The 42,639-nt window shown below is 67.1% G+C and carries 36 protein-coding genes (1 of these 36 only partly in view); 19 read left to right on the top strand and 17 right to left on the bottom strand.

Going from position 1 to position 42,639, the window contains the following annotated elements:
* The first annotated feature begins 255 nt into the window (after nt 1-255).
* The 4 genes from VDP74_RS08490 (at nt 256) to VDP74_RS08475 (ending at nt 3,500) form a co-directional block, all read left to right on the top strand.
* Nucleotides 256-1,182, top strand: a complete 927-nt coding sequence (locus VDP74_RS08490; protein ID WP_322999190.1) for a c-type cytochrome — start codon at nt 256-258, stop codon at nt 1,180-1,182.
* Between the two features lie 166 nt (nt 1,183-1,348).
* On the top strand, nt 1,349-2,326 hold the full coding sequence (locus VDP74_RS08485) for a nitronate monooxygenase (protein WP_322999189.1): 978 nt from the start codon (nt 1,349-1,351) through the stop codon (nt 2,324-2,326).
* The gene (locus VDP74_RS08480) at nt 2,323-3,054 is read left to right on the top strand and encodes an enoyl-CoA hydratase/isomerase family protein (protein ID WP_322999188.1); all 732 of its coding nucleotides are present in this window, start codon (nt 2,323-2,325) and stop codon (nt 3,052-3,054) included. The genes VDP74_RS08485 and VDP74_RS08480 overlap by 4 nt, the downstream gene beginning before the upstream one ends.
* 218 nt (nt 3,055-3,272) lie before the next feature.
* Entirely contained in the window at nt 3,273-3,500 is a 228-nt protein-coding gene (locus tag VDP74_RS08475; RefSeq protein WP_322999187.1) for a hypothetical protein, read from the top strand.
* Nucleotides 3,501-3,586: 86 nt separating this feature from the next.
* On the opposite strand, the gene VDP74_RS08470 is transcribed toward VDP74_RS08475, so the two are convergent.
* From VDP74_RS08470 to VDP74_RS08455, 4 genes are all read right to left on the bottom strand, one after another.
* Nucleotides 3,587-5,770: a UvrD-helicase domain-containing protein gene (locus VDP74_RS08470; RefSeq protein ID WP_322999186.1), complete on the bottom strand. Its 2,184-nt coding sequence runs from the start codon at nt 5,768-5,770 to the stop codon at nt 3,587-3,589.
* 1 nt (nt 5,771) lies between these two features.
* Nucleotides 5,772-7,877, bottom strand: coding sequence for a primosomal protein N' (locus tag VDP74_RS08465; RefSeq protein ID WP_322999185.1), 2,106 nt, complete (start codon nt 7,875-7,877; stop codon nt 5,772-5,774).
* Between the two features lie 252 nt (nt 7,878-8,129).
* Nucleotides 8,130-9,197 carry a uroporphyrinogen decarboxylase gene (gene hemE / locus VDP74_RS08460; RefSeq protein WP_322999184.1) on the bottom strand — a complete coding sequence of 356 codons (1,068 nt, stop codon included), beginning with the start codon at nt 9,195-9,197 and terminating at the stop codon, nt 8,130-8,132.
* Between the two features lie 67 nt (nt 9,198-9,264).
* Complete coding sequence (locus tag VDP74_RS08455) at nt 9,265-10,053, bottom strand: helix-turn-helix domain-containing protein (RefSeq protein WP_322999183.1); 789 nt, start codon at nt 10,051-10,053, stop codon at nt 9,265-9,267.
* 298 nt (nt 10,054-10,351) lie between these two features.
* Here VDP74_RS08455 and VDP74_RS08450 point away from each other — a divergent pair, with 298 nt between their 5' ends.
* On the top strand, nt 10,352-11,671 hold the full coding sequence (locus VDP74_RS08450) for a sodium:alanine symporter family protein (protein WP_322999194.1): 1,320 nt from the start codon (nt 10,352-10,354) through the stop codon (nt 11,669-11,671).
* Nucleotides 11,672-11,725: 54 nt separating this feature from the next.
* Here VDP74_RS08450 and VDP74_RS08445 read toward each other — a convergent pair whose 3' ends face one another.
* The 9 genes from VDP74_RS08445 to VDP74_RS08405 all read right to left on the bottom strand — a co-directional run bounded on the left by VDP74_RS08445 (nt 11,726) and on the right by VDP74_RS08405 (nt 23,211).
* Nucleotides 11,726-12,757, bottom strand: a complete 1,032-nt coding sequence (locus tag VDP74_RS08445) for an ABC transporter ATP-binding protein (RefSeq protein ID WP_322999182.1) — start codon at nt 12,755-12,757, stop codon at nt 11,726-11,728.
* Entirely contained in the window at nt 12,754-13,788 is a 1,035-nt protein-coding gene (locus VDP74_RS08440) for an ABC transporter ATP-binding protein (protein WP_322999181.1), read from the bottom strand. The genes VDP74_RS08445 and VDP74_RS08440 overlap by 4 nt, the downstream gene beginning before the upstream one ends.
* Nucleotides 13,785-14,618 carry a D,D-dipeptide ABC transporter permease gene (ddpC, locus tag VDP74_RS08435; protein ID WP_322999180.1) on the bottom strand — a complete coding sequence of 278 codons (834 nt, stop codon included), beginning with the start codon at nt 14,616-14,618 and terminating at the stop codon, nt 13,785-13,787. Before ddpC ends, VDP74_RS08440 begins: the two co-directional genes overlap by 4 nt.
* Nucleotides 14,615-15,637 (bottom strand): ABC transporter permease, encoded by a 1,023-nt coding sequence (locus VDP74_RS08430; protein ID WP_322999179.1) that lies wholly within the window; start codon nt 15,635-15,637, stop codon nt 14,615-14,617. The genes ddpC and VDP74_RS08430 overlap by 4 nt, the downstream gene beginning before the upstream one ends.
* Before the next feature lie 58 nt (nt 15,638-15,695).
* A complete protein-coding gene (locus tag VDP74_RS08425) occupies nt 15,696-17,258 on the bottom strand; it encodes an ABC transporter substrate-binding protein (RefSeq protein WP_322999178.1) in 1,563 nt (520 codons plus the stop codon).
* Between the two features lie 39 nt (nt 17,259-17,297).
* Nucleotides 17,298-17,864, bottom strand: a complete 567-nt coding sequence (gene ddpX, locus VDP74_RS08420) for a D-alanyl-D-alanine dipeptidase (protein WP_322999177.1) — start codon at nt 17,862-17,864, stop codon at nt 17,298-17,300.
* 61 nt (nt 17,865-17,925) lie between these two features.
* Complete coding sequence (gene pgi / locus VDP74_RS08415; RefSeq protein ID WP_322999176.1) at nt 17,926-19,512, bottom strand: glucose-6-phosphate isomerase; 1,587 nt, start codon at nt 19,510-19,512, stop codon at nt 17,926-17,928.
* Nucleotides 19,513-19,579: 67 nt separating this feature from the next.
* Nucleotides 19,580-20,776: an acetyl-CoA C-acyltransferase gene (locus tag VDP74_RS08410; RefSeq protein WP_322999175.1), complete on the bottom strand. Its 1,197-nt coding sequence runs from the start codon at nt 20,774-20,776 to the stop codon at nt 19,580-19,582.
* Nucleotides 20,777-20,787: 11 nt separating this feature from the next.
* The gene (locus VDP74_RS08405; RefSeq protein WP_322999174.1) at nt 20,788-23,211 is read right to left on the bottom strand and encodes a 3-hydroxyacyl-CoA dehydrogenase/enoyl-CoA hydratase family protein; all 2,424 of its coding nucleotides are present in this window, start codon (nt 23,209-23,211) and stop codon (nt 20,788-20,790) included.
* A gap of 294 nt (nt 23,212-23,505) precedes the next feature.
* On the opposite strand from VDP74_RS08405, the gene VDP74_RS08400 reads away from it, so the two are divergent.
* The 3 genes from VDP74_RS08400 to VDP74_RS08390 all read left to right on the top strand — a co-directional run bounded on the left by VDP74_RS08400 (nt 23,506) and on the right by VDP74_RS08390 (nt 25,140).
* Nucleotides 23,506-24,279: a hypothetical protein gene (locus tag VDP74_RS08400; protein ID WP_322999173.1), complete on the top strand. Its 774-nt coding sequence runs from the start codon at nt 23,506-23,508 to the stop codon at nt 24,277-24,279.
* Between the two features lie 146 nt (nt 24,280-24,425).
* A complete protein-coding gene (locus VDP74_RS08395; RefSeq protein ID WP_322999172.1) occupies nt 24,426-24,803 on the top strand; it encodes a DUF3597 domain-containing protein in 378 nt (125 codons plus the stop codon).
* A 73-nt stretch (nt 24,804-24,876) separates the two neighbouring features.
* On the top strand, nt 24,877-25,140 hold the full coding sequence (locus tag VDP74_RS08390; protein ID WP_322999171.1) for a DUF937 domain-containing protein: 264 nt from the start codon (nt 24,877-24,879) through the stop codon (nt 25,138-25,140).
* A 29-nt stretch (nt 25,141-25,169) separates the two neighbouring features.
* Here the strand turns inward: VDP74_RS08390 and VDP74_RS08385 are convergent, their stop codons facing one another.
* The 4 genes from VDP74_RS08385 to VDP74_RS08370 all read right to left on the bottom strand — a co-directional run bounded on the left by VDP74_RS08385 (nt 25,170) and on the right by VDP74_RS08370 (nt 29,116).
* Nucleotides 25,170-25,445 carry a BrnA antitoxin family protein gene (locus VDP74_RS08385; protein ID WP_322999193.1) on the bottom strand — a complete coding sequence of 92 codons (276 nt, stop codon included), beginning with the start codon at nt 25,443-25,445 and terminating at the stop codon, nt 25,170-25,172.
* A complete protein-coding gene (locus VDP74_RS08380; RefSeq protein WP_322999170.1) occupies nt 25,426-25,698 on the bottom strand; it encodes a BrnT family toxin in 273 nt (90 codons plus the stop codon). The genes VDP74_RS08385 and VDP74_RS08380 overlap by 20 nt, the downstream gene beginning before the upstream one ends.
* 151 nt (nt 25,699-25,849) lie before the next feature.
* Complete coding sequence (locus VDP74_RS08375; protein ID WP_322999169.1) at nt 25,850-28,153, bottom strand: TonB-dependent siderophore receptor; 2,304 nt, start codon at nt 28,151-28,153, stop codon at nt 25,850-25,852.
* A 102-nt stretch (nt 28,154-28,255) separates the two neighbouring features.
* Nucleotides 28,256-29,116, bottom strand: coding sequence for an alpha/beta hydrolase (locus VDP74_RS08370; RefSeq protein ID WP_322999168.1), 861 nt, complete (start codon nt 29,114-29,116; stop codon nt 28,256-28,258).
* A 54-nt stretch (nt 29,117-29,170) separates the two neighbouring features.
* Between VDP74_RS08370 and VDP74_RS08365 the strand changes: the two genes are divergently transcribed.
* From VDP74_RS08365 to dhbA, 11 genes are all read left to right on the top strand, one after another.
* The gene (locus tag VDP74_RS08365; RefSeq protein ID WP_322999167.1) at nt 29,171-30,226 is read left to right on the top strand and encodes an iron ABC transporter permease; all 1,056 of its coding nucleotides are present in this window, start codon (nt 29,171-29,173) and stop codon (nt 30,224-30,226) included.
* 19 nt (nt 30,227-30,245) lie between these two features.
* On the top strand, nt 30,246-31,028 hold the full coding sequence (locus VDP74_RS08360; protein WP_322999166.1) for an ABC transporter ATP-binding protein: 783 nt from the start codon (nt 30,246-30,248) through the stop codon (nt 31,026-31,028).
* A 36-nt stretch (nt 31,029-31,064) separates the two neighbouring features.
* Nucleotides 31,065-32,276, top strand: coding sequence for an ABC transporter substrate-binding protein (locus VDP74_RS08355; protein WP_322999165.1), 1,212 nt, complete (start codon nt 31,065-31,067; stop codon nt 32,274-32,276).
* A 22-nt stretch (nt 32,277-32,298) separates the two neighbouring features.
* Complete coding sequence (locus VDP74_RS08350) at nt 32,299-33,042, top strand: hypothetical protein (RefSeq protein ID WP_322999164.1); 744 nt, start codon at nt 32,299-32,301, stop codon at nt 33,040-33,042.
* A gap of 89 nt (nt 33,043-33,131) precedes the next feature.
* Nucleotides 33,132-34,814: a (2,3-dihydroxybenzoyl)adenylate synthase gene (locus VDP74_RS08345; RefSeq protein WP_322999163.1), complete on the top strand. Its 1,683-nt coding sequence runs from the start codon at nt 33,132-33,134 to the stop codon at nt 34,812-34,814.
* Between the two features lie 17 nt (nt 34,815-34,831).
* Nucleotides 34,832-35,083, top strand: coding sequence for a phosphopantetheine-binding protein (locus tag VDP74_RS08340; RefSeq protein WP_322999162.1), 252 nt, complete (start codon nt 34,832-34,834; stop codon nt 35,081-35,083).
* Entirely contained in the window at nt 35,080-39,096 is a 4,017-nt protein-coding gene (locus VDP74_RS08335; protein WP_322999161.1) for an amino acid adenylation domain-containing protein, read from the top strand. The genes VDP74_RS08340 and VDP74_RS08335 overlap by 4 nt, the downstream gene beginning before the upstream one ends.
* Nucleotides 39,093-40,208: a YncE family protein gene (locus VDP74_RS08330; RefSeq protein WP_322999160.1), complete on the top strand. Its 1,116-nt coding sequence runs from the start codon at nt 39,093-39,095 to the stop codon at nt 40,206-40,208. Before VDP74_RS08335 ends, VDP74_RS08330 begins: the two co-directional genes overlap by 4 nt.
* Before the next feature lie 2 nt (nt 40,209-40,210).
* Nucleotides 40,211-41,374: an isochorismate synthase gene (locus VDP74_RS08325; RefSeq protein WP_322999159.1), complete on the top strand. Its 1,164-nt coding sequence runs from the start codon at nt 40,211-40,213 to the stop codon at nt 41,372-41,374.
* Nucleotides 41,371-42,042, top strand: a complete 672-nt coding sequence (locus VDP74_RS08320; protein WP_322999158.1) for an isochorismatase family protein — start codon at nt 41,371-41,373, stop codon at nt 42,040-42,042. Before VDP74_RS08325 ends, VDP74_RS08320 begins: the two co-directional genes overlap by 4 nt.
* Nucleotides 42,039-42,639, top strand: the 5' portion of a protein-coding gene (dhbA, locus tag VDP74_RS08315) for a 2,3-dihydro-2,3-dihydroxybenzoate dehydrogenase (protein WP_322999157.1). It continues 266 nt past the right edge of the window; the window shows 601 of its 867 coding nt (coding positions 1-601); its start codon is at nt 42,039-42,041; the stop codon falls past the right edge of the window. The genes VDP74_RS08320 and dhbA overlap by 4 nt, the downstream gene beginning before the upstream one ends.

Raw genomic sequence — 42,639 nt, 5'->3', positions numbered from 1 at the left:
GAACCTGTATCAGAAGCTTCGGAAACTCCTATTCTATCCATTGAACTACAGGCGCCGAGGTCATCGGCATGGCTGCCGATGCAGCCCCGCATCATTGCAATACGGGGGCTCGACATTGTAGCGGGTTTATCCTATCCCTGCAGTGTACCGGGGCTGTCGCTATAATCGAAGGTTGAGGCCTGTAACAGAAACGGTCGGGCGACACGACACCGGCGGCAGGCCAATGGCCGCATTCCAATATCCCAGGAACCCAACATGAGTCTTCCAGAACACGCCGAACACGGGCACGGACACGAAAGTCCCATCAAGACACCAAAACAGCTGCTGATCACCGTCGTGCTGGCCTTCGTGATACCCATCTCGGTCATCATTCTGCTGGTCAACCTGGTGGGCTCCTCGATCCGCACGGGCTACGGTTCCGACAGCCAGACCGAAGAAGCCATCGCCAAACGCATCCAGCCCGTGGCCGGGTTCAAGCTGGTCGACGCCAACGCGCCCAAGGTCTTCAAGACCGGCGAACAGGTCTTCCAGTCCACCTGTGTCGCCTGTCACGGCTCCGGCGTGGCCGGTGCGCCGAAATTCGGCGACAAGGACGCCTGGGCGCCGTTCATCAAGCAAGGCTTCGAAGACCTGGTCAAGAACGCCATCCATGGGATCGGCGCCATGCCCCCAAAGGGCGGCAACTCCTCGCTGGATGACTTTGAAGTCGCCCGCGCCGTGGCCTACATGACCAACCATTCTGGCGCCGACTTCCCGGAACCCAAGGAACCGGCTGGCGATCAGGCCGCCGCACCTGCAGCCGCTGCAGCCGCGCCCGCCGCTGCAGCCAAGCCCGCCGAACAAAAGCCGGCCGCGCAGGCCGCCGCCCCCAAGGCGGCTGAACAACCCGCAGCGCAACCGGCCGCCGCGCCGAAGGCCGAAGCCACCCAGGCATCCGCCGGCAACACCGTGGGCGAAAAGCTCTACAAGTCCGTCTGCATCACCTGCCACTCGGTGGGCGTGGCCGGCGCGCCGAAATTCGGCGACAAGGCTTCCTGGGAACCCTTCATCAAGACCGGCCTGGACGCCATGCTGAAGAAAGCCATCTCGGGCGTGGGTGCCATGCCGCCGCGCGGGGGCTCGCAGGCCACTGACGACGAACTGAAGGCCGCCATCGAATACATGGTGGACGCCGCGAAATAAACCGCCGCGCGCCTTCTTAGGTTCCCGAACCCCCGATGCCGCTTCCGGCTCGGGGGTTTTTTCTTGTGTGGCTGGGCGAACGGCATCGCGCATCCGGGATACCCCGCATGGTTCAAACGATCGTTTGAATTAGAATAGGCGAGTTACTCTGCGGGAGACCATCCTCATGCCTCATTCCTTGGCAGCCTCGCTGCACCAGACCATGACCCTGCCGGTCATGGCCGCCCCCATGTTCATCGTGTCCAACCCGGAACTGGTGATCGCGCAATGCGCCAGCGGCATCATCGGGTCCATGCCGGCCCTGAACGCCCGGCCCCAGGAGACGCTGGACGCCTGGCTGACGCAGATCGAAGACGGCCTGGCTGCCTTGCGGGCCGCCGACCCCGACCGGCCGATCCCGCCTTATGCCATCAACCACATCATCCACCAATCCAATGACCGGCTGCAGGCCGACCTGGAAACCTGCGCCCGGCACCGCGTGCCGCTGATCATCACCAGCCTGCGGGCGCCCGGCCAGGTCGTGGATGCCGTGCACGGATGGGGTGGCAAGGTCTTTCACGACGTGACGACCCTGCGGCACGCGCAAAAGGCCATCGAAGCCGGCGTGGACGGCCTGATCCTGGTCTGCGCCGGCGCGGGCGGCCATGCCGGGACCCTGTCGCCCTTTGCCCTGCTGGGCGAGGTCCGGCGGATATTCGACGGGCCGATCTGCCTGTCGGGCGCCATCAGCCGGGGACAGGACATCCTGGCCGCGCGCGCCATGGGGGCGGATTTCGCCTATATCGGCACGCGCTTCATCGCCAGCGCCGAAGCCAATGCCCAGGCCGAATACAAACAGATGATCGTCGACACGGCCGCCGCCGACATCGTCTACACCCCCTATTTCACCGGCATCCCGGGCAACTACCTGAAACCCTGCGTGCGCAACATCGGCCTGGATCCAGACCACCTGCCCGCTGCCCAGGACACCCATTTTGGCAGCGACAGCAAAAAGGCCTGGCGCGACATCTGGGGCGCCGGCCAGGGCGTAGGCAACATCGATGCCGTGCAGCCTACCGCCGACATCGTCGCCCGTCTGCGCGATGAATACCAGCAGGCCGCCCACGCGCTACGGGACTGCTTCATCACGGAGACCTGCTCATGATTCGCCAGACCCGCGACGGCTCCACCCTGGAAATCCTGATCGACCGGCCGGAACGGCGCAACGCCCTGACCGACGCCATGTATCGCGACATCGACCGGGCGCTGCGGGACGCCGACGACGACCCGACGTGCGCCGCCGTCGTCCTGCACGGCGCGGGCGGCCACTTCACCGCCGGCAATGATCTGGCGGAATTCCAGATGCCGCATGACAGCCGCGACGTGGGCTCGATCGCTTTTCTGCACACGCTGGCCAGCGTCGATGTGCCCGTCATCGCCGCCGTACGGGGGCAGGCGGTGGGCGTTGGCGTGACCCTGCTGGCCCATTGCGATTTCGTGTATGCCGACCGCAGTGCGGTCTTTCGCCTGCCGTTCGTCTCGCTGGGCCTGTGCCCGGAGGGCGCATCCAGTTTCCTGCTGCCCCGGCTGGCGGGCTCGCGCCGTGCGGCGCAGTGGCTGCTGCAGGCGCAGCCCTTCGATGCCGACGAGGCCCTGGCCGGCCAGCTGATCAGCAGCATCCAGGACGATCCCCTGTCGGCCGCCCGGGCGTGCGCCCAGGCATTGGCGGCGCAACCTGTCCAGGCCGTGCGCGCCAGCAAGCAGTTGCTGCGAGCCCCCGAACGAGACACAGTGCATCAGGTGCTGGATGCCGAAGCCTCCGTTTTCTTCGAGCGCCTGAAAAGCGCGGAGGCCCAGGCAGCGTTTCAGCGATTCTTCGCCCGCAAGGACTGACGCCGTGTAGAAAGGCAAAGGCCGGATCTGCATGCGCCGATCCGGCCTTTGCCTTTCTGGTACGCGCGCCCGGTGGGGTGACATTGTGGTTTTCACCACACATCCATGCGTAATTTCGACCCTAGGGTAAATATTAGGGTTTACCCCTAGCTTTATCCTAGGGTTTACCCTATACTGACCTTGTTGAAAATCTGAAGCTTCTGAAACAGGAGTCAGTCATGAACTACGCCCACACCCCGAACCTGATGTCTGATGCGCTGGAACGCGCCTACGCCCATACGTTTCTGAACGAAACGCAACCTCTGTCCCTGAAAAAGGGCCTGCGCACCGCCGGTCGCGCACTGGGCCGGGGCGTCAAGGCAGTGGGTCGCGGCATCGTGGCCGTCATCAATGCCCAGGCCGAGGCACGTGCTCGCAACATGCTGTACAACCGTACGCCCTGGTAATCAGGGCCGGGGCCTGACCTGCGGGCGCGGCCCCAGCACACCGGAATATCGGACAGCCACATCGTCTTGGACGGTGTGGCTGTTTTTCATGGGCGCTTGAGCAGGTTCTTCAGGCTGCTCAGGGCGCGATCCGGGTCCATTTCAGATGCCCCTGGCACGGAACCATCTGCCTGCGCCTGCAGGCCCATCTCGGCGATGAAGCGAGAAGGTTCGCACATGGTGTCCTCGCGCCCGCGCCGCCGCTTGCGGCACCAGCTGATCTGCAAGGTGCGCTGAGCCCTGGTGATGCCGACGTACATCAGACGGCGCTCTTCCTGAATACGGCGCACCCGGGCCGCCATGGCGGCCTCGCTGACGTCACCCTCGTCATCCCCGCCGCGATGCGGCAGCAGGCCCTCTTCGACCCCGATCAGATAGACGTGCGGAAACTCCAGTCCCTTGGAGGCATGCAGGGTGGACAGCTTGACCGCATCGGGTTCCTCGTCGTCCGAGCGTTCCAGCATGGTGACCAGCGCCACGTGCTGCACCAGTTCCAGCAGGGTCATGTCGTCTTCGTCGGCCTTGCGCTTGAGCCATTCCAGCAGTTCCAGCACGTTGGCCCAGCGCGTCTGGGCCTGACGTTCGTCGAGCGTGTCATAGAGATGGCGCTCGTAGCCCATGGCGGCCAGCAGGTCGTCCAGCACCCGGGCGGCATTGTCTTCACGCAGACCGTCGATGCCGACGGCCGCACCTGACAGCCCTGCGGTCACTGCCTGCGGCGCATCGCGCGATCCTCCGGAGGCCTCGAATTCTGCGGGCGCGGGGTCCGGATCGAAGGCCAGCAGATCACCCTGGACGTCTGCGCCCGGCAAGGGCGGCACCGCACCGCCTCGCCGGGCCGCCCGGCCCTGGAAATGCTGGATCAGGTGGACAAAGCCCTGCACCGCCTCGCGCTGGCGGGCAGCGGGCAAAATGGCCTCGGTCACGTCGGCAGCGACGGTGAACAGGGATACCCCCCGCCGGGCTGCCTCGCCGCCCAGGGCCTGCAGGGTATTTTGCCCAATGCCCCGACGGGGCGTCGTGGCTGCACGGATGAAGGCGGGATCTTCGTCTTCGTTGGCGATCAGGCGCAGCCAGGCCAGCACGTCGCGGATTTCCGCCTTATCGAAAAAACTCTGGCCGCCGGACACGGTATAGGGGATGCGCAGGGTGCGCAGCGCCTGCTCCATGGTCCGGGCCTGGTGATTGCCCCGGTACAGGACAGCAAAGTCCTTCCATTGGGCCTGGCGCTCGAAACGAGCGGCCGACAGGCGCATGGCAATCGATTCCGCCTCGATCAGGTCCGAATCCATCGGGGTCACGCCAATGGGATCGCCCATCCCCAGGTCGGACCACAGGGTCTTGTCGAAGGTCTTGGGGTTGTGGCTGATCACCTGGTTGGCAGCCTGCAGGATGCGTTGCACCGAGCGATAGTTCTGTTCGAGTTTGATCAGCCTCAGGCGCGGGTAATCGCGTTCCAGCTGGGCCAGGTTTTCTACCGTGGCGCCGCGCCAGGCGTAGATGGCCTGGTCATCGTCGCCCACGGCCGTGAGCATGGCCCGGTCGCCGCACAGCAGGCGTACCAATTGGTACTGGCAGGCATTGGTGTCCTGGTATTCGTCCACCAGCAGGTACTGCACCCGCGCCTGCCAGCGCTGCCGCACGGACTCGTCATCCTGCAGCAGTTGCGCCGGCAATCGGATCAGATCGTCGAAATCGACCGATTGATAGGCCCGCAAGGTCGCCTCGTAGCTGCGGTAGACGCGCACGGCTTCCGCCTCGTCCGGCCCCTGGGCCGCCCGGGACGCGCCGTCAGGGTCCAGCTGGGCGTTCTTCCACAGGGAAATCATCTGCTGCACGGCCCGCAAGCGGGCACGGTCGGTTGTAGCCAGCAATTCCTGGATGATGCCCTGCGCATCGGTGGCATCCAGGATGGAAAACCCGCGTTTGAGCCCCAGCCCCGCATATTCCTCGCGCAAGAACCGCAGGCCCAGGGAATGGAAGGTGCCGACCGTCAGGCCACGCAGCAACCGGGGGTCGACCAGGGTGCGGACGCGTTCGTTCATTTCCCGCGCGGCCTTGTTGGTGAAGGTCAGCGCCACCACGTGACGGGCCTGGTAGCCGCATTCACGCAGCAGGTAGGCCATCTTGCGCGTGATGACGCGCGTCTTGCCACTGCCCGCGCCGGCCAGCACCAGGCAGGGGCCGTCCAGGTAGCGCACGGCTTCGTGCTGGCTGGGGTTCAGGTCCATCTCAGATTTCCTGGGGATCGATTTCGACCCCCCAGCGCACCGGCCGCCCTGCGGCCAGTGCGTCGGCCTGCGGCAGCAGGACACGCAGCAGGCCGTGCAGCGCACCACGCCCAGGGGACTCGATCAGCAACTGGGCCCGCTCGATTCGTGCCACCCGCACAACCCGCAGGGGCACGGCATCGTACAGATAGACCCCGGCCGATTCCGGCAAGCTGTCGGCCTGCGCCCGGACGGCCCGCAGGAAATCCAGCGCATCGGCCAGATGCGTCGCCTGGGCCGTCACCAGGGCCTGGCTGGAAAACGGCGGCAGGCCCAGATCCTGGCGCTCGGCCAGGGAGGATTCGGCAAAGCGCAGGTAATCGTGCCGACACAAGGCCTGATACACCTGCTGATCGGGATAGTCGGTCTGCACCAGGACCTGGGCCCCGCCGGCCCGCCGCCCCGCGCGGCCCGCCACCTGCATCAGCTGGGCGAACAGGCGTTCCGGCGCACGGAAGTCCTGGGCGAACAGCATGGCATCGGCATTGAGCACGCCCACCAGGCCCAGGCGCGCGAAGTCGTGGCCCTTGGACACCATCTGGGTGCCGACCAGGATATCGGCCCGACCGTCATGCACCTGGGCGAACAGGGCCTCGGCGCTGCCCTTGCGCCGCGTGGCGTCGGCATCGATGCGTATGATCCGCGCCTGGGGAAAGCGCTCGGCCAGGAATTCCTCGACCCTCTGCGTGCCCCGGCCCATGGGCTGCAGATCCTGGTCGCCGCAATCCGGGCAGGCGCGCGGCACGGGTTGGGCATCGCCACAGTGGTGGCATTGCAGCACGGCCCGACGCCCGGCCACCCGATGCAGCACCGTATGCGCGGTACAGCGGCGGCACTGGCTGACCCAGCCGCAGGACGAACAGCGCAGCACCGGGGCATAACCGCGCCGATTCAGGAACACCAGGCTTTGCTCGCCCTGTTCCAGCCGCGCCTCCAGCGCCTGCAGCAGCTGCGGCGTGAAACCCTGTTCCAGCTGCGCCCGGCGCGTATCGACCAGCAGGATGTCGGGCAGCGGCTGGGCCTGGGCGCGTTCCGGCAGGGATACCAGCCGGTAATCCCCGCGCTGGGCGCGACGCCAGGTTTCCAGGGACGGGGTCGCCGACCCCAGCACCACGGGAATCCCCAGGTCATGCCCGCGCCAGACGGCCAGGTCGCGCGCCGAATAGCGCAGGCCATCCTGCTGTTTGTACGAGGCGTCGTGCTCTTCGTCCACCACGATCAGACCCAGGCGCGGCAGGGGCGTCATCAGCGCCAGGCGGGTGCCCAGCAGCAGGGAAGCCTGTCCTCGGGATGCCCGCAGCCAGGCGCGCAACCGATCGCCATCGGACAGGCGGCTGTGCAACACGGCCAGATCGCCGGCCGCCGAGCACAGGCGCGCCCTGACGACCTGTTCCAGCTGCGGGGTGAGATTGATTTCCGGCACCAGAATCAGCACCTGCCGCCCCTGATCCAGCACCTGGCGGGCCAGCCGCAGATACAGTTCGGTCTTGCCGCTGCCCGTCACGCCATGCAGGAGCGCCACCCCGCGCCCAGCCGACAGCAGGGTCTGCAGCTGATCCAGGGCGGCTTGCTGACCGGCGGTCAGCATGACCGGATCGACCGCCGATCCATTGCCCGGTCCCGCCCGCAGAGCGCCCGCACCCGGTCTCCGATCCGCCCTGCAGACCGGGCCGCCCGCCGCGCGAGCCCCGGTATAGGCGGCGGGTTTGCGCAAGGGCGGCGGCAATACCGGCAGCAGCACCTCGCCCAGGGGGCGGTGATAGTACTGCGCGGCAAAGTCCGCCAGCCGCAGCCAGTCGGCCGGCATGGGCGGCAGATCATCCAGAACGGCCTCGATGGGGCGCACGCGGTCGGCAGACACCCCGGGATGATCCCGAACGGCCCAGACCATGCCGATCATGGCTCGGCGACCGAACACCACCCGCACCCGCACCCCGGGCGCGACGGGAACGTCGTGGGAATAATCGAACAGCCCTGGCAAAGGGACGTCCAGCGCGACTGCCAGGTAGACCGGCGACGTGGATCCGCCAGGTTGGCCCAGATGCGGGGAGTCGGGCTGATCAAGCATGAGGATGAATTTTCCCAGCCTGTGGATAACTTTGTGGAGAAAACGGGAACAAACGGATCAACACCAGTTCCCTGCGCGAGTCAAGACTTATCAAAATAATGGTATTTATTAGTTTTGTCTTTTATATCAATAGTTTATGAATGAAACCCAGAGTCATTCCAGGAATATCGGTGTTAACCCCGATCCGAAAAAAATTGTGCATAAGCACAAAAGTCAAGCGCCCCGGGCCCCCAGGCCCAGGGAGGCTTGCCGTCAGACGTGATAGGCACGGCTGGCGGTGTGGACCTCGTCGATCAGGGACAGGACGGCCTCTGGCGGCGTGAACTGCGAAATGCCGTGCCCCAGATTGAACACATGCCCGCCCGACCCGACCTTGCCGAAATCCGCCAGCACGCGGCGGACCTCGGTGCGGATGCCGGCGTCGCCGCCAAACAGCGCCATGGGGTCGAGGTTGCCCTGCAAAGCGACGCGGTCGTCGACGGCGCGCCGCGCCGTCGACAGCCGAGCGGTCCAGTCCAGCCCCACGGCATCGCAGCCGCTGGCGGCGATATCCTGGATCCATTGGCCGCCGCCCTTTGTGAAGACGATGAGGGGAATGCGCTGCCCATCATGTTCGCGCAGCAGGCCATCGACCACCTGGCGCGTGTAGTACAGGGAAAACTGCTGGAACAGGCCATCCGCCAGCACGCCCCCCCAGCTGTCGAACACCATGATGGCCTGGGCGCCCGCGCGGATCTGGGCATTCAGGTACGCCTGAACCGTCTGGGCATTGACGTCCAGGATGCGGTGCAGCAAATCGGGGCGCTGATACAGCAAGGTCTTGATTTGCCGGTAGTCGGTGCTGCCCTGGCCTTCGACCATGTAACAGGCCAGGGTCCAGGGGCTGCCGGAAAACCCGATCAGGGGGACGTCGCCGTTCAGTTCCCGGCGAATCAGGGACACGGCGTCGAAGACATAGCGCAGACGGTCCATATCGGGCACTTGCAGGGTGGCAATCGCGGCTTCGTCGCGCAGGGGGCGCTCGAAGCGCGGCCCCTCGCCCGTCACGAACTGCAGGCCCAGGCCCATGGCATCGGGCACGGTGAGGATGTCGGAAAAGAGAATGGCGGCATCCAGCGCGAAGCGACGCAATGGCTGCAGCGTGACTTCACAGGCGTATTCCGGGTTCTGGGCCAAGCCCATGAAAGAACCCGCCTGGGCACGGGTCTGCCGGTATTCCGGCAGGTAGCGCCCTGCCTGGCGCATCATCCAGACCGGGGTATAGGGCACGGGCTGGCGCAACAGCGCACGCAGAAACACATCATTTTTCAACTGGATCACGTCGGGCTTCCTGTGGACGGTCGCGTGATTCACGCGAGAGCGGCTTGATCGGGGGGAATCCTGGATTTTACCCGGCCTGGGCACGGGAAGGGTCGGCGTCCGGATCCGTGCGGTACGGGGTGGGATCGATGTCGTGCTTGCGCATCAGCGCCCAGAACGCACGGCGGTGTTTCTGGGCCATGCGGGCTGCCAAGGTCACGTTGCCGCCATGACGGCCCAGTGCCGCGCGGATGTAGGCCCGCTCGAAGCGGGCGACTACCTGGCTTTTGGCATCGCGGAAGGAGTCCCGCGACGTCGCCCGCTGCATCGCCAGCGCCACGGCATAGGCTTCCAGTTCGGCCCCCGAGCGATCCAGGATGGTCTCGCACAGATCGGCTTCGGTGGGCCCCTGGCTGGCCGGAGTCAACGCCCCGACGATCGCCCGACTGCCGTAGACGGGTTCGGGTTCAGCCACGCAGGCGGGCGCCAGCCGCCCCAGGGCGCCTTCCAGCCGGGCGCGGAGCTCTTCGGGGCAGAAGGGGGGCCGCAGGAAATCGGACGCCCCCAGCGCGATCAGGTCGTGCACGGCCTGGGCCCGCAAGCCGACCGCATAAACCAGCAGCACCGCCGGCAACCGACCGGCACGCGCCGCCAGTGCGGTACGCCACGATGGCAGCGAGGATTCGTCGGCATACAGCAGGCCGGCATCGTAGCGGCCATGCGCCAGGGCAGGATCATCAAACAGTGTGCCGATCACCGTGTGATGCTGCTGCAGGGTATGCAGGTGCAGGCGCCCGCCCAGGTGGGATCCTTGGAGGGCCTGAACCCAGCAGGGCTGTTCCAGGGTCAACAAAGCGCAATCCAGTCGTTCTCGCATACCAGGCCTCTTTGGTGGCTGCGGGGCTGTGGTCTGACTGCCGTCACCCCGCCGGAACATCAGAATAGAAAGGCCTGCCGCCCCCGCCTAGTCGCAAAACTACGTTAGGGTTAACCCTATTTTTACCTTAATAAGGGCATTTTTGGAATTTATCACTGGATTCAGTGGATTTTCAGGAATATTCACTGAAACCCTGGTGTTAGCATGGCGCCAATTTTATTCGGGAAGCAGGAGACAACCCTTGGAAGCTCTGAATACTTTCGTCAACGACATCAACGGCCTGGTCTGGGGCCCCCCCATGCTGGTGCTGATCCTGGGCACAGGATTTTTCCTGATGATCCTGTTGAAGTTCATGCCGCTGCGGCGCATTGGCACGGGCTTTGCCATGATCTGGCGCGGCCGCCGCCGCGGCGATGCCTCTACCGGTGAAATCAGCCCCTTCGAGGCCCTGATGACCTGCCTGGCCGCCACGGTCGGGACGGGCAACATCGCCGGCGTGGCCACCGCCATCGCCGTCGGCGGTCCCGGCGCCCTGTTCTGGATGTGGTGCACGGCCCTGGTCGGGATGGCAACCAAATACGCGGAAGTGGTCGTCGCCGTCCACTTCCGCGAGAAAGACTCGCGCGGCGAACACGCCGGCGGCCCCATGTACGCCATCAAGAACGGCCTGGGCCGCAAATGGCTCTGGCTGGGCTTTGCCTTTGCGATCTTCGGCGGCTTTGCCGGCTTTGGCATCGGCAACATGGTCCAGGTCAACAGCATGGCGCTGGCCCTGGAATCCACCTTCTCGGTGCCCACCTGGATCACCGGCGTGGTCACCATGATCCTGATCGGCCTGGTCATCCTGGGCGGCATCAAGCGCATCGGCGCAGTCGCTGCATCCCTGGTGCCCTTCATGTGCGTGGCCTACGTGCTGGCTGGCCTGGTCGTCCTGGGCATCAATGCCGAACGCATCCCCGAGGCCCTGGACCTGATCTTCACGCACGCCTTCTCGCCGGTCGCCGCCACGGGCGGCTTTGCAGGCGCTGCCGTCATGGCTGCGATCCGCTTCGGTGTGGCTCGCGGCATCTTCTCCAACGAAGCCGGCCTGGGTTCGGCCGGTATCGCCCAGGCTGCGGGCACCACCAGCAATGCGGTGGAATCCGGCCTGATCGGCATGATGGGTACCTTCATCGACACCATCATCATCTGCAGCATCACGGGCCTGGCCATCGTGTGCTCGGGCGTCTGGACCAGTGGTGCAAGCGGTGCCGCCCTGTCGGCCGCCGCCTTCGAAGTGTCCATGCCAGGCATCGGCGGCATCATCCTGACCGTCGCGCTGGTGATCTTTGCCTTCACCACCATCCTGGGCTGGAGCTACTACGGCGAAAAATGCTGGGAATTCCTGCTGGGCTCGAAATCCACGCTACCCTACCGCATCGTCTGGGTGGTCGCCATCCCGTTTGGCGCCATCACGCAACTGGACTTCGCCTGGCTGCTGGCCGACACTCTGAACGGCCTGATGGCCCTGCCCAACCTGGCCTCGCTGCTTCTGCTCAGCCCGGTGATCGTGAAGCTGACGCGGGACTATTTCAAGAACCGCGCCCCGATCGGTGAGCTGAGCGCGCAGACGAAATAAGCCGCTCTCGACGCATCACCTTCGCCACGGCAGCCCCACGCTGCCGTGGCTTTTTCATTCCGGACGGCGAGGCGAGCGCTGCGCGACATGGCAGCGAAACAGATGCTGGGGCGCATCCGCGTCATGCAGCAGCGGCTGCGGCAATTCGCATCCCCGTGTCGCCCACGGGCAGCGTTCCCGGAAAAAACAGCCGACAGGCAAGGTGCGATTGCCCGGCAATTCCACAGGCGCGGCGGGCGCATCGTCCACCCAGGGCCGATCCAGGCGCGGCACCGCGTCCAGCAGCTCTCGGGTATACGGATGCCGGGGCGATTCCAGCACGTCGCGGGCAGCTCCCTGCTCGACGATCTGGCCTAGATACATGACGGCAATCCGGTCGCACAGATGGCGCACGACGGACACATTGTGCGAGATCAGCACGTACGTCAACCCATGGCGGCGGCGCAGGTCCTGCAGCAGATTCAGGATCTGCGCCTGCACCGAGATGTCCAGCGCCGAGGTCGGCTCATCCAGCACGATCACGTCGGGATCGGAGGACAGGGCGCGGGCGATTGCAATGCGCTGACGCTGGCCGCCGGAAAACTCATGCACGTAGCGATCCAGCGTCTCGGGTCGTAGACCCACCTGCGCGGCCAGTTCCGCCGAGCGGGCGCGCAAGGCCGCCCTGCCCTGCCATAAGGCCGACTCTGGCGCGGCGGCACGCCGCCCCCGGACGACGACCGGCTCGACGATCACCTTCCAGGCCGGCAGGCGCGGATCCAGCGAAGACTGAGGGTCCTGGAAAACGATCTGGACATTGGCCGGCCGGCCATCATCGCGAGGCTGGCGCTGCACGCTGCCTTCGGTGGGCGGCAACAGCCCCATCAGCACCTGGGCCAGCGTGCTTTTGCCACAACCGGATTCTCCCACGATGCCGAAGGCCTCGCCACGCAGGATCCGCAGATCGACGCCATTGAGCGCATGAGCCGATTGCACGACACGGCCGCGCCAATCGCGCGCCATGGGGAAACGCACGCGGACATCCCGAAGATCCAGCACCGCGCTCTGGGGCGGCCGATCCGTGCCGGCAGGGCGGATGATCGTCATGTCCGCCCCTCGATCGCATCCGATGGCGCCAGGGGGTGCCAGCACGCCAGCCGACGCCTGTCCGGCGCCTCATTGCCAGCAGGAGCGGCGGCGTCCAGGGGCAACAAGGCCGGCCGCTGGCGACAGACGTCATCCGCGTATGTGCAACGATCGAAAAACGGGCAGCCCGTGGGCGGATGGCGCATGTCCGGCACCTGCCCCGGAATGGCCGCCAGATCCGCGCCCGGCGGCGCGCCCTCCGGCAGGCCTTCGAGCAGGCCTCGCGTGTAGGGATGGCGCGGATCGCGCAGCACCTGCCGGGTGGGGCCCTGCTCGACCACGGTGCCCGCGTACATCACGTACACACGGTCGCACAACTGGGATACGACGGCCATGTCGTGCGTGATGAACAGGATGGCGGTGCCGCGCTCGCGCGCATGGTGGCGCAGCAGTTGCAGGACCTGGCGCTGCACGGTGACGTCCAGCGCCGTCGTGGGTTCGTCGGCGATCAGCAGATCCGGATCGCAGGAAAAGGCCATGGCCACCATGACGCGCTGGCGCATGCCGCCCGACAGCTCGAACGGATAGGCACGCAGCACCTGGGCCGGATCAGGAATCATCATGTCGCGCAACAGGGATTGCGCCTGGGTCAGGGCATCGCTGCGGCTGATGCGGCGATGCACGCGCAAGACCCCGGACATCTGCTCGCCGACCCGCTGCGTAGGATTCAACGCAGTCATGGGCTCCTGAAAGATCATGGCCGCCCGGCGACCGCGCCATTGGCGCACGAGTGGTTCGGGCGCAGCCAGCACATCGTCGCCCCCCAGGCGCAGGCTGCCCTCCGTAACCCGATACGCACCGGGCGGCAGCAGCCGCAGGGCTGCCATGGCCGTCACGGATTTGCCGGAACCGGATTCGCCCACGATGCCGACGATCTCTCCGGGCATGACGCGCAGGCTGACGCCATTGAGCGCGCGGACAGATCCGCCGAAGACCGGGAATTCCAGGGACAGGCTGCGCACGTCCAGGACAGGGGTGGTATCCGGGCTCATTTCACCCTCGACTTCGGATCGAGCAGGTCACGCACGCCATCGCCCACCAGATTGCAGGCCAGGGCCGTCACCAGGATGGCGCAGCCCGGCGTCACGGTATACCACCACTGATCCAGCAGGAAGTTGCGGCCCGTGGCCACCATGGCCCCCCATTCCGCCGTGGGCTGCTGAGCCCCCAGACCGATGAACCCCAGCGCCGCCGCCATCAGGATCGCGCCGCCCACATCCAGCGTGGCCTGGACCACGATGGGCGAGGCTGCATTGCGCACCACGTGCCAGCGCACCACATGACGCCGGCTGGCGCCGAAGGTCCAGGCGGCCTGCACATAGGCCATCTCGCGGATGCTGAGCGTCTGGCCGCGCGCCAGGCGCACGTAGAAAGGGATACGTACCAGCGTGATGGCCAGCATGGCGTTGAACAGGCTGGGTCCCAGGGCGGCGGCCAGCGCCATGATCAGCACCAGCGACGGGACCGACAGCACGACATCCATGGACCGCATGATCAGGCCGTCGAGGCGACCGCCCAGGATGCCGGAAAAACAGCCGATGATCGCACCTACCACGCTGGCACAGCCCGCCACGAACAGCCCCACCCCGATGGACTGCTGCCCGCCATACAGGACCCGGCTGAATATATCGCGCCCGACCTCGTCAGTGCCGAACCAGTGCTGAGCGGAAGGCGCCGCCAGGCGCTGAACCAGATTGATCTGTTCCGGGTCGTAAGGCGCCACCCAGCCGGCCAGGCCGACCGCCAGGCCGACCGCCAGCAGGATCAACAGGCCCAGGAACATCAAGGGGCTGCGGCGCAGCTGATACCAGAAGTACGTCATCCGATCCCCCGGATGCGCGGATCCAGCCGCCGATACAGCAGGTCGACCAGCAGATTCAGCACGACGTAAGCAAAGGACACCACGACGGCAAAGCCCATCACAGCCGGAAAGTCCAGCGCCTGGATCGAATCCACCACATAGGCCCCCATGCCCGGCCAGCCGAAGACCGTTTCCGTCAGGACTGCGCCATACAGCAGGTCTCCCAGGGCGAGTCCCAGGACGGTGACGGAGGGAATCAGGGCGTTGGGCAAGGCATGGCGCAGCACCACGGCCCAGGGCGACAGGCCATAGGCCCGCGCCGTGCGTACGTAGTCCTCGTTGAGCTGTTCCAGCATGGAGGAACGCACCTGGCGAGCCACCACCCCCAGATGGACGAAACCCAGGGTCACGGCGGGCAGCAGCATGTGCTGCAGCGCGCTGCGCCACACCGGCCAGTCACCGGCCAGGGCGGCGTCGATCAGGTACAGGCCGGTGACGCCGGGCGGCGGAACCATGCCCTGGTCGATGCGCCCGCCCCCCGGCAACCAGCCCAGTTTTCCATAGAAGATGACGATCAGGCCCAGGCCCAGCCAGAACGCCGGGGTGGAAATGCCGGCCACGGCCAGCGTCCGCGCCACGTGATCCGCCAGGCGATTGCGATAGACGGCGGACAGCACCCCCAGGGGGATGCCCAGCGCCGTCGCCAGCAGCAGGGCTACCAGGGCCAGTTCCAGTGTCGCCGGAAAGAAGGCCGCGATATCCTGCAGCACGGGGCGATGCGTGCGGATGGATGTGCCCAGGTCGCCTTGCAGCAGCTGCCCCATGTAGCGCAGGTATTGCTGCGGCAGGGGCAGATCCAGCCCCAGCTGGCTGCGGATATGCGCGACGATTTCCGGCGTGGCCCGGTCTCCCGCCACCAGACGGGCCGGATCGCCAGGCACCAGATGGGAAATGATGAAGGTGATGAGGGACACCCCCACCACCACCCACACCAGGCTGAGCAGTCGCCGGCCCACGACCGGCAGCCACGCCCCATTCATGCCCGAGTCCCTTCGGGTCCCGGCCCATCAGCGGCCGGAGCGACGAACGGACTGCCCATCATTTCTTCATGTCGGCAACGTTGAAGACGCGCTCCAGCATGGGATTGAACACGAAACCCTGCACATTGGCCGCCAGGCCGGCCTGGTAGTTCTTCTGGTACAGATAGGCATAGGCCGCGTCCTTGACGACCTGTTCCTGGACTTTTTTATACAGGGCCACCCGCTGGGCCTGATCGCTGAGGGTAGCAGCCTCGCGCAGCCAGCCGTCGACCTGCGGGTTGGAATAGAAGGACCGGTTGCCCGCCAGGCCCTTTTTGTCCGAATCGAACCAGTAGCTGGTGAACATATAGGGGTCGGCGAAGTCCGGGCTCCAGTTGCCGATGGAAATGTCGAAATTGCCCTGGCCCAGGTTTTCACGCAGGGTGGCGTTGGCCAGTTTTTCGAGTTTGACCGGGACGCCGACCGCCGTCAGATTGGCCTGCACGGTCAGGGCGATGGGTTCCCAGGCGGGATCCTGGGTGGAATAGCGCAGCAGCACCGGCGTCTTGACGCCACCGGCCTTGGCCACCAGGGCCTTGGCGGCAGCCACGTCCTGTTTAGGCTGCGGCAGATCGGCATCGTGGCCCCACATGCCCTCGGGGATCGGGCCGCGCATCTGCTTGGCCTGTCCCATCATGATGCCGTCGACGATGCCCTTGTAGTCCAGCGCATCCACGACCGCATGGCGCAGATCGGCGCTTTGCAGCGGGCCTTTGGCGTTGTTCAGGTACAGGTAGGTGACGCGCAGCGACGGGAATTCCGCTACGTGCACGGCCTTGTCTTTTTTCAGGGCCTGCAGCTGATCGACCGGCAGTTCCTCGGCCACGTCCAGGTCGCCCTTTTGCAGTTGCAGGCGGCGGGCGGAGGATTCGGGCACGATCTTGACCACGAACTTATCCAGGGTGGGCTTTTTCGAGCCGGCATAATGGGGATTGCGTTCCAGCGTCAGGGCCTGGCCTTTTTGCCAGGACACCAGCTGGTAGGGCCCGGACCCTGCCGTGTGGCCGGACAGCCAGGCATCGGCATCCGGGCGCTGCATGGCGGCCGGATTGACGATGGATGCGCCATTGTTGGCCAAGGTATACAGGAACGGCGCGAACGGCTTTTTCAGGGTGAAGCGCACGGTCTTGGCATCCACCGCGTCGATCTGCATGTCGGCGGGGAAGGCTTCGGATGGGCCCTGTTTTTTAGCCAGCAACCGTTCAAAGGACAGTTTCACGGCCTGGGCATCCACGGGAGTGCCATCGGCAAACTGCTGGCCGCCGTTCAGGGTGAAGGTCCACACCAGATTATCGGGCGATGCCGTCCAGCTGGCTGCCAGGTCGCCCTCGACCTCGGTCGAGCCTTTGCCATCGATCTGCTTGTAGCGCATCAGGCGCTGATAGGCCGGATAGGTGACGGTCCAGTCGTTGTTGTCGATCGTGACTGCCGGGTCCAGCGTCTGGGGGTCGGCGGGCTTGCCGATGACCAGGGTGTCGGCCGGCGTGGCCGCTACCGCCCCGCCTGTCATGGCCAAGGCGCCGATGCCCATCAGGGTTGCCATCACGGCCCGGCGCACGCCGGTCTGAATCATGGATTGCATGTGTGTCTCCGTCCATCAAACAAGTAGCTGCGGGTCTTCTTAATGTGTGTGGTACACCTGGACCATATCGCTCTCCGGCAGTAACGCATATTCCTGCGCATTCGGCAATTCGTAGTGCCACCATTCGGTGGGAATCGAACGAAAGCCGGCCTGCAGCATGATGCCCAGCAGCAGGTGGCGGTTGCGCTGGGCCTCGGGCGGCACATCGTCGCGATCGTGGTGGGACTGGTCGCGCATGTCATCAAAGCCCGTACCCATGTCCAGCGGCTGCCCGCCGATTTCCAGCAGGCCCACGTCCACGGCCACCCCGCGCGTGTGGTTGGACCCCAGGGCGGCATCGGCCACGTAGCGCGGATCAGGCAGGGCCTTCCAGAACACGGCCTGCGCCGCCGCTGGCCGATAGGCATCGTAGACGACCAGTTCCAGACCAGCCCGGCGAGCTGCCTGCGCGGCGCGGCGCAGGCAATCCGCCGCTGCCGGACGCAGGGCGCAGCGGGCCCCCGGGGCATAGATGGGACGCCCGACCAGATTGTCCGCCGTCGCATACACCAGCGAAATCTGCACGCCATCGGCAGGCGTCAATTCAATCAGGTCTGTCATGGCCATCCCGTATCCGTATCCGTGTGTTCCATCGTCACTGCACTGTACCGGAAACCGCAGGCGGGCATCAGCCGCGCAACTGCCGGATCCAGTGGCAGGTCGAGACGTCGTGCGCATCGGCCTGGGCGACCGTGCCAGAGGCGGGGGCCAGCGCCTGCACAATACCGCGCGCCAGGACCTTGCCGTATTCCACGCCCCACTGGTCGAAGGGGTCGATACCCCAGATGACACCCTGGGTAAAGACACGGTGTTCGTACAGCGCCAGCAGCGCGCCCAGAGAATAGGGCGACAGGCGCGGCAGGACGATCAGATGGTTGGGGCGCCCGCCCGGATGCGCGCGGTGCGGCGCCAGCCAGTCGGCCTGCTCGGGTGACAGTCCTTCGGCCAGGCATTCGGCGCGCGCCTGGGCCAGAGTCTTGCCGCGCATCAGGGCCTCGCGCTGGGCCAGGCAGTTGGCCAGCAGCTGGCGATGGTGCTGCGCCCAATGGTGGTCGGCCTGACTGCACAGGATGAAATCCACCGGGGCGCCATCGCTGCCCTGGTGCATCCATTGGAAGAACGTATGCTGGGCGTCCGTGCCGGGCATGCCCCAGACGGCGGGGCCAGTGGGCACCCCGACCGGCCGGCCGGCCTGATCGACGGATTTCCCCAGAGACTCCATATCCAGCTGCTGCACATAGGGCACCAGGTTCGCCAGCCGCGAATCATAGGGCGCGATGTTCAGGGACCCCTGCCCCAGGATGCTGCGATTGACGATGCCGGCCAGCGCCATGCGCACCGGGGCATTGGCCGACAGGGGCGCCTGGGCGAAATGCGTATCCATGGCCGCAGCCCCCATGCGCAGCCCCGCCAGCACGTCCGCCCCCACCGACAGGGCGGTGGTCAGGCTGACAGCGGACCAGACGGAAAACCGGCCACCGACCCAATCCCACAGGCGAAAGATCTGCGTATCCGGAATGCCCCAGGCGCGGGCGCGCTCGGGCTGGGCAGTGACCGCCGCCATGTGCTCGGCCGGGTCCAGCCCCGCAGCCAACAGCCATTCCCGCGCTCGCGCCCCGTTTTCCAGCGTTTCGGACGTGGTGAACGATTTGGACACCAGAACGACCAGCGTGTCGCGCGGGTCCAGCCCTGCCAGACCGCCTTCGATGGCGTGGCCGTCGATATTGGCAACGAAACGCACGTCGCGCCAGGTGCCGGCATATCCGAAGGCGGACACAGCCAGGCGCACTCCCCAATCCGAACCACCGATGCCCACATGCACGATATGGCGCCAACGGCGTTCGGCGTCCGCCCGGCGCACCCAGGCATCCATGCGTTCGCGTTCGGCCTGCACATCCGCCGGTGCCGTGGGCGCCCGCAGCACCGTATGCCAGGCGGCGCGGTTTTCCGTGACATTGACGGTCTCGCCGGCCAACAGTCGCCGGCGCTGTTCCCCGAACCCGCGCGCCCGCAACAGGGCCTCGCCCGCCGCCAGCAGATCGCTGGAATGACGCTGGCCGCTGGCGTCCAGCGTCAGGCCCGGAGCCTCGACCAGATCCAGGCCATCGGTCTGCGACGGACAGGTCTGCGCCGCCACGACAAAGCGCTTCCATTCGGGCAATTCGGTCAGAGGCGCGAGCACGTCGGTCGGCACGGGCAAGGGGGCTTGTGTCATGGGTGAAAGTATAGAGGCAAGCCTGCCGCCTACGGTGTCTGGATGCGTTGCGATCTTTGCCAGACGATCAGCAGCGTTCGTAGATCCCTGCTGCGCCCATGCCCGTGCCCACGCACATGGTCACCATGCCGTACTGCAGATTGCGGCGGCGCATGGCGTGGATGGTCGTGGCCGAACGGATCGCACCGGTCGCGCCCAGGGGATGGCCCAAGGCGATGGCGCCGCCCATGGGATTGACGACATCTTCGTTCAGGCCCAGGTCGCGGATGACGGCCAGGGACTGGGCAGCGAAGGCCTCGTTCAGTTCGATCCAGCCCATCTGGTCCAGCGTCAGGCCAGCCTTCTGCAGGGCGGCCGGTATGGCTTCCTTGGGCCCGATACCCATGATGTCGGGCGGCACGCCGCGCACGGCAAAGGACACGAAGCGCGCCAGTGGCGTCAGATTGTGTTCCTTCAGGGCGCGTTCCGACACCACCAGCAAGGCGCCAGCGCCATCGGAAGTCTGCGAGCTGTTGCCCGCCGTCACGCTGCCCTTGGCGGCGAACACCGGACGCAGGCGCGCCAGGGCTTCCAGGCTGGTGTCGGCGCGCGGACCTTCGTCCAGGGACACCATGTGGCGGGTTTCGCGGACTTCGCCCGTGGCCAGGTCCGGCACGCGACGGACGATTTCCACCGGCAGCATTTCGTCGGTGAATTCACCGGCCTGCTGCGCCGCCAGAGCGCGCTGGTGCGAACGCAGGGCGAAGGCGTCCTGGTCCTCACGGGAAACATCCCAGCGCTCGGCGACCTGTTCAGCCGTCGCACCCATGCCGTAGGCAATGCCGATGTTGTCGTCGTTCAGGTAGACATCGGGGCTGAAGGAGGTGTTGATGCCCATGGTAGGCACCAGGCTCATGGATTCAGTGCCGCAGGCCAGCATCACATCGGCCTCGCCCACGCGGATGCGGTCGGCCGCCATGGCCACGGCCGTCAGGCCAGAGGCGCAGAAGCGGTTGACCGTGACACCGGCCACGGACTGCGGCAACCCTGCCAGCAGCACGCCGACCCGCGCGACGTTCAGCCCCTGGGGGCCTTCGGGAATGGCGCAGCCGACGATGGCGTCCTCGATGGCGGCCGGGTCCAGGTTGGGGGCCTGGGCCAGCACGCCCCGGATGGCCTTGGCCAGCAGGTCATCGGGCCGAGTGTGGGAATACATGCCGCGCGGGGCCTTGCCGATGGGCGTGCGCGTCGCAGCGACGATATAAGCTTGTTGCAGGGCGGTCATCGAAGGTCTCCTTAGTTGCGGACGGGCTTGCCGGTCTGCAGCAGCCCGGCAATACGCTCTTGTGTCTTGGGGTTGGCGAGCAGGCCCAGGAAGGCCTGCCGTTCCAGTTTCAGCATCCAGGCCTCGTCTACCAGACTGCCGGGATCGACGTCCCCGCCGCAGATGGCGGTCGCCACTTCCAGGCCGATGTGGAAGTCGTAGTCGCTGATGTAGCCGCCCACGTGCATGTTCACCAGCTGGGCCCGCAAGGTGGCGATGGCGTCGCGTCCGGCCACCGGGAACCGCGCCGCCAGCGGCGGACGGTAGCCCTGTTCGGCCAGGTTGGCGGCTTCGCGCACGGCCACGTACAGCAGCTCGTGGCGGTTCATGACCACGGGATCGGAATCGCGCAGATAGCCGATCTCGCGGGCCTCCAGGGCGGACTTCGACACGCGGGCAGTCGCCACGGACAGCACGAAGTTCTTCACGTAGGCCAGCAGCGGCGCATCCGGCGCCGACTGGGCCTGGATCTCTGCGGCGCGGCGGGCGCTGTAGGTGATGCCGCCTGCGCCCGGCACCAGGCCGATACCGACTTCCACCAGACCGATGTAGGTTTCCAGGTGCGCCACGCGGCGGGCGCAATGCACGGACAGTTCGCAGCCGCCGCCCAGCGCCAGGCCTGCCACGGCAGCCACCACCGGCACCTGGGCATAGCGCACGCGCAGTACCATGTCCTGCATTTCCTTCTGGATGGGCTCGACGGCCTTGACGCCACCCGTCATGAAGGCCGGCAGCATGGCCTTCAGATCGGCGCCGGCCGAGAATGGGTCTTCCAGCTGGCCGATGACCAGGGCCTTGTAGCCTTGCTCGGCCAGATCCACCGCATGCACCACGCCGCGCACCACGTCGGGGCTGAGGGTGTGCATCTTGGTCTTGAAGGACGCGATGAGCACGTCCTGCGGGTGCGGGGCGGGCAGCGTCCAGCACAGGATCGCATCGTTCTCATAGACGACGGCGGGCGAGATCGCCAGCCCCTCGCCCACCAGGCGCGGCGCGCCGATCTGGCGCTGGTAGACCGGCAGCGCGCTGCGCGGCACGTAGGTGTTCCCGGCGGGGCTGAAGGAGCCTTCCGGCGTATGCACGGCCTGCTTGTCCCAGACCGGGCCACTGGTGGCCCAGGCGGGCAGCGGCGCGGACGACAGGGTCTTGCCGGCGGCGATGTCCTCGTTGATCCAGCCGGCGACGCGCTGCCAGCCGGCGGCCTGCCAGATTTCAAAGGGGCCGAAACTGTGGCCGAAACCCCATTTCATGGCCTGGTCCAGTTCGCGCGCGCTGTCGGCGATGTCGCCCAGGTGCACGGCGCTGTAGTGGAAAGTGTCGCGCAACACCGCCCAGACGAACTGCGCCTGCGGGTGGTCGGAATCGTGCAGCGCCTGCAGGCGTTTGGCAGGATCGCGTTCCTTCAGGATTTCCTTGACCTCGTCGTCGGCCTTCTCGCCCGAGGGCACGTATTCGCCGGCCTTGGGGTCCAGGCGCAGGATCTGCCTGCCTTCTTTTTTAAAGAAGCCTGCCTTGGTCTTCTGGCCCAGGGCGCCCTTCTCGATCAGGCCGGCCAGCACGGGCGGGATCACGAACTGCGCATGGAAGGGATCATCGGGCAGCTGATCCTTCATGGTGTTGATGACGTGCGCCAGGGTGTCCAGGCCGACCACGTCCGCCGTGCGGTAGGTGCCGGACTTGGCGCGGCCCAGACGGGTGCCGGTCAAATCGTCCACCAGTTCGTACGGCAGATCGAAGGCCTGGGTGTGATGAAAGACAGACAGGATGCCGAACACCCCGATGCGGTTACCGATGAAGTTGGGCGTGTCCTTCGCGCGGACGACGCCCTTGCCCAGCTGCGACACCAGGAAGGTTTCCAGGTGGTCCAGCAGCGCCGGCTCGGTCGCAGCAGTGGGGATGAGTTCCACCAGCGGCATGTAGCGCGGCGGATTGAAGAAGTGCACGCCGCAGAAGCGGTGGCGCAGGATCTCCGGCAAGGCTTCGGACAGAGACGTGATCGACAGGCCGGATGTATTGCTGGCGACGATGGCATGCGGGTTCAGGGCCGGGGCCAGCTTGTGATACAGGTCGCGTTTCCAATCCAGGCGCTCGGCGATGGCCTCGATGACCACGTCGCAATCAGCCAGCAGATGCAGGTCCTCGTCGTAGTTGGCCGGGGTGATCAGATCGGCAAGCCGATCCACGCCCAGGGGCGCGGGATTCAGCTTCTTCAGCTGGGCGAGGGCGCGACTCACGATGGCGTTCTTGCCGCCCTGGCCGTCGTCCTTTGCCAGGTCGAACAGCACCACCGGCACGCCGGCATTGACGCAATGGGCGGCAATCTGCGCGCCCATGACCCCGGCGCCGCACACCGCCACGCGGCGGATGAACAGGGGGGCGGACTGACTGGTTTGCATGATATGGTGTCCTCTCACAATGATGGAAGGTCCCGGATGGGTGGCTCCCTGGCATGTCGGCCCCGGAAGCCGGGTGCTCCTGGCATCCTCTGGTCCTGGGGATCCTCCGATCCCGCGCCGCAAGCCGATTTCTCGATTGTCGCTGATTTGCAGCCAAAATTCAAACGATCGTTTGAATTAATGCACGAGCAATGTCTTCCACGTCATGTTGCATGGCGGCGGGTCCACGCGCAAGACCTCTATAATCCAAGGTCCTGACGGATACGTCGACCGGAAACGGCCTCGACACACATCATGGCCCGCCTTCCACGCCTGTATGCTCCTCGCGTCCCGCAACTGGCGCAGGCCCGCTTCGCCCGGCCGCTGGCGCCCGCCGACGCGCCCGCGCCGGGGGCAGCCCTGGACCGGATCGCCAGCTGGCTGGCCGAAGAGGCTCGCGCATCCGCCCGCCCCCCAGGCATTCCGCCCCCTGAACCGCCCCCCTCCGATGCCGCGCCGTCGACATCCACCGGCCTGGCAGCCGTTGCCATCCATGCCTGGGCCATCCTGCCCGATCGGATCACGCTGCTGGCCACGCCCGGCGATGCGCAGGCTCTGCCCCGCCTGATGCAGGCCCTGGGGCGGCGCATGGGATCGGGCCTGCTGCGCACGCGGGTATACGCGGGCCGCTATCACAATGCGCTGCTGGAACCGGGCCGCTGGGTGCTGCCCGCCATGATCTGGGTGGAATCGCTGGCGGCCGGCACCGGTCACGTATCCACCGCCACCCAGTGGCCCTGGTCGTCGGCGGCTGAACATGCCGGGCAGGCAGCCAGCGCAGCCGGCACCACGGGCTGGCTGCTGGATCACCCCGACTATTGGCGCGAGGGTGACACGCCCTTCGCCCGACAGGCGGCCTGGCGCAAACGCCTGGCTGCAGGCCTGGCCGAATCGCAAGCACATCAGATCGAAACAGCCCTGCACGGGCAATGGGCGCTGGGGGAAAAAATCTTCCTGACGCACCTGGGGCGCCTGGCATCCCGGCGCGTCAGCCCGGCCCCCCGGGGGCGGCCCAGGAAGACGGTCTAGGCGCGCCGCGCTGGCCGACCCGAGGCGGCCCCACGCAGAATCTTGCCTTGGCACGCCGTCAAATACTGTCAAGAAACCGCCCGTTCCCTCCTGATGATGGTTCAATGCGCTGACAATTCGTTCACTGAAACATCAAGGAGATCGTCATGGGTCTGTTCAGCACCATTCTCGAAAAACTGGGCTTCGGCGGCGCACAGGCCGCCCCGGCGCCTGACGCTGCGGCTTCAAGCTCCCCGACGGCTACGGCCAGCCCCGCGATTTCCGTCGTGGACGTCGTGGGCCAACTGGAACAGAAAGCCGCCGCCAACGCCCAGAAACTGAACTGGAAGACGTCCATCGTCGACCTGATGAAGCTGCTGGACATGGACAGCAGCCTGGGCGCACGCAAGGAACTGGCGACCGAACTGGGCTGCCCGGCAGACAAGATGGGGGATTCCGCGCAAATGAACATGTGGCTGCACAAGACCGTGCTGGCCCGCCTGGCGGAAAACGGCGGCAACGTGCCGGCCGACCTCCTGGACTGAACCTCATCCTGCGGGCTGCGCAGCGCACAGGTCCGCCCGCAGGGACCGCCATCCGCGTCAAGGGAGATCTCTCATGCAACTCACCGACATCCTCGCCCAGGCCGGCGGGCTGGAATCCCTGGCCCGCCAGCTCGGCATCAGCGAAACTCAGGCCACCAGCGGTGCCCAGGCACTGTTGCCCGCCGTGATGGGCGGCTTCCAGAAGCAGGCGCAGAACACGGGCGGACTCGGTGGCCTGCTCGGCAGCCTGAATTCGATGCTCGACGCGAATGGCGACGGCAATGCCCTGGACGACATCCTGCGCATGGCGGGCAAGGCGGGCTCGCGCCAAGCGTAGGCAAGGCAGAAAGCCGCCCAAGGGGCGGTCTAGGCGCGGTGCGTCTTCAGCCAGTTCTTCAAGACGGCATCCACCCGCGCCTGCCAGCCCGGCCCTGTCGCCCGGAAGCCATCCACGACTTCAGGCGACAGACGAATTGTGATCATTTTCTTGACCGGCATCTTCTGCGGTCCCCGCCGGCGTATGCCCATTGCCTCCTGCAAATCGGCGGGCAGCACATCGGCAGCAGGCCGCGCCCGCGCAAAATCCGCTTCGCCCCATTCCGGGTTGTCGGAATCCAATAATTCAGGATCTGGTTTTTTCATATTGGGCAACCTCACGCGCATTGGCCTTGCGCAGGCTGATGACTCGCAACCTGACGCCCCGTATCGTGAAAATCAGCACATACAAACGTCCCTGGATCGGCCCCATCGCTCGAAAACGCGACTCCGCATAATTCCGGCGAACGTCCGCAACAACCAGAGCCTCACGCCAATCCAGATGCCGCGCAAGTTCGAACGACAAGCCGCGATCAACAACGTTTTGAGCGTTTTTGACAGGGTCGTATTCGATCTCCATGATGGGCCGCTTCCATGTAAATTGTAAATACGATCAAATGATGGCGCAAGATGATGGAATCCTGCCGTCGAATTTGACGCGCCCCATGGTAAAAGTCCCACGCCCCTCGGGAAAGGGGACATGGGACTTTTGTGTCGTAGCCAGCGGCCGATCAGAATGAGCTAGTCACTTCCATGAAGAAGGAACGGCCGGGCTGGTTGTAGGTGTAGGCGCCGGCGCCGTAGATGTAGTTGGCATTGTCCATGTTGACGCCGATCGCGTTCCCCCGGCGGAAGATGCGCTTGTCGAACACATTGTCCACGCCGGCCGTCACGCGCAGGTGCTTGTTGACCCTGTACTGCGCGCTCAGGCCGAATAGAGCATAGGGCGGGACCTTGTCCGTGGCGCTGCCTGTCAGGGGCTGGCCGTAGTAGTCGTACGTCGGCCCTTCCTGCTCACCATACACGGTCGCCTTGGCGCGCAGGGACCAGGCCGGCGTCACGGCCCAGTCCAGCGTGCTATTGATCGTATATTCGGGAATGGTGGACAGGTGCTCGCCCGTCTCCTTGTTCTCCGATTCGATCATGTAGGTAAAGTTGGTCGACCACAGCCAGTCCTGCGCGAAAGGCCAGGTCAGGTTGCCTTCGATGCCCTGCACGACGGCGCGGGGAATGTTTTCCCATTGGAAGACGTTCTGCTTGAGCTTGGTGCTCCCGACGAAAGAATCGATAGCGGTGCGTCCCGCCTCAATCTTGTCACGGTAATCATTGTGAAAATAGGTCAGGCTGGCGCCCAGCCCGTCCGGGCTGCGGAATTCGACGCCCAGTTCCTTGTTAATGCTGGTTTCCGCCTTCAGATCCGGGTTCCCCAGCAGGAAGCAGCCTTCCGTGCCCCCCGGCGCATTGCCCCAGCAGCCATTGCCCGCGCTGTACAACAGATATCCGGCATTGCTCTGGTACAGGTTAGGTGCCTTGTACGCCCGGGCGATTCCGGCCTTCACCGTCCACTGGTCGTTGACCATGTAGGACAGATTCAATGACGGACTCCAGTTGCTGCCCTGGATGCTGTGACGGTCGAAGCGCAGGCCGGGCGTCACGGTCCAGCGGTCGCCGACGTACAGATTGTCTTCGGCGAATACGGAATAGATGTTGGCATGCGCCTTGGGGTTGTACGCGAAGGGCACCTTGGGCATCTTGGCGCTCGGACTGTTTCGCGCGGCCAGATCCGATGCCTGGTCCTCCAGATCCTGGCGCACCCATTCCAGACCGAAGGTCCCCATCTGGTCGATGCCGCCCCAGTTCAGGCGCCGGTTCAGTTCGGTATGGGCGGTCAGCGTGCGCAGATCAATGTCGCCGTAACCGCCGTCTTTGACCTTGGGATTGGTCGGATCGTTGAACGCGCCTTCGGTACCGCCGGCCAGGCCTTCCAGCAGACGGGTATTGCGGCTCTGTTCATACTGCAGATAGCTCAGCGTATGCGTGTCCGCATTCCAATCGCCATTGTGAGTAATGGAGTAGGCCTGACGATAGACGCGATTCGTCTCGCCGCCCAGTTCACGCTTCACCATGTCATTGGTGTTGGTGTTCTGCGTGTCGCCCACATAGATGTTGCCCTGACGCCCGTAGCCGGCCTCGAAGTCGATCTTGTGACCTGCGGCGGGCTTCCAGCTCAGCACGCCATTGACGTCACGACTCTTGAAGCCTTCTCGACCGGCGGGGAAGGTCCCCTTGTTGCTACCCCCGCGTAAGGAAGCATGGTCCTGGTTGATGTCGTACGCATCCCCCTGGAAATTCGCGGCGCTGCCCGTCAGGCGGAAGTCCAGGCTGTCGGAGATCGGGCCGGCCAGGCTGAAGGTGGTGCGGCCGGTCGAGCCCTCGTCGCTGTGTTCGGGCAGATTGCCATAGACCGAGACGGAGCCGGTCAGCTTGTCCGAGGCGGGCTTGGTGATGATGTTCACCACGCCGCCGGCCGCGCCGTTGCCGTAGCGGGCGGCGGCCGGGCCGCGCAGGACCTCGATGCGTTCGATCTGCTCGGGCGGCACCCAGTTGGTGTCGCCGCGCGTGTCGCGTTCGCCGCGCCAGCCGAAGCGCACCGACCCGCGCGAGGACACGGGCTTGCCGTCGATCAGGATCAGGGTGTTTTCCGGGCCCATGCCGCGGATGTCGATCTGGCGGTTGTTGCCGCGTTGGCCGCTGGCCGCGTTGCCGGTCAGGTTGACGCCCGGCATGGTGCGGATGATTTCCGACACGTCCGTGGCGGGCGGGGATTTCTGGATGTCGGCCGCCGTGATAATGGACGCGCCCGGGGTCTGCTTCAGTTCCTGTTCGGCCTTGACGACGACGCGATCGAGCTGCGTCACGTCGCTGATGGTCGGGGCGACGGCGGATTGCGCCTGGGCCGCCGAGCCAAGCAGCCCCAGAGACAAACACAGGCCCAGGGACGGCAGCGCGCGACCGGGATAATTGGAGAGCGGCATGGAAGATTCCTTGTATTGCAAATGAGAATTATCAAGATCCCGCGAAATATAAACGACAATCGTTCTCATTTGCAACACAAAATATCGCCAGCCTGATTCAGATCAAGCGCCCCCACCCTCCAGCAGCCACCGCCACCCTTCCATCAGCGCATCCTGCGGCGCCGTCCGGTGGAGATGCCCCGGCAGCACGGCATGGCGTAGCCGCAGGCCGGGGCAGGCAGCCAGGTCCCCCGCCAGCGCCCGCACGCCGTCGACCATGGCGCGGCGCTGGCGTTTGAGCAACTGCTGCTCGCGCTCTTCCGCGCGCAGGCTCATTTCGGCGGGACTGAGACTTTGCTCATACTGCCCCACCGTCAGGGAAACGCCCAGATCCGGCAGCCCCTGCCGGGCCAGCCAGGGCAGGCGCCGATGCACCAGGCGCCGCGCATAGCCCCGCCCCCACCACACCGAAGGGCTGGACAGCACGTAGCCGTCAAAGGCCTGCGGTCGATGCAGCAGGACGTAGAGGGCGAACATCGCCCCCAGCGAATGCCCGGCCAGTACCTGGCGACGCGGATCCAGCCGGAAATCGGCGGCCGTCCGGACGCGAACCTGGTCCAGCACGCGCAACCATCGCGCAGCCCCGGCCTGCGTGTCTGTCGGCTGCGGGCCGGGGGCGAGAAACCCCGCCGGGCCGGCCTGATGCCTCTCGGTCGAATCGCCACGGGAGTATGCCGCCGCCCAGCCCTGCGGCGGGTAGTCCCAGACCCGCTGGGCCGGCATCTGCGGCCCCAGCCCGACCAGGATGCCGGGCAGCCCACCCGCGCCGGCAGCCCGGCACATCGTCTCGAACTGGCCGATGTCCAGCACATAGGCCACCGGCCAGCCGCCCGGCGGCATCAGCCCGGGCGGCACGGCCAGCCGCACAGCGCAGCGACGGCCGTCCGCCAGGGGTAACGCGTACTCGGAAACGGTTGTCGTCATGACGGGGCCATCATTGATCCTCTATACTGGCGAGATTGTAAACGTTTCTCATTCATGAACTCAGCCCAAGCCGCCCTTTCCCCCACCCTGCAAAAATATCGTCACCTGCAGCGCCGCCGCTGGCTGCTGGTGACGATCCTGGGGCTGGTCATCCTGACGTCGGTCCTGGCCGACTTCATGCTGGGGCCATCCGGCCTGGGGTGGGCCGAACTCAGTCACGCCCTGTTCCAGCCCGCGCAAGCCGACCCGACCACCCGCGTGATCGTCTGGGACATCCGGCTGCCCTACGCACTGATGGCGGTGGCCGTGGGCCTGGCCCTGGGCCTGGCGGGCGGCGAGATGCAGACCATCCTGAACAACCCGCTGGCCAGCCCCTTCACGCTGGGGATCTCGTCGGCCGCCGCCTTCGGCGCCTCGCTGGCCATTGTGCTGGGGCTGTCCCTGCCCGGCGTGCCGCAATCCTGGATGGTGGCGGCCAATGCCTTCGTCTTCGCCCTGGTGTCCGCCCTGCTGCTGGACCTGGTCGCCCGCTGGGGGGCCATGAGCACCTCCGGCCTGATCCTGTTCGGCATCGCGCTGGTGTTTTCCTTCAACGCCGCCGTGTCCCTGGTGCAGTTCGTGGCCAGCGCCGAGGCCCTGCAAGGCCTGGTGTTCTGGACCATGGGCAGCCTGTCCCGGTCATCCTGGCCGAAACTGGGCGTTCTGCTGCTGGTGATCGCCCTGCTGCTGCCGCTGTCGCTGCGCGACACCTGGAAGCTGACCGCGCTGCGCCTGGGCGAGGACCGGGCCGCCAGCTTCGGCATCGACGTGCCGCGCCTGCGGCTGACGGCGCTGCTGCGCATCAGCATCCTGGCAGCGCTGGCCGTCTCCTTTGTCGGCACCATCGGATTCGTCGGCCTGATCGCCCCCCACATCGCTCGGCGCCTGTTCGGCGAGGACCACCGCTTCTACCTGCCGGGCAGCGCCCTGGTGGGCGGCACGATCCTGTCGCTGGCTTCAATCGCATCGAAGAACATCGTGCCAGGCATCATCGTGCCGGTGGGGATCGTGACCTCGCTGGTCGGCGTCCCGTTTTTCCTGTCCGTCGTCCTGCGCCGGCAGGTGAAATGAACTTGAACATCCCCTGACCATGCTGCAGATCCAGGACCTCTCCGTCGCCTACGGCCGCCACGCCGTCATCCGCCAGCTGACAGCCGGCCCGCTGGCCCCCGGCCGGGTGGTGTCCCTGCTGGGACCCAATGGCAGCGGCAAATCCACGCTGCTCAAGGCCATCGCCGGGCTGCTCAAATCCCACGGCCAGGTGCTGCTGGACGGCCAGGACCTGACGCGCCTGTCCTTCGAGCAGCGCGCCCAGCAGGTCGTCTACCTGCCCCAGTCCCTGCCCGCTTCGGTGCACCTGCGGGTCTTCGAATCCGTGCTGGTGGCAGCCCGGGCGTCGGACCTGTCGCCCCAGGCGCAGGACGCCAGCCCCCAGCGCATCCTGGACGTGCTGTCGCGGCTGGGCATCGAACACCTGGCCATGCACTACCTGGACGAGCTGTCCGGCGGCCAGAAGCAGCTGGTCGGGCTGGCCCAGGCCCTGATCCGCACCCCGCGCCTGCTGCTGCTGGACGAACCGCTGTCGGCTCTGGACCTGAACTATCAATGCCACGTGATGGACCTGTTGCGCCAGGAAACGCGGCAACATGGACTGACGACCCTGATCGTGCTGCACGACCTGAACATCGCCCTGCAGCGCAGCGACGAGGTGCTGCTGATCCAGGAAGGCGAGCTGGTCGGCCACGGCAGCCCCGATGCCGTCATCACCTCTGATTCCCTGGCCCGGGTCTACCAGGTCAATGCCCGCGTGGAAACCTGCTCGCACGGTCTGCGCCATGTGCTGATCGACGGGCTCTGCCAGCCCGCTGCCTGATCCTCAAAACCCCTTATTCCCGAAAAGCCCGCCACCATGTCTTCCCTGGATTTCCGCCACACGGCTGCTTTGGTCCGCGATCACGCTCGCCCCGGAAGGCCCACTGCCTCGCGGTCGGCGAGCCCCCGCTCCGTGCTGGCGGCGCTGCTGCTGATGCTGCTGTCGGCCCTGTTCGCCGCCCCCGCTGGCGCCACGCCCATCACGGTCACGGACATCCTTGGCCGCTCCGTCACCCTGCCGGGGCCGGCGCAGCGCGTGGTCCTGGCCCAGGCCCGGCACTTCCAGGTGCTGTCTCTGCTGACGCCCGACCCAGCCGCGATCCTGGCGGGCTGGTCCGACGAATTCAGGACCTCCTTCGCCCCGGATTACCGCGCTGCGCTGAAACGGTTCCCCCGCCTGGCGGACGTGCCCGTCGTGGGACGCCACACCGCAGAATCGTTCTCGGTCGAACGCACGCTGGGGCTGCGCCCGGACCTGGTGGTGATGACGGCGTCCTTTGCCGGCCTGATCCAGGGCCAGGCGGCCGACGACTCACCGATCATCCGGCGCCTGGACGCGGCCGGCGTGCCGGTCATCGTCATCGACTTCTTCATGCGCCCCATGGAGAACACGGTGCCCAGCCTGCGCGCACTGGGCGCGGCCATCGGCCGCGAAGACCAGGCCGAACGCTTCATCCGCTTCTACCAGCAGCACATGCAGGCCATCGCGCAACGGCTGGCCGACCTGCCCGACGACCAGCGTCCGCCGGTCTTCGTGCACGCGCATGCGGGCGTCACGGACTGCTGCAACTCGCCGGGCGCGGGGACCTTCAACGAGATGGTCCAGTACGCCGGCGGGCACAACATCGGCGCCGACGTGCTGAAAACCGCCACCGGCAAGCTGAATTTCGAATACATCAACGCGCGCGCGCCACAGGTGTACGTGGCGACCGGCACCGGATCCAACGCCAGCAGCGGACTGGCCATCGGCGCAGGGGTCACCCAGGCCGATGCCCGCGCCAGCCTGCGGCGCCTGATCCAGGCAAACCGCCTGGATGCCCTGCCCGCCGTACGGTCCGGCAACAGCCACGGCATCTGGCACGCCTTCAACGACTCGCCCCTGCACGTGGTTTTCATCGAGGCCCTGGCGCACTGGATCCATCCAGGGCGCTTCGCCGACGTGGACCCTGCCCGGACCCTGGAGGAGATCAACCGCCGGTTCCTGGCCGTGCCCCTGGACGGCACCTACCTGGTGAACCTGAAGCCCTGACGGACGGTCGAGCGGAACCGCCATGACGGCCCCCCGGATCATCGCCCTGCGCGGCCTGCCCGACGAGGACCAGGCGCGACGCCTGCGGCGCGACCTGCCGGATGCGGAATGGCACCGGATCGCCCGCCTGCGCCGACCGCAGGATCGCCTGCGCAGTCTGCTGGGCCGGGCGCTGGCGCGCCGCCTGCTGGCCCAGTACCTGGGCCTGGCACCCGCGCAGGTCCCGCTGATGGTCGGCCCGCACGGCAAACCTCTGCTGGCGGCCAAACCCGGCACTGCTCCGGCCTGGCATTTCAGCATCGCCCACAGCGGCGACCAGGTGCTGGCGGCCTTCGGCCCGCAGGCGTTGGGAGTGGACGTGGAAACCTGTCCCGTCCAAGTGGACAACGCGCTGTTTCGCCTGACTACAGGTCGGGACCCGCACCCGGTCGAAATCACCGGAGACGATGATCGCGCGGGAAGGAAAACGGGAATGCCGGCGCCCGACGCCCAGGCATTCTGCGCCGAATGGGTCTGCCGGGAAGCCGTGCTGAAGGCCTGCGGCCTGGGCCTGCTGATCGAACCCGGGCGGCTGCGCCTGCAGCCCGGCGGCCAGGGCTGGCATCAAGTCACGGAACCGCCCGAGACCAGCGGCCAGCACGTCCGACTGCTCTGGGCGTCCCCTGTGCACTGCGCCGCCCTGTGCCTGCCGGCCCCACAAGACGATTGGCAATTGACGCGGCTGGACCTGGATGCCTGGCTGAACGGCCTGGATGCAGCGTCCTGAATCAATCGCCGGCCCCGATTTTCAGGCAGGCGCTGGACCAGAATCCTGAATTTTCTCTATACTCACAAAATATAATCATTCTCATTATCATGAGCATCAACAATCCGGCATCGCCCATCCCAACCCAGATCTGGCCGTCCGCATTCGCCGAACGCTACCGGGCAGCAGGCCATTGGCGCAATGAAACCTTCGGCGCCTGGCTGCGGGAACGCGCAACCAGCTACCCGGATACCGTCGCCGTGACTGGCGGCGAACAGCGCTGGACCTACGCGGAACTGGACCGCCGGGCATCCAATCTGGCAGCAGGCTTTCTGCAGTCGGGCCTGCAACGCGGTGACCGGGTGCTGGTGCACCTGCCCAACACCCCCGATTTCATCGGCGTAGTCATGGGCCTGTTCCGGGCCGGACTGATCCCCGTATACGCGCTGCCGGCGCACCGCATCGCGGAAATCGCGCACTTCGCCCAAGGGTCCGGGGCGCGGGCCTACGTCGCCACCGCCACGCATGCGGGCTTTGACTACCGGGTGCTGGCCGGCGAACTGCGCAGCCGCTGCCCCGCCATCGAGCAGGTCTGGATCAGTGGCGATGCCGGGGCATTCACTGCGCTGGAACCCCTGTATGCCGTCGATGGCAGCGCCCTGCCCGCCACGGTGTCGCAAGGATCCGACGTAGCCTTCCTGCAGATCTCCGGCGGCAGCACGGGCCTGTCGAAACTGATCCCCCGCACGCACGACGACTACATCTGCACGCTGCGCGAATCGGCTCGCATCTGCGGCCTGGGGCCGGAATCCGTGTTCCTGGGCGCCTTGCCCATCGCGCACAACTTCCCCATGAGTTCACCCGGTTTCCTGGGCACCCTGTACGCGGGCGGCCGCGTGGTGCTCAGCCTCTCGCCCGATCCCCAATCCGCCTTTGCGCTGATCGAACGCGAAGGCGTCACCGTGACCAGCCTGGTGCCGCCGCTGCTGCTGCAGTGGCTGGACCTGGCCCCGACGACGCCTCACGACCTGGGCAGCCTGCAGGTCATTCAGGTCGGCGGCGCGAAACTGTCGGCGGAAATCGCCCGCCGCGTGCGCCCGGTGCTGGGTGCGACGCTGCAGCAGGTCTTCGGTATGGCCGAAGGCCTGGTCAACTACACACGACTGGACGATCCGGACGACCTGATCATCCACACGCAAGGCCGCCCGATCAGCCCCGACGACGAGATCCTGATCCTGGACGACGACGGCCATCCCGTGGCGCCCGGCCAGGCCGGCCACCTGCTGACGCGCGGCCCCTACACGATCCGCGCCTACCACGACAACCCCTCGGCCAACGCCCGGTCGTTCACGGAAGACGGCTACTACCGCACCGGAGACGTCGTGCGCATGACGCCCGAAGGCTACCTGGAGGTCCAGGGCCGGGCGGGCGACCACATCAACCGGGCGGGGGAGAAGATCTCCGCCGAGGAAATCGAGGACCACCTGCTGTCGCATCCCCAGGTCTTCGACGCCGCCGTCGTGTCCGTGCCGGACGAATACCTGGGCGAACGCAGCTGCGCCTTCATCATCCCCAAAGGCGACAGGCCACGCCCGGCCGATCTGAAGAAATGGATACGCGGACGCGGTATCGCCGACTTCAAGGTCCCTGACCAGATCGTGTTCGTCACGCAGTTCGCCGCCACCGCCGCCCTGAAGATCAGCCGCAAGGCGCTGCGCGCGGACCTGCGCGCCCAGTTGCTGGCGCAGCAGGCCGCCGCCACGCCGCCGCTTGCTGCGCCGCTTTCCGAATAATCACCTTTCCTGTCTCTATGCACCGACTGACTCTGGAACGCATGCGCGCCGACATCGCCCGCATGCTGCACGAAGCCCCTGAAGACATCCTGGATGACGACAACCTGATGGATCTGGGCCTGGATTCGATGCGCCTGATGAAACTCGCATCCCAATGGCGCGAAGCCGGCGCTCGCGTGGAATTCGCCGACCTGGCAGTCGAGGCCACGCTGGGCCAATGGTGGACGCTGGTGTCCAGGGCCACATCGGCCAGCGCCGGCCAGCCATGATGGCGGACACCGCATTGCCGCCGGCGCCCAGGGTGGTGCCATCATCCGCCATGGGCACGGCGGATCCGGCCTGGGTGCCGCTGACCGAGGCCCAGGAAGGCCTGTGGTATGCCCAGCGCCTGGACCCCGCCAACCCCATCTTCAATCCGGCCCACTGCACGACGCTGCGCAGCCCGCTGGACGTGCCGCGCTTCGTGCGCGCCGTCGACCAGGCACTGTCCGAGGCCCAATCCCTGTCGCTGCGCTTTGCGCACGGGCCCAAAGGCCCGGTGCAGGCGCTTGATCCGGCGCGCGTGCCGCACCTGGACGTGCGCGACCTGCGCGATCAACCGCAGGGCAGCGCGCACCAGGACGCCTGGGCCTGGATCCGCACCGACCTGACCCGGCCGGTCGACCCCCTGATCGATCCGCTGTCGCGCCAGGTGCTGTTTCTGTGCGGCCCGTCCCTGGTCCTGTGGTACCAGCGCGTCCACCACCTGTCCGCCGACGGCTACGGCATGGCGCTGATCGAGAGCCGCGCCATCAAGCTGTATGCCGCGCCCGATCATAGCGGCACGCCCCTGGCGCCGCTGGCTCCGGTCTGGGCGGAAGACCTGGCCTGGCGCGGCAGCGAAACCCGCACCCGCGCCCGCGCGTTCTGGCGGGCGCACTGCGAAGGCCACGTGCCGTCCGCCAGCCTGACGACGCGTGCGGCGCTCAGCGCAGCGACCTGCCTGCGCCTCGAGCACAGCGCACCCCAGGCCCTGATCCAGGCCCTGCAGGCGCAGGAAGCCGCCGCCGATATCAGCTGGCCCGACATCCTGACGACCCTGGGAGCAGCCTACGTGGCGCGTCATCTGGGCCCCGCCGACTGCGTGGTGGGCGTGCCCGCCATGGGCCGCCTGGGCAGCCGCAGCGCCCGCGCCGTGACCACCACCATGAACGTGGCGCCCTGGATCTGCTCCCTGGATGAGTCCGCCCCGCTGCCCGACATGCTGGCCGACGCCGCCCGCGCATTGCGCGGCCTGCGCCGCCACAGCCGCTACCGCGCGGAACAGCTGCGCCGCGATCTGGCCCTGCCCGGCGGCCTGACACGCCTGCACGGCCCCATCCTGAACGTGCTGCCCTTCGATGCCCCCTACGCAGCCGCCGGCCTGGACGCCTCGCAAGCCGTGCTGTGCACCGGCCCCGTCGAAGATCTGACGTTCAGCTTTCGCGCGGCTCCCGACGGCAACGGCCTGCGCATTGAGATCGAAGCCAACCCGGATCTCTACACGGCCGCGCAGGCGCAGGCCCACCTGGATCGCCTGACCACGTTCCTGTCGGCTGCTCTGGCCGCTTTCCGGCTGGCGGACGTGCCCACCCTGACACCGGCCGAACACGAACGCTGGGTGTTGGCCCCCAACCGCACCGACCACCCCGTGCCCGAGGGCACGCTGTGGTCGCGCATCCACGACCGCCTCCGCGCTCATCCTGGCCGCGTCGGCCTGCAGGACGCGACAGGCGGCGCCCGTGCCTGGACGTGCGCCGACATCGACACCTGGACAGAAACGGCCGCACACGGCCTGCGGGCCGCCGGCGCCCGACCGGGGACGCTGGTCGCCTTGGCCCTGCCGCGATCCGCCGAGCGGGTGCTATGCCTGCTGGCCATCCTGCGCAGCGGCGCCGCCTACCTGCCGCTGGATCCGCAGCAGCCCGCCGCGCGCCTGCGCCAGATCCTGGGCGATGCCCAGGCCTGCGCCCTGATCGGGCCTGCGGCGCTATGCGATGGCCTGACAACCCGGCCGCTGTCGGTGGCCGCCCTGGCCGGCCCCCCGAACGCGCCAGGCCCGCAGGCGACACCAGACACCCCGGCACGGGAGGCCACCCCGGACGACCCCGCCTACGTCATCTATACCTCCGGGTCCACCGGCGTGCCCAAGGGTGTGATCGTGTCGCACGCGGCCATCGTCAACCGTCTGGAATGGATGCGGGAACACTACGCCATCGGCCCGGACGACCGCATACTGCAAAAGACGCCCGCCACCTTCGACGTGTCGGTCTGGGAACTGTTCCTGCCCTTTCTCAGCGGCGCCCGCCTGATGGTGGCCCCGCCCGGAGCCCACCGCGACCCTGCCTGGCTGTGCCGCCTGATCCGCAGCCACGCCATCACAGTGCTGCACTTCGTGCCATCGATGCTGGCGGCGATCCTGGACGAGCCTGCCACCCAAGGCCTGCGGGCACGGCTGGTCTTTTGCAGCGGCGAGGCGCTGCCGGCCGCGCTGCGCGACCGTTTCCACCAGATCCTGCACGCGGAACTGCATAACCTGTACGGTCCCACAGAGGCCGCCGTGGATGTGTCCTGCTGGCCCGCCACCGCTGACGACGACAGCCAGCCCATCCCCATCGGATGGCCGGTCTGGAACACCCGACTGCACGTGCTCGACGCCCTGCTGCGGCCCGTGCCTCCCGGCACGCCGGGCCAGCTGTACCTGGGCGGACGGCAGCTGGCCATCGGCTACCTGGGCCGACCCGACTTGACGACCGAACGCTTCATTCCCGCCCCGGCTGGCCTGCCGGACGACCGCCTGTATGCCACCGGCGACCTGGCCACGCGCCGCACAGACGGCGCCATCGTCTACCTGGGCCGCCTGGACCACCAGGTCAAGCTGCGCGGCCAGCGCATCGAACTGGGCGAGATCGAGGCCGTCCTGGCCGCCCGACCGGAGGTCGCGCAAGTCGCCGTGCTGGCTCGCGAAGACCAGCCCGGCCATGCGCTGCTGGCGGCCTATCTGGTGGCCGAACCCGGCCACGCACCCGATCCGGAGACCCTGGCCGCTCACACGGCGGCGCTGCTGCCGGACTACATGGTGCCCTCGTCCTGGGTTCTGCTGCCCAGCCTGCCGGTGACCGCCAACGGTAAGCTCGACCGCAAGGCGCTGCCTGTCCCGGAACAGACGCACCAGGCGCCAGGGCGGCCACTGCGCACCGCCACGGAACACCGGGTCGCCCGCGAGATCCAGACCGTCCTGGGGCTGGCGGACGCCCCCTGCGCAGACGACGATTTCTTCGCCCTGGGCGGACACTCCCTGCTGGCAGCCCGGCTGGCCCTGCAACTGCGCGACGCGCATGAGATCTCGCTGGGCACGGTGTTCCAGTATCCGACCGTTGCGCGTCTGGCGGCCCATCTGGATGCCTTGCAGGACAGCCCCGTCGAGGCGTCCCAGGCCGGCTTCGGCCCCATCGTGACGTTGCGCGAGGCCCCGGGCCGACCAGCGCTGTTCTGCATCCACCCGGCCGGCGGCCTGTCCTGGTGCTATGGCGCCCTGGCTCGCGCCCTGTCGACGCCGCGCACCGTCCATGGCATCCAGGCGCCCGCGCTGGCCCTGGATGGCAGCCGCCCATTTGCCAGCCTGGCAGACATGGCCTGCCGCTATGCGGACCTGCTGCAATCGCTGCAGGCGGCCGGCCCCTACCATCTGGCGGGCTGGTCCGTCGGCGGCATCCTGGCACACGCCGTGGCGGCGGAACTGCAGCAGCGCGGCCACGCCGTGGGAACAGTCGCCCTGCTGGACGCCTATCCCTGCGAAGTCTGGCGCTCGCGCCCCGATCCCGCCCCCGAAAACCTGTACAAGGCGCTGCTGCACATCGCTGGAGCCGATCCCCAGGCACTGCCGCCCGATCAGCTGAACCGCGCCGGCGTCGTCGCATTCCTGCGGGCCGGACAACACCCCCTGGGGGAACTATCCGACGCCCGGCTGGACGCCGTCTTCGATACGGTCAGCCACACCAACAGTTTGGTGCGCAGCCACCTGCACACGTCCTATGCCGGCGCCGTGCTGCATTTTCAGGCCGCTCTGGAACATGAGGATCCAGGCCTGAGTCCACCATCCTGGCTGCCGCACGTGGACGCGCTGACCGTCCACGCCATCCCCGCGACGCATGCCGCCCTGCCGAGCGCGCCAGCCGTCGCCCGCATTGCTCCCATTCTGGACGCCTGCCTGGCAGCCGCCGACGCATCGACCCCTGTCTCTTTGAACAAGGAAACCGCATGATTCCGAACCCGTTCCTTCGCATCCCGCGCCGCGCCGCGAAGCTCCTGCTGGCTGGCGCCATCCTGGGCCTGGCGGCCGGCTGCGCCACGCAGGACCCGGCCGCCCAGGCGTCCCCGGCCGCGACGGCCGTGCCCGAATGGACGTTGCAAGCCCAGTCCATCGACCTGGTGCCCGGCGTCTACCAGGGCGCCTACAGCGTCCGTTCACAGGCCCTGTACGTTGCCAGCGCCGTGGGCCGTCCGCCCGTGCGCGAATCGCGCGTCACGAAGTTCGACCCGGCCCATCTGCGCATCGCGGCCGCGATCACACCTGCGGCGCAAGCCAGCCGCCACGACGGGCAAATCCAGGCCGCCTACGGCATCGCCGTGGATGACGCCCACGGACAGGTCTGGACCAGCAACACCCGCAGCGGATCGGTTGCGATCTACCGGCAGGCGGACCTAGCCCTGGTCCAGCAGTTCCCCGACGACAGCACGCCGCATGCCCGCGACGTGCTGATCGACGCCGCCCACAACCGCGCCTACGTGTCCTCGCCCGCTGGCAACACGATCCATGTGTTCGACACGGCCACGCTGCAGGCGCTGCCAGGCATCACCGTCAGCGGCGCGGGCGACATGCCCAAACTCATGAGCCTGGCCCTGGATGCCGGGCACCAGCGCCTGTACGCCGTCAGCCTGAACACCGCCGAGGTGTTCGCCATCGACACCGTCACCGGCCGCCAGATCGCCCGCCACGCCGTGCCCGGTGTCCAGGGCGCCTCGGGTATCGCCGTGGACGCCCAGGCGCAACGCCTGTACGTCGCCGCCCAGAAATCGGGGGATGTCACCGTGCTGGACGCGCGCGACGGCCGGGTGCTGCGACGGGTGCCGACCGGCGCGGGCGCCCTGAACGTGGCCTTCGATCCCCTGCGCCGCCTGGCCTACGTCGCCAATCGGGGCGCAGGAACCATCACGGTGCTGAACGATGCGGGGACTGTCCAGGCGCAGATCGCCACGGGCTCCGCCCCCAACCACATTGCCATTGACCCCCAGGGCATCGCCTGGGCGCTGATCAAGCAAAGCAAGAACGATCCGCGCGGCGACCGCCTGGTCCGCATCGAGGCCCGCCGCTGATCATGGACATGCCGACCCGCGTCATCCCCAATCCGGACGTCGAACCGGATGCAGCGTCCGGCTTTTTGCCGGGCGACTGCCTGTTTGCCTCGCAGGGCAAGGTATTTCATGGACGCGGCTGCCTGCTGCAGCACGAAACCCGGGGCGACGTCGGGGCTCAAGCCGCCCAGTTGCTGACCGCAGCGGCGGCCACCCAGGCCGCCCCGGTGCTGCTGGGGCTGCTGCCCTACGACCCCGCCCGCCCGGCCCAACTGCGGGTGCCCCAGGCCTGGATGCGCACGCAGGCCCCGCAGGACCTGCCGACGGCCCATCTGCCGGCCATCCTGCACAGCCATGAGCACCCGACCGGCATCCAGTACGAACAGGGCGTGCGCGATGCCCTGAAGCGGTTGAACGACGAGGCGGCGCTGCGCAAGCTGGTCCTGGCCCGCACGCTGCGCCTGGAGCTGGCCCAGGCCGCCGATCTGCCCTGCCTGATCGGCCGGCTGTGGCAACGCAACCCGCACGGCTACACCTATGCCATGCCGCTGGATGCGGACGGCGCCTACTTCGTGGGCGCCAGCCCCGAACTGCTGGTGCGTCGCCAGGGCCGCCGGGTCTACGTCCACCCGCTGGCGGGCACCGCCGCCCGCCACCCGGACGCCGAGACGGACACACGCCTCGGGCAGGCCCTGCTGGACTCGCCCAAGGACCTGCGCGAGCATGCCGTGGTGGTCGAGGCCATCGACGCCGTCCTGCGCCCGCTGTGTCGCACCCTGGACATCCCCGCCCGCCCCAGCCTGACCTCGACAGCACGACTTTGGCACCTGGGCACCCCCATCGTCGGCGAACTGGCCGACCCCGCCACCACCGCTCTGGATCTGGCCATCGCCCTGCATCCCACCCCGGCGGTCTGCGGCCTGCCGACGCAGGATGCCCGCCGGGCCATCGCCGACATCGAACCCTTCGATCGCGGCTACTTCGCCGGCGCCGTGGGCTGGTGCGACACGCGCGGCGACGGCATCTGGTCGGTCGCCATCCGCTGCGCCCAGACAATAGGTCATACCGTGACCCTGTACGCCGGCGCCGGCATCGTCCCCGGCTCGGTGCCCGAACAGGAACGCATCGAGACCGGCAACAAACTGCGCACCATCCTGGACGCGCTGGGACTGGAGTCCGCCCCATGAGCATTCCCGCACTGCCTTCTTACCCCATGCCGGCCGGCCCGGTAGACAACCGCGTGGGCTGGCGGCCCGATGCCCGCCGCGCAGCGCTGCTGATCCACGACATGCAGGATTATTTCCTGGGCAAGTACGACGTCACGCAGGCGCCGATTCCGGCGCTGATCGAAGCTATCTCCCGCCTGCGCGCGCGCTGCGATGCTCTGGACATTCCGGTGTTCTACACCGCGCAGCCTCCCGTGCAGCCAGCCGCCGATCGTGCACTGCTGAACGATTTCTGGGGGCCGGGCCTGACCGCCCCAGGCCAACAGGCCGGCGCGGACATCACGCCCACCCTGCGACCCCGCCCGCAGGACATCATCCTGACGAAATGGCGCTATAGCGCCTTCCAGCGATCCGACTTCCGCCAGCAGCTGGCGGACCTGGGTCGCGACCAGTTGATCATCACGGGCGTCTACGCGCACATCGGCTGCCTGAGCACCGCCCTGGAGGCATTCATGCTGGACGTGCAGCCCTTTCTGGCGCTGGACGCCTGCGCGGATTTCAGCCTGGAAGACCACCGCATGGCCGTTCGCCACGTATCGCGCAACTGCGGCGCCAGCCTGGACACCAACCAGATCCTGGACGCATTGAACGAGGCCACGACATCAACGCCCCCGGAGACCACCGCATGACACAGATTCCAGGCACTCCCGCCTCGTCCACGCTGCACGGCACCCCCTCGACGGCGCCTGGCGACTTCCACAACCGTCACATTCTGGTCACGGGCGCTGCCAGCGGCATCGGCGCGGCCGTCGCCCGACAGCTGCTGGCCCTGGGTGCCCGGGTGTCCGCCGTCGATCTGCAGGCGCAGGGCTTGCAGGCCCTTCATGCGGCAGCCCCCTTGGACGGGCCCCAGGCCACCAGTCCCGCCCACCCCAAGCTATGGACCGCTACCCTGGACGTGCGCGACGCCGCGCAGGTGGAACAGATCACCGCCCAGGCCGAGGCGGCCCTCGGTCCCCTGGACGGCCTGGCCAGCGTGGCAGGCGTGCTGGAGATGGGCGAAGTCGTCGACCTGGATGACGCCCAGTGGGCGCATTGCTTTGACGTCAACGCCACGGGTGTGTTCCACGTCTGCCGTTCGGTGGCCCGGCGGCTGCGCGCTCGTCGCACCGGCGCCATGGTCGTCGTCAGTTCCAACGCCGCCGCTACCCCCCGGGCCGGCATGGCCGCCTATGCTGCATCCAAGGCCGCCGTCACGCAGTTCAGCCGCTGCCTGGGCCTGGAGC

The sequence above is a fragment of the Castellaniella sp. genome, assembly GCF_034674885.1.
In the GTDB taxonomy this organism is placed as follows: domain Bacteria; phylum Pseudomonadota; class Gammaproteobacteria; order Burkholderiales; family Burkholderiaceae_B; genus Castellaniella.
This window is presented reverse-complemented; position numbering and strand designations above follow the sequence as displayed.

Excerpts from the sequence above, each read along its gene's own strand:
- VDP74_RS08490 (WP_322999190.1), top strand. The coding sequence starts at position 256 with ATGAGTCTTCCAGAACACGCCGAACACGGGCACGGACACGAAAGTCCC.
- VDP74_RS08485 (WP_322999189.1), top strand. The coding sequence starts at position 1,349 with ATGCCTCATTCCTTGGCAGCCTCGCTGCACCAGACCATGACCCTGCCG.
- VDP74_RS08480 (WP_322999188.1), top strand. The coding sequence starts at position 2,323 with ATGATTCGCCAGACCCGCGACGGCTCCACCCTGGAAATCCTGATCGAC.
- VDP74_RS08475 (WP_322999187.1), top strand. The coding sequence starts at position 3,273 with ATGAACTACGCCCACACCCCGAACCTGATGTCTGATGCGCTGGAACGC.
- VDP74_RS08470 (WP_322999186.1), bottom strand. The coding sequence starts at position 5,770 with ATGGACCTGAACCCCAGCCAGCACGAAGCCGTGCGCTACCTGGACGGC.
- VDP74_RS08465 (WP_322999185.1), bottom strand. The coding sequence starts at position 7,877 with ATGCTTGATCAGCCCGACTCCCCGCATCTGGGCCAACCTGGCGGATCC.
- VDP74_RS08455 (WP_322999183.1), bottom strand. The coding sequence starts at position 10,053 with ATGCGAGAACGACTGGATTGCGCTTTGTTGACCCTGGAACAGCCCTGC.
- VDP74_RS08450 (WP_322999194.1), top strand. The coding sequence starts at position 10,352 with ATGCTGGTGCTGATCCTGGGCACAGGATTTTTCCTGATGATCCTGTTG.
- VDP74_RS08445 (WP_322999182.1), bottom strand. The coding sequence starts at position 12,757 with ATGACGATCATCCGCCCTGCCGGCACGGATCGGCCGCCCCAGAGCGCG.
- VDP74_RS08440 (WP_322999181.1), bottom strand. The coding sequence starts at position 13,788 with ATGAGCCCGGATACCACCCCTGTCCTGGACGTGCGCAGCCTGTCCCTG.
- ddpC (WP_322999180.1), bottom strand. The coding sequence starts at position 14,618 with ATGACGTACTTCTGGTATCAGCTGCGCCGCAGCCCCTTGATGTTCCTG.
- VDP74_RS08430 (WP_322999179.1), bottom strand. The coding sequence starts at position 15,637 with ATGAATGGGGCGTGGCTGCCGGTCGTGGGCCGGCGACTGCTCAGCCTG.
- VDP74_RS08425 (WP_322999178.1), bottom strand. The coding sequence starts at position 17,258 with ATGCAATCCATGATTCAGACCGGCGTGCGCCGGGCCGTGATGGCAACC.
- ddpX (WP_322999177.1), bottom strand. The coding sequence starts at position 17,864 with ATGGCCATGACAGACCTGATTGAATTGACGCCTGCCGATGGCGTGCAG.
- pgi (WP_322999176.1), bottom strand. The coding sequence starts at position 19,512 with ATGACACAAGCCCCCTTGCCCGTGCCGACCGACGTGCTCGCGCCTCTG.
- VDP74_RS08410 (WP_322999175.1), bottom strand. The coding sequence starts at position 20,776 with ATGACCGCCCTGCAACAAGCTTATATCGTCGCTGCGACGCGCACGCCC.
- VDP74_RS08405 (WP_322999174.1), bottom strand. The coding sequence starts at position 23,211 with ATGCAAACCAGTCAGTCCGCCCCCCTGTTCATCCGCCGCGTGGCGGTG.
- VDP74_RS08400 (WP_322999173.1), top strand. The coding sequence starts at position 23,506 with ATGGCCCGCCTTCCACGCCTGTATGCTCCTCGCGTCCCGCAACTGGCG.
- VDP74_RS08395 (WP_322999172.1), top strand. The coding sequence starts at position 24,426 with ATGGGTCTGTTCAGCACCATTCTCGAAAAACTGGGCTTCGGCGGCGCA.
- VDP74_RS08390 (WP_322999171.1), top strand. The coding sequence starts at position 24,877 with ATGCAACTCACCGACATCCTCGCCCAGGCCGGCGGGCTGGAATCCCTG.
- VDP74_RS08385 (WP_322999193.1), bottom strand. The coding sequence starts at position 25,445 with ATGAAAAAACCAGATCCTGAATTATTGGATTCCGACAACCCGGAATGG.
- VDP74_RS08380 (WP_322999170.1), bottom strand. The coding sequence starts at position 25,698 with ATGGAGATCGAATACGACCCTGTCAAAAACGCTCAAAACGTTGTTGAT.
- VDP74_RS08375 (WP_322999169.1), bottom strand. The coding sequence starts at position 28,153 with ATGCCGCTCTCCAATTATCCCGGTCGCGCGCTGCCGTCCCTGGGCCTG.
- VDP74_RS08370 (WP_322999168.1), bottom strand. The coding sequence starts at position 29,116 with ATGACGACAACCGTTTCCGAGTACGCGTTACCCCTGGCGGACGGCCGT.
- VDP74_RS08365 (WP_322999167.1), top strand. The coding sequence starts at position 29,171 with ATGAACTCAGCCCAAGCCGCCCTTTCCCCCACCCTGCAAAAATATCGT.
- VDP74_RS08360 (WP_322999166.1), top strand. The coding sequence starts at position 30,246 with ATGCTGCAGATCCAGGACCTCTCCGTCGCCTACGGCCGCCACGCCGTC.
- VDP74_RS08355 (WP_322999165.1), top strand. The coding sequence starts at position 31,065 with ATGTCTTCCCTGGATTTCCGCCACACGGCTGCTTTGGTCCGCGATCAC.
- VDP74_RS08350 (WP_322999164.1), top strand. The coding sequence starts at position 32,299 with ATGACGGCCCCCCGGATCATCGCCCTGCGCGGCCTGCCCGACGAGGAC.
- VDP74_RS08345 (WP_322999163.1), top strand. The coding sequence starts at position 33,132 with ATGAGCATCAACAATCCGGCATCGCCCATCCCAACCCAGATCTGGCCG.
- VDP74_RS08340 (WP_322999162.1), top strand. The coding sequence starts at position 34,832 with ATGCACCGACTGACTCTGGAACGCATGCGCGCCGACATCGCCCGCATG.
- VDP74_RS08335 (WP_322999161.1), top strand. The coding sequence starts at position 35,080 with ATGATGGCGGACACCGCATTGCCGCCGGCGCCCAGGGTGGTGCCATCA.
- VDP74_RS08330 (WP_322999160.1), top strand. The coding sequence starts at position 39,093 with ATGATTCCGAACCCGTTCCTTCGCATCCCGCGCCGCGCCGCGAAGCTC.
- VDP74_RS08325 (WP_322999159.1), top strand. The coding sequence starts at position 40,211 with ATGGACATGCCGACCCGCGTCATCCCCAATCCGGACGTCGAACCGGAT.
- VDP74_RS08320 (WP_322999158.1), top strand. The coding sequence starts at position 41,371 with ATGAGCATTCCCGCACTGCCTTCTTACCCCATGCCGGCCGGCCCGGTA.